The following is a 57,671-nucleotide window of genomic DNA, read 5'->3' on the forward strand; positions in this document are numbered from 1 at the left end:
TCGAAGGCTGTGACAAGTGTTGTTTCAAATAGCGAAAAGCAAAAAAGCTCTGCAATTCATGCAGAGCTTTTCATTGTTGGATATGGATGTTCAACTTTTAAGCATTACAACATTAATGAATTTCAATTCGGGTCGTGACCTTAATTTTTCGACACTCTCGGTCAGCTTCGACTAAAGCGCGAATTTTAAAGTCAGAAAATCGAACCACTCTGTTTTGCATGGCAAACTGTTCAGGTGTTTTAATTTCTAAGCACTGAAAAGGGCGCAGGTTTTTTAGGATGTGCTTTTGTTTTTCCGTCATGTTCTGTGTCGATAAGTACATATAGCCTTTGGTGGTTTTTAATAACACTTCATTTGGCTGTGCTTCGGTTGAGCTGGTGACTTTAACGATATGTGTTTTTAACACTTTGCATGCACTGAGGGAAAGCGCAAGACACAGCATCAATAGGGCAGTTTTGGTTTTCATGATGAAACGTATTTGGATGGTCTTTCGTCACTTTAGCCGAAATTTTTCAACGGCAGCAATCAAAATATGACATGGATACAGTCATCTGTTTTAATTCTAGAGCATCCTATAAATAGGCTTCTGTTAAATGCTAAGCTTCAGCACAGATGCCAAAAATGAAGCATTTATTATTGTGCTCGCTTAACTACTTTATTTAAAAAATTAACAAAACTATGAAAAAACAGTTCATTCTCACTTCTCTAATTTTCGCTGCAATGTTGGGTATCTCCGCCAATTTGTATGCTGAAAACTTAAGCGCAGCGGATATTCAGCGTCAAAAAGCCACCAGCCAATACAAAGTTTACCTTCCCCCAAAATATACGGTGTTTGAGGTCGTGCAAGGGGACTTAAACAAAGATGGCTTGAAAGATGTGGTTTTAATCGTCAAAGGTACAGATCCGAAACAGTGGGTCACCGATGAATACCGAGGAAAACTAGATTGCAACCGCCGTGGTGTGATTGTGCTGTTGAATGCAAAAGGGCAGTACCAAAAAGTGGTTCAGAACCTGTCACTGTTTTCTTCAGAAAATGAAGATGGCGGTGTGTACTTTGCACCTGAGTTGGTGCCCTCTATCGAAAAAGGCCTGTTAAAACTAAATTATGCCCATGGTCGTTATGGATATTGGGCCTATCAGTTCCGTTTAGAGGGGAGTGATATGCGTCTGATTGGCTATGACAGCTCTGATAATTTCGGCCCTTATGTGAACAGCGAAACCAGTGTCAATTTTCTCACCGCAAAGAAGCTGGTCAGAGAAAATCTCAATAAAGACATTGATAGCGACCCTAAATTTAAAGAAACATGGAGCAAAGTGAATGTTGCTCCGATGTATATGAGCAAAATTCAGGACATCGACGCTCTGAGTTTTGAGTAGTCTTGGCTTAGTTTTTGCTCACTTATATTTCAAAAATGCACTTTTATGAGTGACGTGAGTCTGAGGCATCAGTCACATGACTGCTTGATCATGTATAGGGGAGAGAGATGGAAAGTAAAGAACTGGCCTTGAGTGTTGAAGAGAAACCTAAGCTGAGTACGGCTGCCCATTTGATGGCAGGCTGGCCTTTGTTTTTAGTGATGATTGGTGGTGCAATCGGTGGAGCCTTAGCTGTGGTTGCTTATGTGATTAACCGAAAAATCTATCTGTCTCAGCTCAGCAATATGCAAAAGGTGCTTGCCAATTTACTCTGTGGTATGTCCGCGATCAGTTTATGGTGGTTTATTGCAACATGGTTGCAAGGCTATATGAGGACTTAAGCGTTCTGGAATGATGGTGAAAAAATGATAGAAGTTCATTTTTATGCGATGAAATAGATAATTAAAGTGTCATGATGAATATTTTTATCAAATCTGGTTTTATTTGTGGAAATATTTTTCATCATTGCTTGAAATTAGCCGATCTTAGGAAATTCATCCCGCACCAATTTGCTTAATATAGCGTTTAAGGGCACAGGAATCGAAAAGAGTAGTTTGCGACTCGTTATCTATCAGATCAGCGTCGTACTTACCCACAAGGTCTCGATTCGGCTTAGGACGCTATAGATTATCCATTTATAGGCAAAAGTTTAGAACTTACCCAGTTTTAATCGTTGAAGTTATCTCCTGATCCCTAGAAACAACATAATAAAAACGACAGGATAAAAACAACAGGATAAAAACAAACGTCCATTTAAATATTTTCTTCCATTTTAAGCATCTATATTGCCCCGAATTTATTCAAATATTTGCTCTAACTGTGCCAAAACAAATTGGCGCTTTGGTTTGCGAAATCAGCTTTAAAAAAATTGCGATTTGATAACATTGGAACGCTTAGAGTTCTGCTATAACCATTAAAAGTCTGATAAAAATATGGAACAACAATGAAAATATATGTCACCAGCATCATGGTCGATAGCCAAGAAAAAGCTTGTCAGTTTTATACAGAAAAACTCGTTTTTAAAGTCAAACATGATGTACCTGTGGGGGATTATCGTTGGCTGACTTTGGTTTCAACCGAGAGTCCAGAGGGTGTTGAGCTGCTACTGAAGCCTGATGCACATCCTGCGGCGCAGCCGTTTAAAGCTGCAATTAAAGCAGACCTGATTCCCTATACTTCTTCAAGTGGATGACCTCGATGCGGAATATGAGCGACTCAAAAACTTATGGGTGCGCTTTACCAGTGAACCGATGCGGGCCGGAAAAGTCAAAGTTGCAGTCTTTGATGATACTTGCGGGAATCTCATTCAGCTGATGCAGGTCTGCGCAGGAACTTGATTTTCTCATCTGTGATGCAATAAAGAAATAAAATCCTGAGAAAAGTGATTTTATGTGAGAAAAAAATCATAAATACGCTGCATTTGGGAAAATATTTTTTAGATAACCTGAAAGCCAAGATTTTTTTCCAAAAATAGCCAAAAAGACTTTATCTTCGGGAAACAATCCCGCCCTTGGATTGTTAAATTATATCTCAAGGGTGTGACGGGATCGAAAAGAGTAGCATGCTACCAGTGGCGCAAAAAGCGTGAGTAGTACTTACCCAAAAGGTCTTGATTCGGCTTAGGACGCTATAAATCAAAAGTTTATAGGCTATAAGATCATTACTTACAAAGTTATGATAGTTGAAGTAAACAACATGTTTTCCCAGACACCCTAAAAAATTTGAACTCGAATAAAAGATAAATCAAAAAAAATAAATTTTAATATTTCCCGATAAAACCGAAAAATCCTGCTGTTGTAGTTTCACTTACATCATTTTATTTTAAGCTTTCAATCTAATCAGCCCTGCTAAAAAGTTGGCTTTATATAGGGTGATGGACGCCTAGGATTAAGGCTATTTTCCATATTTAGTGAATGATTGACAGCAGAAACACAGCTTGCTATTTTTCGCGCTCGCTTTTGTATGCTGTTATTCCTATGGCTCTAAATGACAACTTTATTTATACACCGCCCCAAGAAGACTTGGTGATCGTTTATGAAGACGATGATTTGGTGGTGATTGAAAAGCCTGCGGGCTTGTTGTCGGTGCCGGGACGTTTACCAGAACACCAAGACAGTGCTTATTTACGTGTTTTAGCACAGTTTCCACATGCCAAAATTACCCATCGTTTAGATATGGCGACCTCGGGGATTTTAATGTTTGCCAAGCACCGCGATGCCGAAGTCGCCGTCAGCAAAATGTTCCAAGCCCGCACGGTGGACAAACACTATATTGCTTTAGTTCAAGGTCAGTTGGATGCCGAAGGCAGTGTTGAAGTACCACTGATTACCGACTGGGAAAATCGACCACGGCAGATTGTGCACTTTGAACTGGGTAAGCCTGCAAAAACACTTTATCAAGCACTTACCTATGACATTGAGACTGATATTACGCGAGTTTTATTGATTCCAATTACGGGGCGTTCACATCAGCTCCGTGTGCATATGCAATATATTGGGCATCCAATTACAGGGGATAAGTTGTATCACCCTGAGCCGACACAGAGTCCATTAAAACGTATGGCTTTACATGCCAGTTTTCTCGCCTTTCAGCAGCCTTTAAGTGGAAAAGCGGTTGCGATTCATGGAAGTGTGCCATTTTAACTATGTCACATTTTAACTATATTTTGAGAAATACTTAAAATTTGGGATATCGGGTCGTTTAAAAAAACGTTAGCGTAAGTTGTGTAAGTATCCTTTTATCCAGTGCGCTTATCTTTGTTGAAATTAACATTTGAGTTTGGCTTTTGGGCCATGATCACGATTGATTGAAATTGAATGAAAATAGGTTTGTCTGTTCCAAGGCTTACTGTTCGAATTTGATGTGTTCTTACAGCGGAGTCTTTAAAAGAAAAATGACTTTCCAGTAAGGAGATAGGCCATGCTTTATGTATTTGCGGTCATTCTTGTCCTGCTGTGTGCTGTTATATGCGGGCAAAAAATACACAGCCTTGCCCAAAAAAAGAAGATTGAATTCTTAGAAATCAATTTAGAGCGCAGTCGAAACAGTTTAGAAGTTTATGAACAGCAGCAAAGTGAATTACAACACCGGCTGACCAGTTTAAGAATTGAGCTTGGAACACTCAGACAACGTAACGAAACTTTGAGTCCTTACCAAGAAATTATTGATGTTGAGCACTATGTCATTGAACGTCATAACCAAGTGGAATTGTTTGCTGAAACAGTCAAATTTGATGCTGAACAGATGCTCAAACAATGTCGGCAGCGCATCGAAAAAGTACATCACTTCTTAACAGAGTATGAGCGTAAAGCCAAAGAAATGAGCATGCTGCGCGCCAGAGAAAAACTGGGTGCTTTTTTTCACATGGCTGAAGAACGACAACATCTGGCTGAAATATCAAAGGCCTTACATCATAAGATTGAAACCTACAGCCAGAGTTATCAACTGCCTTCGGAGCAGTTATTAGATGAACTCATCAAAGGCTATGGGAAAACAGATGCGGCCTGTCATTTACTGAAAGTTCGGCAACAGGTGATTCGTGCGGTTGAGCAAAACGACGTTGTGAACTGCGCCTTTATGGATGAGAATCGGCGATTATCGATGATGGTCTTGGTTTCACAGTTATTTAATACGAAAGCAGACTTTTATTTACAACGTGTGAGCAAAGACAATCTTGGCCTTTTGATTCAATCTTTGCAGGATGACTTTACCCTCATCAATCACTATGGTGCGGCCTTTGGTCATACTCAGATACAAGACAGTTATCTGGCTTTACGCTTAGAAGAACTTAAATTTGCAGCCTTATTAGAAAACTTAAAAAGCAGTGATTTACAGTTTCAAGCGGACATTTTAGTTGAAGATCGGGTTTTACATTAACACGGCAAAGTCTACGTGAAATAAAGTCTAAACAACCTTCGAAAAATCAGATGTAACTGCTATAAAAATGAGCAAAATATGCTATGTTGAAGTCACTATTTTGTCACTTGCCAACGATATATTGGCTAAAAAGATAACAAGGACATACGCATGACACGTGATTATGAATTATATCCAGATGATGATAACGGAAATGTACTTTGGCAAATGGCTGAGGATGGTGACGACCTATCTGAACCGCATGAAATAGAATATTCGATTGCCTTTCAAGAGCAGTCACAAGCAGAAAAGTGTGCGCTGTATTTATTACAAGAAGAGCAAAAAATCACTTTGTTTGTCGATGAAGAAAGTGACGTATCTGAGTGGATTATTACCATTTACGTGTATATGGAACCTGAGTATTCAGATATTGTCGACCTAGAACAATGGTTTACTAAAATTGCAGAACAGTTTGGTGGTGAATATGACGGCTGGGGCTGTATGGCCTATGTCTATGACGACGAAGATGATGAGGACTATGAGCAAGGTCAGGCCTAAGAAAATGGTCAAATTTAAAGCATGTTGAAAAACATGCTTTTTTTATTGGTGGGTAAAAAGCCAGCACGTCATGTTTTGCATGTTTAAAAAACATGCACAAAAAAAATACAGTATGTGGGTTTGAGCGTTTTAAACTAAATCTGAATATTTGAAAAGAACGAGAAAAATCATGTCAAATAGCGTCCAATTACACCGCGTATTTAGTGCGCCCGTCGAGCGCGTCTATCGTGCTTTTACCACCGCAGATGCATTAGTGAAATGGATGGCACCACATGGCTTTACCGCACATGTAGATCAGTTCGATCTGCGTGAAGGTGGTCAATATCGCATGTTCTTTACCAACTTTAGTACAGGCATGCAGCATTCATTTCATGGCACTTATCATGAAATCGTTGAAAACAGCTTATTACGCTATACCGATGAGTTCGATGTGCCTGAACTAGCAGGTAAAATTGAAGTGCGTGTTGAATTTAAAGAAGTATCTGTCGGTACAGAGGTTCATATTACGCAGTCTGGTTTACCCGATGTGATTCCTGTCGATGGCTGTTATCTGGGTTGGCAAGAGTCGTTGTAACTCTTGGCTTTTTTAGTGAATCCAGACATTCCCGATGAATAGTGCATTGTCATCGTTGAACAATAGAATAAGTTGCACCATAGATTTAAAAGGAGTTTTGCATGCCAATACGCATGAAGCGGATTTATGCACCTGTCGAAGCAGAGGATGGCAAACGGATTTTGGTTGATCGGTTGTGGCCACGAGGGGTCTCAAAACTTGAGGCCAAAATAGATGAATGGCCAAAAATTCTCACACCCTCCAATGAACTACGGAAATGGTATCACCAAGACATGGTGGCATACTGGGATGAGTTTAAAGTCCGTTATATGAAAGAACTCGAAGCACATCCCGCCGAGTTGAATAATTTGCGTCAACTGGCAGTGCGTGAGCAGATCACTTTACTCACCGCAGCCAAAGAAGAACAGCATAACCATGTGGTGATTTTGAAGCAGTGTTTGGAACAAAAGTAAGTGTTGAGCTGATGCTATTACAGGGAAAATTTATATTTTCCTAGGCTTTATTTTATTCATCCCATGATAAGGCTAAAGCCTTAAAATAAATAGGTGATTCGCATCGCTTTCGTCTGAAAAATGTTATATTGGCGTTTTGAGCAATGTGAATTGCTTATTTTTTTATTTTTGAGGTTTTTATGTCTTTACCCAACTGCCCAAAATGCCAGTCCGAATATACCTATGAAGATGGTGACTTGCTGATCTGCCCTGAATGTTCAAACGAATGGAAAGAGGGAGAAGCAACAGAAGAAGTGGTAGCAATCAAAGATGCCAACGGCAACTTACTTGCTGACGGTGACACGGTAACGGTGATTAAAGATTTAAAAATTAAAGGTTCGTCATTGGTGGTGAAAGTCGGAACCAAAGTGAAAAATATTCGTTTATTGCCAGATGCCGCAGATGGCCATGACATTGACTGTAAAATTGACGGTGTTGGTGCGATGAAACTGAAATCTGAGTATGTGAAAAAAGCCTAATCCGCTGAGTTTGCAGCTCGAGATCAAAACGGAGTCAATTGGACTCCGTTTTTGTTTTTTAGCCATTTTGAAAAGATATTAAGCGTTGAAACACCAGCACAGCATGCTATAAAGATAAAAACCTGTTGAAGAATATGCTATGCCACATATCCACCTTGAATATTCAGACAATATCGACTCCCTTGAAGTTAAGCCGATGTTATTGGCGTTAAACCAAGCTTTGCTAGACGGTCAGTTTGTACAATCGGGCAATGAAATCAAAAGTCGTGCTATTCGGCAGTCCGATTTTGTGATTGGGGTAGATGGCGATGCACAGGCTTATTTACATGCCAAAGTGTCTTTATTAAGCGGACGAGATGAAGCTACCAAGTGTGCCATTTCGAGCCAATTACTCCAAACATTGCAGCAAAACTTTACCGCTACTCAGAATTTAACGGTACAAATTTGTGTAGAAATTATTGAAATGCCAAAAAGCAGTTATAGCAAGTTGGTATTAAAAGCATAAAATTATGAAGAGTTTCAAACCGTTTATTGGACCGGTATCGCGTGTTATTTAAACGGTTTGTTACTGTCATGCGTTATTCATATAGCGCTGTTATTTTAAAAAAATAAAAATTGGGCTGGTCATAAATGCACTTTTTTTTATAAAAGAAGTCATTTATATTTTATGAAATTAGATGATTTTTTATTCGGTTTTGGTGGATCTACAATCACTTTAAAATAACAATAGGTGAGCTTATGTCAGGATGGTACGAAGTAAGTCAGGCAAATGATGGCCAATATCGCTTTGTTTTAAAAGCGGGAAATGGCGAGGTCATTTTGACCAGTGAACTGTATAAAGCAAAAGCGTCAGCACATAATGGAATTGAGTCGGTGCAAAAAAATAGCCCCGATGATACGCGTTATGAACGCTTAGAAGCTAAAAATGGCAAACCTTATTTTAACTTAAAGGCTGCCAATCATCAGATTATTGGTACCAGTCAGTTTTATGCCAGTGAGCAATCCCGAGATAAAGGCATTGAGTCGGTTAAAAACAATGGTTCAAGCACCACGATTAAGGATTTGACGACATAAGATCAGATTACATATTTTGCTTGTTTTAAGAATTGAAGAAAACCGCGTGTTTGCTATGGATGGCGCACGCGTTTTTTTATGCAGTTTGATTTGTAGTGTGAGAGTGCGATGTGGATTTTCGATTAGTTGGAGATGAGCATGCAGGGCATGAAATTATCTTCAAACTCAAACAATGGGATGATGCCATTTGTAAAATGGATGTACAAAATATCATTCGTCTTTGTCAGAGTGATGTCAGCTTGTTTGATATTGGGTTTGAGCTGCAAGGTGTGCAAGCCTATCAAGAATTGTGGAGACGATATGCCCCATTTTTTCAGGGGGAAATCAAAGTGTTTAGGCGTAATATCAATATTTTTAGTCGTGACGGTTTAGCTTTTTTACATTGTTATTCTAAATTGGATCATGCCAGTGGCGTTGCAACTCCAGAGATTCCTTGGTGCAGAACTACGCTATGTTTTCAAAAAACGGCAGGTGAGTGGTTGGTTGCCCATCAGCATATTTCGGTGCCTGTGGACTTTGAAACTAAAATGTCAAAGCCGATTTATTTTCCAGACTGAGTTCGACTAAAGCTTTGGCTTGGGCACAGATCGAGCCACCTCAGTTTTAGTGAGTTATGTTTTAATGACAACATGAACAACTTAAGAATAAGGTATCTATGGCATTTCAAGACTTTTACCGACTGAGTTCTCATGCAGTGCTGACCAATGACGCAGGACAGGTTTTGCTACTGAAAGCCAATTATGCCGATCAGGCTTGGGGGCTACCCGGTGGAGCCTTTGATATGGGAGAAACCATTCATCAGGCTTTATTGCGTGAGTGCCAAGAAGAGCTCGGTTGTCAGGTTCAAATCGATTATTTATCGGGTGTGTACTTTCATTCGGCAGTGACCTCACATGCCTTTATTTTTAGATGTCATTTGGCTGCATCTGCTGAGATCAGCCTCAGTGATGAACATACGGCTTATGCTTGGTTTGATTTAGATCAGCTGTCGAGAGTACAACGGATTCGCGTTGAAGATTGTTTAAATTATACAGGTATCGTGCAAAGCCGAAGTTTTTGAGTGCAAAATTAAGATTCCTCTGAAGTGGAGTGAGTGCATATGTTGAATAATAAGATTATAAAACGAAATAGTCCCATCATTGGTGTATTGCTGATGAGTGCCCTGAGCCAGTTGACTCATGCTGAAACGGGTAACTATTTTATGCATAAAGACTGGGAACTTGCCTGTGATAATACGGGCATGTGCCGTGCAGTGGGATATCAAAGTGATGCTGAGTTTGGTCATCCAGTTTCATTGCTGATTTCTCGTCCCGCAGGTGCAGGCAGTGCAGTACTCAGCCAAATTCAAGTGGCGGAGGAGTTTACGCAGGATACTGAAGCTAGTTTAAACGTAGGAGGAACATCTCTGGGGAGCCTGACCATCGATGCCAAGAAAAGTACCGCGAAACTGTCCAGTGCTCAAAGTGCGCAGTTGCTAAAGGCTTTGGTAGGCGCAGAAGATATTCGTCTCACGACCCAAGCACAGCAATGGCAAATTTCAACTGCTGGGGCAAATGCAGTTTTGCTTAAAATGGATGATATACAAAAACGTGTAAATACGCCGAATGCGGTATATCAAAAAGGCAATCAGTCTGAGCAAAATGTTTTACAACCCAAAGCCATCCCTCAAATTGGTATTACGGCATATCGCCCTGCGGTTGCCAGCTACTTTGCCGTGGACAGTAAAAATGCCCATCAACTCTTTAAAAAGTTAAAAGCAACAACAGATGAACAAGACTGTCCAAATTTATATGAAGCACGGTTTTTTGAGGAAGATCGGGTTTCAGTCTATCCGCTGAATGCAGAACAAGTGGTGGTTCAAGTGCCATGCTGGCGTGGGGCGTACAATGAAGGTCTAGGTTATTGGGTCATGGACAAAGCATTGCAAAAGATTCAGCAGCAAGTCACCACATCAGGTTCAAGTTTTAGTGAGGCGCAGATTTTCTCAGAGCAAAAAGGGCGGGGTATTGCTGACTGCGGTATTCGTTCCGAGTGGGCTTGGAATGGAAAGGCTTTTGTCCTCAGTTATCATGCACAATCCCAGCAATGTAAAGGTTTTGCGGGTGGTGCATGGAACTTACCCACTTATGTCGCGATCGTTGCGCGAACGGATTAAGTCGCGCTTGCGTTTAGTTTAAGAATAATGTCATCCAGCGGCTTGATACGCTTGACTTCATCCCAGAGGGCTTTGGCTTCAGGATAGTGTTTAGACATCATGCCAAGCCATTGCTTATAACGTCCGACCATATTCATTTCTTTTTTATAGCCGCCGTTTAAAAAACGGATTTGTAAGGTCAGTAGCTCATTCCATGTGAGCAGAGGTGTATCGATATTTTGACGAATACACTGAGTCAAATCGGGGGTAGTCACGGCACCACGTCCAATCATCAAATCTTCACAGCCAGACTCTAACCGACACTGTTTCGCGTCTGTATTGTTCCAAATTTCACCATTGGCAATCACATTGATCTTCAATGCTTCACGAATCGGGCGGAGCTGATCCCAAAAAGCGGGTGGGGTATAACCATCGGCTTTGGTACGTGCATGCACGGTAACCCATGCTGCACCTGCATCTTCAATGGCATGAGCATTGTCCAACATAAAATGTCGGTCCATATAGCCTAAGCGCATTTTCGCAGAAACAGGAATATGTGCAGGAACCGCATCACGCACGGCTTTGACCAGTTCATGTACCACTTCTGGCTCATCTAAGAGTACAGAGCCACCACGGTGACGGTTCACGGTTTTGGCTGGACAGCCAAAGTTCATATCAATGGCGGGTGCACCGAGTTTCACTGCACGGATGGCATTGGCAGCCAACATTTCAGGGTCATTGCCTAAAAATTGAACATGCACGGGTGTTCCCGCTGCCGTTTTTCCATCATTCAGTAATTCAGGGCAATACTGATGAAAAATATGATCGGGTAAGACCGAATTGGTCACACGGATAAACTCGGTCACACACCAGTCGAAGCTACCTACAGACGTGAGCACATCACGCATGATGGGGTCGGTTAAGCCTTCCATTGGTGCAAGAATGAGTTTCACAGCGGTGTCACCAGTCAAATAGAAAAACGGTGTTATACGCAAATCCGATCACGCTGTCTAGTCTAAGGTGTCTGGGTTAAAGCGAAATAGCTTTGAATCTGTGTCTCCTCGACAAAGGCGTCATCATGTGAAACTAAAATAACCGTCCCTGTAAGATTTCGAATAGCCTGTGTGTTTAGTCTCAGATTTTAATGGTGCAATATTCTCAGATAAATGGAAGGAAGCACTATGGGACAAGTTCTACACAGCAGTGCCACAACGACACAGGCAGTGCGTCGAGCAATACAAAATAGTCAAGAGAGCTTAAGAAGGCTAGCGGAGCGTTACGGCATCAATCAAAAGACCGTCGCAAAATGGAAGAAACGTACTTCAGTAGATGATCTTACAACCGGTCCAAAGAATCCTCGCTCAAGCGTGTTATCGCCTGAAGATGAGGCGGCAATTGTTGCTTTTCGAAAACGCACTTTGTTGCCACTAGACGATTGTCTTTATGCATTGCAGCCGAGTATTCCTTATCTGACACGCTCGTCGTTACACCGCTGCTTGCAGCGGCATCGTATTTCAAGACTGCCTGAGGTACAAGGTGATCGCCCTGTCAGGAAGCGCTTCAAGAGCTACCCCATTGGTTACTTTCATATCGACATCGCTGAGATGCAAACAGCACAGGGTAAGCATTATTTCTTCGTTGCCATTGATCGCACTTCCAAGTGCGCGTTCACTGAATTGCATACTAAAGCCAGTAAGATGGCAGCCGCGGAGTTCCTGTGCAATCTGGTTAAGGCTGTGCCCTATAGAATCCATACGGTGCTAACAGATAACGGCATCCAGTTCACGAACCGCACCTGTGATAGCTACGCCTCTGAGCACATCTTTGATCGGGTTTGTACTGAATGTGGCATTGAACATCGTCTTACCAAGGTTAAGCATCCATGGACCAATGGACAGGTCGAGAGGATGAACCGAACGATTAAAGAAGCTATTGTTAAACGGTTCCATTACGACGATCACACTCAGCTATGCATTCACCTTGCTGATTTTATTGCTGCATACAACTTCGGCCGCAGACTCAAAACACTCAGGGGCCTGACTCCCTACGAATTCATCTGCAAACAGTGGATAGATGAACCTGAACTTTTTAAGATTGATCCGATCCATCAAATGCCGGGACTAAACACCTAGTCAAACTAAAAAAGACTTTATCGACCTAAAATCATTTCCAATACAAACTTAGAACCGATAAAACCAACAGCCAACAAGAAGAATCCAATTAAGGTAAAACGAATCGCTTTTTGACCGCGCCAACCAAAACGGTAATGTCCGATGAGTAAAGCCCCATACACGAACCAAGAAATAATACTAAAAGCGGTTTTATGTGCCAGATGTTGGGCAAAAAAGTTATCGATAGTAAAGAAACCAAACACCAACGCCACGGTCAGTAAAAGAAAACCCGTTTTAATCAAGTCAAACAGTAAAGATTCCATGGCTTGAAAAGAGGGCAGTAAGTTGACCCAAAAGCGTTTCTTTTGTTTGTTCTTTAACTCACGATCCTGGAACCATAAGATCACGGCTTGTATGGTCGCCATGAGTAGCACCGCATAGGCGGACAGCGACAAAATAATATGAATATCTAAACCCAATGAGCGCTGTTCAATAAATTGAGTGGACTGACTAAAGGCAAAACCTAAAATGAGTCCTGTAGCGGCCACAGGAATGCCAATCAGGTTCAAAGCTAGAATTGGACGGTAAGTGCTATAGAGTAGACTAAGTAATAGCATGAGCCCCGATGTAAATGACATTAAGACAAAAACGTCATAATTCACCCCCATTGGCGTGAGCATGTCATGGTACAAAACAGTTGCATGTAGTAATAAGCCTAAGCCTAAAATAATGCCAATAAACCAATGGTTTGGATCACGTTTAGCCATTAATTTGAGGAACAAATACCAAAAAGAGGTGGTATAAGCGACTAATGCTAAGATGGTGTAAACCAAGGGCAGGCTAATCATGTCAAACCTTTTTCAGGATGATGAATATTCATTTATATAAATTCGGTGCGAACTACAGTATCCTATAGCATTCTATGCATAAATTTTCTATTTTAAGAAAGATTTTTTTGCAACTAGCAATTTTAAGCGGATTTTGCAATGTTTGATACCTTAACGGAACGACTCACGCAGAGTTTAAGAAATGTTACTGGCTCTGGGCAGCTAACCGAAGACAATATTAAAGATACCCTACGTGAAGTACGTATGGCACTTCTTGAAGCCGATGTTGCACTTCCTGTAACTCGTGAATTTATCGCGAAAGTTAAGGAAGAGGCGTTGGGTCAAGAAGTCATGACTCAATTATCGCCGGGCCAAGCATTTGTTAAAATCGTGCATGACGAATTAACGAAAATGATGGGCGAGGCAAATGAAAGCCTTGATCTTGCAGCAAAACCTCCTGTTGTGGTCCTACTCGCGGGCTTACAAGGTGCAGGTAAAACAACAACGGCTGCAAAACTTGCTCGATTCTTACAAGAACGCCAAAAGAAAAAAGTAGCGATGGTATCTGCCGACGTTTACCGTCCAGCAGCAATTAAACAGCTACAAACCGTTGCAGGTGAAGTTGGCGCGATTTTCTTTGAATCGAGTGCTGACGAAAAACCGATTACCATTGCAACCCGTGCAATTGAACAAGCCAAAATTCAGTTTGCGGATGTCTTGATTGTCGATACTGCAGGTCGTCTACACGTAGACGATGAAATGATGGATGAGATCAAAGAACTTCATGCGGCGATTAAGCCAACTGAAACTTTGTTCGTGGTCGATGCAATGACAGGTCAGGATGCTGCAAATACAGCCAAAGCCTTCAATGATGCACTGCCATTAACTGGTGTGATTCTGACCAAAACTGATGGTGATGCACGTGGTGGTGCGGCGCTTTCAGTACGTGCAATCACAGGTAAGCCAATCAAATTCTTAGGTATGGGTGAAAAGCTCGATGCCTTAGAGCCATTCCATCCTGAACGTGTTGCACAGCGTATCTTGGGTATGGGTGACGTACTTTCTTTGGTCGAAGAGCTTGAACGTAAAGTCGACAAAGAAAAAGCCGAAAAAATGGCGAAAAAACTGCAAAAAGGCGGCAGCTTCAACTTTGAAGATATGCTAATGCAGTTTGAGCAAATGAATAAAATGGGCGGCATGATGGGCTTCTTGGACAAGTTGCCTGGCATGAGCAATGCAGGGATTCAAGATGCGTTGGCGCAAGCTAACCCTGAAAAGCAAGTGAAAAAGATGGAAGCGATTATCCAATCGATGACCATCAAAGAGCGCCGCAATCCAGATCTGATGAACCCAAGCCGTAAAAAGCGCATTGCAGCAGGCTGTGGTATGGATGTCGTTGAAGTCAATAAATTGATTAAACAACATGCGCAAATGGCGAAAATGATGAAGAAATTTGCCAATCCATCGGGTATGGCAAAAATGATGAAATCATTAAGTGGTATGCAAAAACAATTTGGTGGTGGTGGCGGAATGGGACCATTATTTGGTGGGAACGATAAGAAGTAATCTACTTCTAACCATTTCAGAAAAAGGCGCGTTGAGCGCCTTTTTTTCTGTTGTTTTGTGAGTCATGGAAAATATTATGTGTATTTTTCAATACTCTCAATCAATAACAAAAACGCACTGTTTATGGCTTGAAAGTTGCGTAAAATTTATTCTTTTCAAACATTATAATAAGAAGTTGAAAATGAATGGATCAAAACAACATATCTATATTGTGCATGGCTATCAAGCATCGCCCAATGGCCATTGGTTTCCGTGGCTAAGTCAAAAACTCAGTCAGATGGATCTGCATGCTGAAGTAAAACGCTTAGTGCTTCCGCATAGTGATGCACCACATTTCGAAGAATGGCAACAGGCTTTGGCCCTGCAAATGACTACTTTGGATGAAAATACCATCATCATTGCACATAGTTTGGGGTGTCTAGCGACTTTACATTATCTCAGTAGTAAACTGCGTGAACGTCGAATCAAAGCGATCTTCTGTATTGCGGGCTTTAAAGCGGCTTTAAAAACCTTACCTGAGTTAAGTGATTTTATTGCGCAAGCGAAGTTAGACAGCGGGATACTCCACTCTCACATCGCTTCACGTGTGGTGATGTTTTCCAATAATGACCCCTATGTCCCACCGCCTTTGGCTCTTACCTTTGGGCACTTTTTGAGTGCAGAGGTACTGGAGGTGAAACGTGCAGGGCATTTTATGCGTGAAAATGGCTATGCTGAATTTGAGCTACTGCTTAATACTTTAAAACCCCTTTTACAACAACAGGCGGTGGCTCAGGGTTGATGCTGAATATAATATTGCAGTCCTTTAAGTAATAAATCATTTTCAATACGTGGTGCATACTCTGCCAAATAGCGTGCAAATACAGGCGCATCACCGCCAGTTAAAATCAGTTGGCGTGGAGACTGTTGCAAGACTTTTTCAATGGTGCTGACCAAGCCGAGCAAAATCCCATGATGCACTGCGTCGATGGTATTACGACCAGGCCCCAGTTCATCAAAAGCAGCATCTGGAATTTTAATGCCTTTGGTGTTCTGGATCAGCGAATCTCGTTGTAAGTAGAGATTTGGTAAAATATAGCCGCCCAAATGCTGCAAACCATCTGCCAAGTCGATGGTCAGCGCCGTGCCACAGCTAATCACACAATAGTTCTGCTCAGGATCACGTGCGACGGCCAACACTTGCAGCCAACGGTCAATTCCGAGTTGTTCCGGCTGTTCATAGCCACACTGTAGGCCAGCATAGTTGACCTGTACTTGAGCAAAGGTGATCGGTACATTTAAACTTTTTAAAAGTCTACCGATTCGGTCATTATTTTTTTTGTCCTGAACCGAAGAAACACCAATCTGTTGGATGTTTAAGTTTTTAAAATGCTGAATTAGACCTAAAAGCAAATCGGCAGGGGACTGTAAATGTAACTCAGCCCCTTGTTCCAAAATTTGATCTTCTTGCGTAATCCAATACTTCAGACGAGTATTACCAATATCTAACCATAAATTTTTCATGATGATGCTCAATCATTTAAACAAGGATCATTGGACGTAAACGGCCTTGATAAAAATTTTCAACACCATTGGCGGTCTGAATTTGTACCGCACCATCATCTTGAATGCCTAAGAATAGGCCTTGAGACAGACCTTTCATATGTTCAAATTCGACCTGTTGCTGCATAAAGGCTGCGTAATGATTGAAACGAGAAGCCAGATTTGCACTGTTATGGGTGAACCATAGGCCTGCTTGTTGAATCGCTAGATATAGTTCCGCCATTAAGCGAATGCGATCTGCTTGGGCTAAACCCAGCTGTTCAAGTGAGCTGGTGGCTTGATCAAGCTGGGTATCTTCGACTTGGTTGATATTGATGCCTACCCCAATAATCGCTTGGTGGCTAGACAGTGGTTCAACTAAAATGCCGCCCCATTTACCTTGAGCACTGTAAAGGTCATTTGGCCATTTCACTTGCAGAGCAATGCCTTGCAAACTCGGCATTTGCAAGATATTTAACGCAATTTCTAAAGCCAAGCGCCCATCTATAGGTGTTTTGGTCTGTAGCAATGTGCTTAAATAGATGTTTCCTTCAGGAGAAACCCATTGTCGTTGACGCTGTCCACGACCTTGAGTTTGTCGTGTACTGCAGACCAAAACGCTCTGAATCCCTTTTTGCGCAATTTCACGCACATCATCATTGGTGGACGTGGTAACTGGCTTAAGCAATAAAACTTCAGGAAGTTGCTGTGCTTCAGCGAGAAGCTGTTGTAATTGGCGTGTCTCTAAATCCATATGAATCTGAGAAAAGTGAAAAATGATCATGGAGTTAATCATATATTTACTGATTGGCGCAATCGCTGGTTTTGCTGCGGGGCTATTTGGCGTTGGTGGTGGACTCATTATCATCCCGATTTTATATGTGGTGTTTACTCATTTGAACTATGACCCGAGTGTCATTATGCACATGGCGGTTGGCACATCACTGGCCACGATTATTGTCACTTCAATGAGTTCCGTGAGTGCGCATCATAAAAGTGGAGCCGTGTTGTGGTCTGTGTTTCGCAATTTGGCCCCAGGTTTAGTTATGGGTGCTTTTTTAGGTGCGGGCATTGCAGACTATATGTCAGGACATGGCTTACAACTGCTGATCGGTTTTTTTGCGGTATGGGTGGCGTACAAAATGTTTAGTGGCGCACATGTTGAGGTCGATCCATCGCGTCAGTTGCCCTCTACAGGCAAACAGTTATTTGTCGGTGCTGGCATTGGTGTGGCTTCTGCGATCTTTGGTATTGGTGGGGGGAGTTTGACGGTGCCGTACTTAAACCGTCATGGTGTGGTTATGCAAAAAGCTGTGGCGACGTCTGCGGCTTGTGGCTTACCAATTGCAGTGGCTGGAGCTTTAGGTTTTATGTGGTTTGGTCATCGAGCTGAAGTGAATGTACCGAATACCATTGGTTATATTCATGTCTATGCCTTTTTCGGGATTGCTGTCATGAGTTTTATCACCGCCAAGTTTGGTGCGAAAGTGGCGCATCTTTTATCGCCTGCGATGTTGAAAAAGTGTTTTTCGGGTTTGTTGGTGGTTGTTGGTTTATATTTTATTTATCAAGGTTTTAGTTCTTAATTTCTTTGACAATGTTGTGTGCGTTGCTGTTGATTGGCATTATAGACGGTAAAATTGTTAGACAATGACATAGTGTTTAGCGTTTAAGATCGGGTAAAACCTAAAAATAGGTCACTAAAGACCATGGATTGCATCTTATAAAAACAAGTTAGGAACAGTATGCAAGCACATGATACAGAGAGTTTGTCCGAACAAATTGCTAAGCACATCAGTGAACAAATCATTCGCGGTGAGTTGGTCGAAGGTGAGCGCATACAAGAATTACGTATTGCCGCTGAACTGGATGTGAGTCGCGGCTCGGTGCGTGAGGCCTTGTTACTGCTTGAGCGCACACATCTGATTGAAATCTACCCGCGCCGCGGCGCTATAGTCTCTGAAATGTCCGCTCAGCAAGTGCGCGCCTTGTTTGATATCAGTAGTCTGCTGTTGGGGCAAATTGTGCAACGTATTGCGGAGACATGGCGTAGCTATGAAGCGGAAAGTTTACAGCTGTTATTGGATGAGTTGGGGAATCAACTGAAACAGGGCAGTATCGAAAAATTTTATGATTTGATTTTTGAAGGATTGGCACGCCAGCATGAAATGGTGGGCAATGCCTATTTGATGAAGTTTTACCAAGAACTGTTACCCTCGATACGTCGGAGCTATTTTTTAACCTTAAATACTTCGCGTAGAGAGTTACAAGAATCTTATGATTTATTTAAACTGGTGACTGATGCGGTTTTAATCAGAAAATCACAACAAGCTACTTTATTTATGGAAGATTTTTGTCGACACTTACGTAACTTGGTGTTGGAATCTCTGACCCGAATGAAACAAATTGAACTTGCGTGGGCGAGACGCTCACGACGTTAGTCAGGACATTATGCGTTTAAGCAGTTTAAAACTTTCCGGCTTCAAATCTTTTGCCGACAGTACCATATTACACTTTAAAGATAACCGCACCGCAGTCGTTGGGCCGAACGGTTGTGGCAAATCCAATGTGATCGATGCTATTCGCTGGGTCATGGGCGAATCCAGTGCGCGTCAGTTGCGTGGTGGTAGTATGCAGGATGTCATTTTTACCGGTACGGCAAAGCGTAAACCCGTGAGTGTTGCCAGTGTCGAACTTCGTTTTGACAACACTTATGGCAAGTTGGGTGGTAGTTATAATGCCTATACCGAATTGGCGGTCAAACGTCAGGTCAACCGAGATGGCAAGTCTGAATACTTTTTAAATGGCACCAAATGCCGTCGTCGGGATATTACCGATATATTTTTGGGCACAGGTTTAGGGCCACGTTCTTATTCGATTATTGAACAGGGCATGATCAACCGTTTGGTCGATGCAAAACCTGAAGAAATGCGAGTTTTTATTGAGGAAGCCGCAGGGGTTTCTCGTTATCAAGCACGTCGCCGCGAAACTTTATTGCATTTGGATCACACCACGCAAAATTTATCGCGTTTAGAAGATATTGCCTCCGAGTTAAGATCACAGTTAAAAACTTTAAAACGTCAGGCTGAAACCGCGATTCAATACAAAACACTGGAAAGCCAAATTCGCACCATTAAAGTCGAAGTTTTATCTTTTCAGTGTGAACAAAGCAGCCGTTTACAGCAAGAATATACGCTGCACATGAATGATTTGGGTGAGCAGTTCAAACTGGTGCGTTCAGAGTTAACCACTTTAGAGCATGATTTGACGTCAACCAGTGAGCTATTTCAACGCCTGATTCAGCAGTCCACGCCATTACAGAGTGAGTGGCAACAGGCAGAGAAAAAGCTGGCTGAGCTGAAAATGACTTTGGAACAAAAGCAGACACTGTTCCAGCAAAACACGACCGCTTTGGCACAGCTTGAACAGCAGAAGGCGCAAACCAAAGAACGTATGCAGTTGATCGAGTTACAACTGGAAAGTTTGCACGAACAAAATGAGCTTCATACCGAACAGTTACAACAGCAAGAAAGTCAAAACCAACAGCAAAGCCAAGGCTTAACGGATTTAAAAGCACAGCAGCAACAATTGCTTCAACAGTTTGAACAAGTCAAAAGTTTGGTTGAAAAACAGCAGCAACAAAAAACGCAAATGTTGGCGCAAAGTGAACAGTTGGCCAAAAACATTTTACGCTTTGAACAGCAAAAGCAAATTTTAGAGCAGCAAGCAGCGCAAATTCAAAACCAAAGCCAGTTGGATGCGATTGACCAACTGCTAAATGCCAAGCAAGATGCCGAGGCACAGCAGTTACAACGTGAGCAAAGTATCATTGAGGTACAGTTGCAGCTGGATGATTTGCGTATCCAACATCAAGCTGCTCAAACTGAGTTGAATCAGCATAAAGCAGATATACAGGTCTTAAGTGCAGAACAGAAACATCTAAAGCAGTTGTTGGTCAAAGTCAGTGCCTTAAAAAATAGTGATCATCCACAGTTGATGCATGTGCTGCAGCTTAAAGATGCGGCTAAAACCCATGCCGCGCTGGTCGAGAAATTCTTAGCCAAATGGCTTTCTGCGCATTGTTTGGACAACAGCGATGCATTCACCGATGCGGTTGCACGTCAGTTAACGCCTCAGCCGCATGTTGAGCTGATCGAAATTGCAGGTTGCGATAGCCTAGCCAGTTGGATTGAATCGCCACAATCCTCTTTGTGGCAGCAGGTGGGGGTGACCACCAACTTAAAACAAGCCTTGGCTCTCCAAAAGCAATTGAAAGATGGTCAGTCTCTTCTGAGTTTAGACGGTTACCATGTCGGCGTGGACTGGGTGATTGGTTTGGATTATGACGAAGCAAGCCAAGCTGGACAGGGTGCGCTAAGCCATCGGATTCGTTTAGATGAAATTGAGCAGAGTCTTGCTGAAAAAATAGGACTTTTGACTCAGCTTGAAACGAAAACCACAGAACTTCGTACTCAAGTCCAAGCGGTGGATGAGCAGTTAAAAGCGGATCAACAACTGTTGAAAAAAGAAGTTCAAGCGACGCAGCAGATTGATTTGAATATTGCCAAAGTGCAAAGTACCAACCAAGCCTTTGAAGTGCAAAAGCAACAATTGGTCAATCAACTGGCGCAGTTAGACAGTCAGCTTGAAGAAGATGCCATGCAAAAAGATGATCTAGAGATTGATCTGCATGCATTGAATATTAAGCTAGAGCAAAACTTGCCAAATTACAAAACCATGCAGTTCCAAGTGGAGTCTTTGACTGAGCAACTGGATGATAGCCAGCAGCAGGCACAGCAGGTTTGGCAAGCACTTGAAATGGTGCGTCGTCAGGCGGTGCAAACCACACAGCAGATTGAACTGTTAGAAAAAGACAGTACTTTCTTAAAAGCGCAGTATCAGCAAATTTTGTCACAGATGGAGCAGGCCAAAAAGTTTATTGACCCTGTACAACTTGAGCTACCAGCCTTAGAAAGCCAGTTCAGCGAACAAGCACAGATTACTGAAAAGCTGCAAAAAACATGGTCTGAATGGCAAGTTGAGCTGAATGCAGTGCAAGAACGTCAGCAAAGTTTGACCGAACACCGTCATCAACAGCAACAACAAGATGAAAAGTTGAGAACCCTGTTAGAAGAGAAACGGTTGGCGTGGCAAGCGGCAAAGTCAGACTTACAACATTATTCTGAACAGCTCAAAGAAATGAATGTTGAACCTATTTTGGGTTTGAGTATTGAGATCAGCAGCCATCAACAGATTTTGGAAAAAGCGCAGCAGCAGTTTGAGAAATTGGGTGCAGTCAATTTGGCGGCTTCAGAAGAATATGAAGAAGTGTCTAAACGTTTTGAAGAGTTGAGTCATCAAATTCAAGATTTGGAAAATACCGTTGAGCAGTTGCGTGCTGCAATGAAAAGTATTGACCAAGAAACCCGTAAACTGTTCATGAGCACTTTTGATCGGGTTAATGCTGAACTACAAGATCTGTTCCCGAAAGTTTTCAATGGTGGAGAAGCCAGTCTAAGTTTAGAAGATGATTGGCAGTCTGGGGTAAAACTGATGGCTCGTCCGCCAGGCAAACGCAATAGCTCTTTGGCGCTACTTTCAGGCGGAGAAAAAGCCCTGACTGCGTTGGCCTTGGTGTTTGCGATTTTCCGTCTCAACCCATCGCCATTTTGTGTATTGGATGAAGTAGATGCGCCTTTAGATGATGCGAACGTGGGAAGATTTTGTAATCTTGTAAAAGAGCTTTCTGAACAGGTGCAATTCATTTACATTACCCATAATAAACTCGCAATGACGATGGCGACCGACTTGTTAGGTGTTACGATGCCTGAACCGGGAACATCAAAATTAGTGACTGTAAATTTAGAACAGGCAAAAGAATACGGTTTAGTCGCGGAGGCCTAATAAAATGGAATACACAACAATTATTGGTATCGTCATAGCAGTGATCATTATGCTGTTTGGGGTTCGAATGATTTTTCGAAAGCCGGCAGATGCAGCGCCTTCACTTGAGTCCGCATTGCATATCGATGCTGACAGTCAAAAACCGATTATCCCGCGTCATGTACGTGACCAACTGCAAACGGCATCAGTTGAAGAGGTTGAACGTAAAGAGCCGACTTTAAACGAAAGCTCTGTAGAAGAGACACTGCCTGAAAAAGCCGAACCGAAAGCTTTGGATGCAGATACTGTAGACGAGAATACTGATGCTGAACCAAGTTTAGTGTCATCAGCGGACATAGAAAATAAAGCAGTAGACTCAGCCACTCCTGAAAACACTGCAACAGAATCAACGACTGAAAGTACAAGCTCAGCGCTTGTCGATGACCAAGCAAAAGCAGATAAAGCTGAATTTAGTTTAAATGCGAACGTTGAAAAAGCCGAAATTTCAGAGTTTGACGATGAAAGTAGTATTTTAGATGCACATTTGTATGAGCAGAAAATTGTCGATGATGAAAGTGCCTTAGCCACAGCAGAGTCGTTTATTGCCCTGAATGTTTATCCTGAACGTCGTGCATTGTCTGGTGAGAAAACTTTAAAAGTTTTAATGAAGTATGGTTTACGTTTTGGCGAAATGTCGTGTTTCCATCGTTATAACGAAGATGGAACCAAGTTACTGTTCTCTGTTTTGCAAATTACTGATACAGGCATGGATGGTTTTGACTTGGAAAATCTCTCGACCGATCCAATTAAAGGCTTGGCCTTTTTCTTGGCCTTACCACACCGCGATGTCCAAAATGCCTTCGACACCATGGACAGTATTTCACGTTTAATTGCCCGTGAAATCGATGGAACGGTTTATGACCAAAACAACCAAGAGTTCACGCCCCAACTGCGTGAGCATTGGCGCCACTTGGCGATTGATTACCGTGCTGGACAATCAATCGACGCTTAATCTGATTGAAAGCAGCGGTAACGATTTCTATAATAGACAGTAGAAATACAATTTTTAGGGCGGAACAAAGACCGCCCTTTTTTATGGTGAAATTATGACTCAAACTTCGACTGTCGTTGCGCAAATGCGTCAACTGATCCAAATTTTGGCACAGCATAATCATGCTTATTATGTGATGGATCAGCCGACCATTTTAGACAGTGAATATGATCAGCTCTTTCATCAACTGAAAGCTTTAGAAGAACAATACCCTGAGTGTATTCAGCCAGACAGCCCGATCAATAAAGTGGGTGGTAAACCTTTGGCGAAGTTTACGAGCGTGACCCATGTGGTACCGATGCTGTCTTTAGGCAATGTATTTAATCAAGAAGAACTCTTCGCCTTTGCACGCCGTGCAGAAGAACGGTTGCCTAATCAAACGATTCAATATGATGTTGAACTGAAGTTCGATGGTCTTGCCATTTCACTATGGTATGAACAGGGTGTGCTGGTGCGTGGCGTAACCCGTGGTGATCGTGAAACAGGGGAAGACATTACTCAAAATGTCAAAACCATTCGGAACTTGCCGAAGGTGTTGACCACAAATCAGGGCGAAGTACCTAAGCTACTGGAAGTTCGTGGCGAAGTTTTGATGCCTAAAGCAGGTTTTGAAAAGCTCAATGCCGAAAACGAAGCTAAAGGGGAGAAGACTTTTGCCAACCCACGTAATGCCGCAGCTGGCAGTCTACGTCAGTTAGACCCGCATATTGCGGCTTCGCGTCCACTCGCATTTTATGCTTATGGTATTGCGCAGTGTGAACCAAATCATGGTCAAAGCACCATGTCGGAAAGTCTAGAGTGGTTGCAACAGTTTGGTTTTGCAGTCGGTGAGCGTCATTTTGTTTGCGATAGTATCCAAGAAGTTCAAGCGGTTTATGAGCAAATCAATGCGGAACGACCACAATTGAGTGTGGAAATTGACGGCATGGTGGTTAAGGTCAACAGTCTCAAACAACAGCAACAGCTCGGGTTTTTAAGTCGAGAACCGCGTTGGGCAACGGCTTATAAATTCCCTGCGGTGGCTGCGCTCACCACGGTTGAAAATATTGACTGGCAAGTAGGGCGTACAGGTACATTGACCCCTGTAGCGCGGCTGAATCCTGTTGCTGTGGGCGGCGTGACCGTTTCAAATGTTACCTTGCATAATATTGGGGAAATCCACCGACTAGATGTGCGAATTGGCGATACCGTCAGTGTTTATCGTAGTGGTGATGTAGGTGTCACCATGAACTCAAGTGTTTCAAGTAGAACTCAATTAGATTTTCAAATGGCAGTACAAGGGTAGTAGTAATGTTTAACTATAAATTTAACGACAACCAAATCGCCATTATTGAAAAGCTAGGTCTTAATTTAGGTATAGAAGAAGCAGAGAAGTTATTTACATCTGATGATCACAGTTGGGAAGAGTTGGAAACATTACTTAAAGTAGCCAATGCTCTTTACAGATCCGGTTATCCGATTATTGAGGATGAGAAGTATGATGAATATCTTAATTACTTCAAAACTCATGATCCCGACAATCCATACTTATTAAATGTAGAGCCTGAAGTTTTAATCGATAGCAAGACTGTCCGACTTCCAAAGAAAATGCTTTCTACTGATAAAGCATATTCTTTTGAAGAAATTAAAAAATGGACGGAAAGAATTACTAAAGCAGCGTCAGAAATTGATTTTGATCAAAATTTAATTCGTATTAGGGTTACACCGAAACTTGATGGTTATGCTGCTTATGATGACGGCATAACTCTCTATACCCGAGGTGATGGGACAAGAGGTCAAGATATTACTCGTGCATTTGAACGAGGACTCAAAGTAGCAGAAAATGCAGGAAGAGGTTTAGGCCCGGGCGAAATCGTAATCAAGAAAAGTTACTTCGATGAAGTGTTGAGTGAAAAGTTTGAAAACTCACGAAATATCCAAGCAGCAATTATTGCTGAAAAGAAAGTTGATGAAGATGTTCAAAAGGCAATTGATGAAGGTGCCTGTGTCTTCTACCCTTTTTCACTATTAGAGAACTGGACAGGAAGTATTGAAGAGTTGTTGTCAAACTTTGAGAGTATTCTTGAAGATATATGGAACTCAGTTGATTTTGATGTTGATGGTTTAATCTTAGAATCAACAAATGAGCCGATTAAAGAGCATATGGGTTCTACGAGAAAATTTCATAGATGGCAAATTGCTTTTAAAGTGAATGATGCAACGGCTGAAGTCGAAGTATTGGAAGTTGTTCCACAGACTTCAAGGACTGGTCGAGTTTCACCGGTAGCTGTATTGGTTCCGACAAAACTTAGTGGGGCTACTTTAAGTAGAGCAACCGTTCACCACTATAGTATGGTGAAGACCAAAGGGGTTGGTCCTGGAGCAATCATTAAGCTAGTCAGAAGTGGCTTAGTTATTCCAAAAATTGAAGAAGTTATCAAACCAGCAGAGCCAGAATTACCTAAAAATTGTCCTAGTTGTGGAGCTCACCTTATTTGGGAGGGCGATCATTTAATGTGCCCGAATAAGTCAGACTGCCCTGCCCAAACAGAGAATACACTGATTCATTTTTTTAAAACATTGGGTAATGTCGATGGCTTTGGGCCAAAGGTGATTGAAAAAATAGCTAATCAAGGTATTAAGCATATCCACGAAATCTATCAGATTCCTAAGGATCAATTTGTAGAGTTTGGATTTGGGGATAAAACGTCACAGAATCTTATAGATCAACTTCAAGTAAGTAGAGAGATTGAAATAGAGGATTGGAGGTTTCTTGCTGCATTTGGTGTTACCCGATTAGCTGGTGGAAACTGTGAGAAACTACTTCAGCATTATGACGTAGTTCAGGTTTTCGAAATATCAGTCGAGGATATGGTTAAAATAGATGGATTTGCACAACTAAGCGCTGAAGCTATTGTCGAAGGTCTAGCAAACGTTAGAGAAGAGTTTTTTAAAGTATATAGTCTCGGTTTCAACTTAAGTGTTACCCCCAAGGAATCTGATAGAGAAAGTTCAGATTCGCCTATAGCTGGAGCGGTCGTTGTATTTACTGGCTCGATGCAACAAGGTTCCCGTGACGATATGGAAAAGAATGCAAAAGCACTTGGAGCAAAAGTGGCTAAATCAGTTACTGGTAAAACTACCTTTCTGGTAACTGGCGACAAGGTTGGTGAAACTAAGATTAAAGCAGCTCGTGATAAAGGCGTTAAGGTATTAACTGAACAGGAATACCTTAACTTAATTGGTTAACTTTAAATATTTAGTTGTACTAGCTCATGCCTAAGCTGACAGCTACCCAGCTTTTCTGGTGCCAGCGTCAGATTAGGTTTGATCTAATACAGTTACTAGACACTTGGTTTAGCCAAACATCTAGTCATGATGTCGATATAAAAATATTTGTATCTAAATAATTTTCTTAGCCAATAATTCTTATATCAATTAGACACTTTAGAATGCTTTTTTGAAAACCAAAGTGTTACTTAACTTTGAATGATTTTAGGCAGTATTGTGGACTGCCGATTTCTACAAATTCTTTTAATAATCGTGTTTAAATACTTATCGGACATGATTTACTTAGTCAACAATTACACTTTCCACCATCAATGCCATTCTTAGTTAACTATTACATTCAGAGTTTTAGGCAAATAAACGAGAGGAATAGAACAGGATAAATTTGGATAATTTTTTATACTAAGTCATTCGAGTACGTTACTAACCATTAATAGTATTTTAGAAAAACTTAATATAAATATACTAGAGACCTTATTAATAAGGTAAGTAATATACCTATTCAAAAGTGACCTATAGTTGTTGACGGCTTTGTTGCACAAAGATTTCATAACTATATGATTTTAAAAGTTTTGATTATTTTTTGATCCAAAATTAAATTTATTTAAATCAGATGCTTACATATTTATGCAACAAAGCCGTTGTTGACCACTACAACAGTCAACAGTCTATTCTTGATCTAGTTCTCAAAAAACTATAATGTGTAGCCACTGGGGTTTTTTAATTAGGAATAAGATGTCTTTATTACAAGAAATTCAAAATGATGTGACAAATTCAAATGTTAGTATTTCTAATTTATTACGTAAATGTAAAATTTTAGCCTATAAGTTAGGAAATGAAGATTTTAAAGCTTGGGTTGAATATGAACTAAATGGTTATCCTAAAGATCAGCAATTTTTGCCCAATTATAGAATACTAAAAAATGTTTACTCAAAAGGTCACTTTTCAGGTTCTTTTGGAAGAGCGTTAAGAGATGCAGACGTACCTACTTTTAATTTACCAAAAGAGTTACAAGAAATTTTAACAACAGCTAATTTTTTCAGTCCAGTTGCTACATTAGAAAATTTAACTACTACTACTGCCAGTACATTATCACAAGAATGGGGAGCAACAATTTTAGCTCAATTTGGGAATAACATGTATGAAGGTTATGTTTGTATGCAAGCATGGAAAGTAATCCCAACATCATTTGTTATAGGTATAGTAGATACAATAAAAACTAAAATATTAAATTTTGTATTGGAAATAGAAATGATTGATAAAGATGCTGGTGATGTTGCTATAAATTCAAACCCTATTCCTCAAGAGAAAATAAATCAAATTTTCAATATCAACATCACTGGTAATGTTCAAAATTTAGCATCAGGTAATAATAAAAGTACAATTGATCAAAAAGTTTTTAGTGATGATATTTCTCAAATATTGTGATGTTAACTGAATTAGTAGGAGAATGAAGTTATACAACTTCATAGCTAGGTAATATGAAAGCAATTATCGCATTACAAAAATTAGTTTTAGATCCTTCATCTCAAATCAGCGATATATTAAGACATGCATATCTAATTTCTTGTAAATTGAATTTGGATGATTTAAAAAGATGGTGTGAATTAGAGTTAAATGGCTATCAGTCTATCGATGATTCTAATATTCCTGAATATAGATATATCTTTGGTTCTTTATGTTTAAAAAATTCATTATCTGGACAAACTGCTATTTTTAATGCTGAGGCAATATTTTCTGGTCAAATTATAAAGGATGGAATTTCTTTTTTTGAAGGTGCACTTAAAACTAAATCCGATAGCGTCACTCTTGAGGTAAAAAGTGATATAGATAAAATTCTTAGAGAAAACAACCCACAGTATCAAGAGAGTCATTTTATATTTCAAATTCGAACGAGTAAAATTCCTTTTCAGAAAGCATTAGATACCATTAAATTTAAAATTCTTGAATTATCTTATAACCTTGAAAAAGAAGGAATTTTGGGAGATGATTGGGAGTTTACAGAAACTGAGAAGGAACATGTCTTAAATGTTACTTATAATATTGGGACTGTAGAAAATATGGCAAATCATAATTTAGATTCATTCATTGATAGAAATTAAATATTGAATTCTGAGTTATTCAATGAAGTTATGCTACTTCAGAATAACCTAACACTTGAGTAAAAAATGACTGATTCTTCTTCCGTTATTAAGCTTCAACAATTAGCTTTAGATCCAAATATTCCTATTGGAGAACTTCTAAGCAACGCATACGTAATTGCTTTAAAGCTAGACATTAATGATTTTTCAGCTTGGTGCCAAAAAGAACTTCATGGGTACCAAGAAGGTGATCAGATTCCTGCTTATAGGATTTTTCGAGGTAATATGTATGCCTCTGATTCTTCAGGGTATAAACCTGTTGTTTTGTCAGGTGAAAATGCAGAATATTATGAAATGAAAATTATTCGTGATGCAATTACCAATCTGCAAAGCCTTAAGTCAACTAATGAAAATCAAATTCTTTTAAAATTAGACCCTGAATTTGAAAAATTTTTTATAGAAAAATTTGCCCAAGATGATAGACAACGATTTAGTCGTTTAGGTCTTACAAGCAATCCATATTATGATTTAGTTGCACCAACTTACATGCCTGTTCTAGCTATTAGTAAAGCTCAAATTGAACATGTTTTTGTAATAATACGAAATACTATCTTAAATTGGTCTTTATCTTTAGAAAAGCAAGGTATTTTAGGTGACGGTTTAATCTTTACTAAACAGGAAAAGCAAATGACACAGCATGTTAATTATAATATTGGTAATGTCGGAAATATGGCTAACCATAATGACAACTCAACAATCAATCAAACATCAACTAATACTGTACAAGTAATAAAAGGCGATTTTGATTCTTTAGCAAGCAAGCTAAAAGATTATGGTGTTGAAGAAACGGATATTCAAGATTTAAGAAATGTTATTGATGTTACACCAACACCAACATCTTCTGATGAACTAGGGGAAGGAGTTACTAATTGGCTTGGTAAGATGTCTTTGAAAGCATTAAAAGGTTCTTTGAAAGTTGGAAAAGATGTTGCGATGGGAGTGCTAGTTGATGCTATCACTACTTATTATTGTGGTTAATTAAAAGTCCAAGTTACACTTGACGGCAAGATACTTTACTATCAAAACGGCTTTGTTGCATAAAGCTTTTAAAGATAGAGTTCTCTTAAGCAACTCAAATTTAAGTGACAACTTGAGTGTGACGTCGGCCTAATCTGGAGAGAATGGGCTTGGATACAGGAAGTATCATTTTGAAATTAAAGGATAATTATAGAGCATTACGTATAACATGCATTATGATCATTTTAGAAAATCTTAATTTATGAAAGAGAACTATCATTTTATGTGAATTTATTTAGATTCTTCCATAAGATATATCAAATTGAAGATTTTTGATCCGTCTGATATAAATAACGTTCTATAATATTAGGACTTTTAAATGGGCTTACCAAGAGCATTTGTAGGTTTTAGCAGTAGTGATATCCGTTCTTATCATTTAATGAAAGCATGGAAAGCTAATACTCGATTCGATTTCAACTTCTCAGATTGCCAATTACATACTGCAATTAATTCCACTAATGAAGCTTATATAAAAAGATTATGCCGTGAAAGAATAAGTATGGCAGGAACTTTTATATCTTTAATTGGAAAAGATACTAGATTTAAGAAAACATATGTAGAGTGGGAGATCGAAGTAGCTCTAGAAAAAAATTGTAGAATTATTGCTGTCAATCTCGATCGAAATCATCATGATGGAAGACGTATTAACAATTTATTAACTCCCGAGCCTTTAAAAAATGTAGGTGCTATCTTTATTCCATTCTCACCAGATATCATTGCCTTTGCCTTAGAAGATCATACGAGAAAACCCAATGATAATTATCATTATTTATCTCATGTTTATGAAAGATTAGGCTATACAAAAATTTTAGGTCTTGAATGATGAGTAGAGTTTTTAAATTTCCTACATTGTTTTATCAGGCTGATAATTTATCGAACTCTTCTCAGAAAAATTATCTTTTAAATATTTTATTAACTTTTATTCTGAGCTTAGTAAGTGCTGTATTAGGATTTTTGGGATTAACTAGCTCTAATTTTGCCTTTGTTAGTGCGGCTTTAATATTTTTTTCAATACTTGCTACAATTTACTTAGTTCTATCTAAAAAAGACCAAACTTGGTATAGATCTAGGGCACTCGCAGAATCAGTGAAATCTATATCTTTTAAATATGCTACTGGTGCTGAACCATTTTCTTTACAACTAGAAGGTAAAGTTGTGGATGACAATATTATAGATAAATTAAATGCTTTATTAAAAGAACATCAACAATTATCAGAAGACTTTTGTCATATAGGGTCAGATATAAATTATATAACAAGTGAAATGAAAAATATTCGGAATCAAAACTTTGAGGAAAGAAAAGATTTTTATCTTAAAAATAGAATTCAAGATCAACTAGATTTTTATAATACAAATGCAGAAAATAATCGAAGGAAATCAAAATTTTGGTTTTCTATAATGATTCTATTTCAAATTTTAGCAATGATATTTGCCATCCTAAGGGCCAAATATCCAGAAATAAATATTTGGCCTGCAGATGTATTTTTATTAGCTAGTTCATTTGTATTTACATGGTTAGTTACTAAAAAACATAGAGAATTATCCGCTAGCTATAGACTCACTGCATTTGAGATTTCTAAAATTAAAGAGAAGTTTTTAAATATTTTAGATGATAAAGAATTTGAGATATTTGTAGCAGATAGTGAAAATGCATTTTCTCGAGAGCATACGCAATGGTTAGCTAGACAGGATAGTTTATAATATGGCGAACCAAATAGATAAAAACTTAAATAAGGTTTTTATTAGCTATGCTAGTGAAGACTATAATAGTGCAAAAAAGATTTACGACTTTCTAAGCTGCACAAATTATGAACCATGGCTGGATAAAGAAAAAATATTGCCAGGACAGGATTGGGATTTAGAAATAAATGATAATCTTTCGGCTGCGGACTTTATTATTATTTTAATATCAAATACTTCATTAAGAAAACGAGGTTATATTCAAAAAGAGTATAAAGTTGCAAGAAGCTTAATGGAATATAAATTAAATAATGATATCTATATTGTTCCCGTTACATTAGAAGACAAACTCACGGATTTAAATTTTAAACATATACAGCATATTTTTATTGATGATGTGTATTTTGAAAAAAAAATTCTTGATAGCTTAAATTTACAACGTAGAAAATATTTCCAAGAAAATCATCAAATTAATTCAATAAATGATACTTACATCAATCAAGAAAATAGATATAAATTTAACATACATGATTTTAAAATTGATTTCTTGTGTGAGTTTCCTGAATTTATTGATAATCATTTCTTTGATGCAAATGAAATAAATAATGTAATTCAAGGAAAAATTGTAGAAGAGATATTCGAGTACAGAAATTTCGTATTAGAAGATCCTGAGTACTTTGAATCAGAGGTAATGAAAAGTTTTAGTTTTGATTTGCATATTATTGGAAATATAAGTTTTATATCAAATAACATTATAAGTATATGTATTTCAATAAATTCTTACTTTGGTGGAGTACACCCTAATACATATATAAAATCCATTAATTTCCAAACATCCCCCTTAAGAACTTTGAAATTTAATAATTTATTTAAAGATCACCGAAGTTGGGAAGAAACGTTAATTCTATTAAAAAAATATAATACTTTTGAAAATTTAACAAATTATTTTGAGTATATAAATGAAGAAAATATTATTTTTCTCATTACAGAAGATTTTCTATTAATAGAATTAGCAAACTTCGTACCTAGAGTAATTCTAGCAGAAGCAAGAATTGAAATTCCCTTCAAGGAAATAGATTTACAAATTAAATAATAAATATAAATCTTTTCTATATTTTTATTTAGCATAAAATCTGATCTGCGAAATCCACGTGTTAGAACTCTTTGAATGGTCCAAGTTAGATAATACACTCTGTTCATTTGTTTATGAAATTTGGTGTCCAATAAAAAATACGCAACACAGCATGGAGTAAAGTCGTAAGCGTCCGCTGAGCCCCACTTTTTCTAACTCATTAATACCGCGATAGTGTCCACTAAAATTTAAGTGGACACCTATTTATGGATTTAAAGACAGTTATAGACAGCACACCAACGCTAAAAAAGCCCCGTCGAACCTTCACGGCTGAATTTAAACATCAACTTATTCAGTAATGCCAGCAGCCAGATACATCAGTGGCCAAGGTCGCAATGCAACATCAGATCAATGCCAATCTATTGCATAAATGGATTCGTCAATCCAGATCAATACCCCCTGCATTAACAACCCCATCTAGTCCACAGACTGACTTTCTTCCGGTCATGCTTCACTCGACTCCAGTCAAACAAGAAGCACCTCCGCCACCTGTGCCGGAGAAGAATGCTGTCGCTCAACTCCGGCGTATCGGCGAAGATGTCAGTGAAAAACTGCATTTCAGACCGGCACAGTTCTATAAGGAACAGCATGTGCGTGGCAAATGGGTCTGTGATCAGTGTGACACACTGACTCAGCAAGCGATGCCCGCCTATGTAATTGATAAAGGCATGGCTTCACCTGAACTGCTCAGCCATGTGCTGGTATCGAAGTATGCCGATCATTTACCGCTGTACCGTCAACGTCAAATCTTTATACGCGCAGGTGTTGATCTGTCCAGATCAACGTTATCTGACTGGATAGGTCGCTGCGGTGTGGAACTGGAACCTCTGGCCAATGCCTTAAAACAGGTGGTGTTGCAACAGCGGGTAATCCATGCCGATGAAACGCCGGTCACCATCATGCGGATGGGTGAGAATGATAAAAAACCGAAGAAAGGTTATGTCTGGGCCTATGCCACCACACAGTACAATCCAGTTCAGGCTGTGATCTATGACTTTCAGGATAGTCGTTCAGGTCAGCATGCTGAAGAGTTCCTGAAAGGCTGGCAGGGCTATCTGGTCTGTGATGATTACAGTGGTTATAAAGCACGTTTTAAATCAGGCCAGGTCATTGAGGTGGGCTGCATGGCCCATGCACGTCGTAAATTCCATGAACTGCATGTAACTGGGAAAAGTCAGGTTGCTGAACAGGCCTTAGTGCTGATTCAGAAACTGTATGCGATAGAAGCCGAACTCAGGAAAAAGACCGATAGTACAGCAGAACAGCGCTGCGAATACCGACAACAGCATAGTCAACCGGTGATGCAACAACTATATGAATGGCTCAACCAACATCATCTGACGGTGCCATCGAGTTCTCCCACCGCCAAGGCCATCAATTACACTCTGAAGCGTTGGCCAGCTTTAAGCCGCTATCTGGATGATGGCAATCTACCAATTTGCAACAATTGGGTCGAGAATCAGATGCGTCCCTGGGCGTTGGGACGTAAGAACTGGCTGTTTGCTGGCTCACTGCGCAGTGGTCAGCGAGCGGCGAATATCATGACGTTAATCCAGTCAGCAAAGCTGAATGGCCTGGATCCGTATGCCTATTTAAGTGATGTGCTGAAAAGGTTACCGACACATAAAGTGACCCAAATAGAAGAATTACTGCCACACCAGTGGCAACCCGACCAAAATTAAAAAATAGGCATGGGGTTCAGCGGACGCTTACGTAAAGTCCAACTTCTGTATAAGAAGAATACAATGTATATATCATCAATAGTAGTCCACTAATTCCATTTAAGAGTAGTCCACTAGTTCCGCTTAAAAGTAGCCAATTAGATACACTCAAAAAATTGTATCCTAAGATTTAACATTTTGGGTGGTGTTTCAAAAAGTATGCTGGCGTTAAACAAATCCGTTATTAAGGTAAAAGAAAGTCAAATCAAAGGCTTTAAAATGATTTTCGAGCTTTTTAGAAAAGTTGCAACTTCTCCTAAATCCACGCCTAATTCGATGACGAATTCTACAATTGTTACCTTCAATACCGACGGTAAAAAACTTACCGATCACTTGCTTGCAACATTGAAATGCTGTGATAAAACTATCCCAGTGATCACTCGCAATTCGAGCATATTGAACCCCAAGCTTTTTAAGTCTAGCTTTAAGACGTTGAACCGTTGCTAAATCCCGCTTACCCCAAACATAAGCAATAATTTCTTCAGATTCTCGATGGTAGGCATAAATAAGCCATTGTTTATTTTGCTTATTCCCTACAAAAGTCCAAAGTTCATCGACTTCAAGACATTCGTAGTGGCTTTGTTTAGGCTGAATCTGATAGATCGATTCACTTAAGGTTCGTAATACCTTGCCAATGCTGATACGCTCGACTTCAGCAATATCTCTTACACCGCTTCCTCTGACCATTAAATGTAATATCTTGCCGGTAATACCTGAGTTACACCCTTGATAGCTTAATGCATGATCACCAATAAACTGACGTTTGCAATCTTTGCACTGATGGTTTTGTTTCCCATCTACTTTGATGCCATTTCTCTTTATATTGTTACTTAGACAGGTAGGACATTTGATTTGTAGCGTTATTTTCATACCTCTATTTTATCAAAAGCCATATTGTTTTTTTCAGCATACTTTTTGAAACACCGCCACATTTTGAACTAAGCTAGTACATATTCCTATACAAACGGACACTAAGTATCACGAGTATGAACAATGATTCCTATTTAACTTGCTAAAAACATATCTTAGATTTCAGAACTAACAACTCAATACTTCAAATCCCAAACTTTCTAATTCTATTTTTTCCTTAGGTTTTAAATTTTTAACGCACCACACTAAAATGTACTTTGGTCTTGATGATGCAACATAAGCAAATCTTGCTGCTTCAGATGTTTTATCTTTTATCCAATGAGACCAATGTGTGCCTGTTCCACTCCGTGTAGGATTTGAAATCAGCATGGTAGCTTCATGTGTTTCACCTTTAACACCATGGATAGTTGATTTTCTGAGTTTGATATCCAATGCATGATTTTTGCGATGATAGTTAGAGATGCAATTACTTGCTTTACGACTTGGAGATTGAATTTTAAGGTTAGATTTTTTTAATGCTTCATAAATTTCAGTAAGAACAAATTCTTGCTCATGTAAATTGATGATTACAGCATTAAGTTTTTTGCACCAATCTGTCCATGAACTAGTTTCTAATTTTAGACCATTACTTAATAAGTACTGAATAGAATTATAGAGAAATAATCGCCATTCTAATTCAGATTCAATAATTTGAGGACAATTGTAGTCGTTTGATTTAGTTTCTAACTTAACCTTATTTTTAATATACTCTGAAAAATCAATAAGTGACTGATTGATTGAAATATAACTTGTTTTATCAAAATTTAAAATTGAGCTTAGTAAAAACTCAGCTGGCTTCTCTGGTCTGCTATCTACAACAGATAGTTGGTTTAAAGTCTGATGACCTCTAGCTACTAAAACTCGATTGCTATACTGTTTGGTTAGTTCATTAAATTGAGAAATCACTTCACTAGGTGAATCTTGATACTGAAGTACAAAGCATGATTGTTTGGTTGATGTGAAATCTGCTTCGATTGAACCTGATTTCATAATATTAGTAGCAATATTGACAATTTTCTGACAGCTTCTAAAGTTTTTAGTTAATTGAATTTCTCGAAAGCCATTGTCAGTTATAAAGTTAATAATGTCATTAGGATCAACATCTCTAAATTCATATATAGCTTGATTTAGATCTCCAACAAAATGTAATTTTGTTCCGTTCAACATCATTGCTTTTAAGATAATTAATTGCTCAAAAGATAAATCTTGGCATTCATCTACAATGATGAGTTGAAATCTTGTTGCTAATTTTTTTGCATAATCCTGTGTAATGGTACGAGTAGTGAGAGCTGATTCTGCAAGGTATTCGATGTCTTTATGAGTCAAAAAACCTGCATCCCTGCATTTTTTTTTCGCACGATAAATGTCATCTTTGCGCCATTGTTCCAAAACCATAGCATTAAGGGCACGGTTTGCATCTTGATTTGGTAAATGAAATTTAAAGCGTCCTGTTCTGTTATCAATTTCTACCTGATGCCCCGAAATTTTTTGATAACCGTGGGGATACTCTGTTAAATAAAATAACTGTGAATTGTAATTCACTACTTTAAATGAATAATCCCCATTATCTCCTTCATATTTAGAAATATCTTTAGCAAGTGGATTAACAATATTCTTGAGGATAAAGCTATCAAATGTACCTATAAAATGGGGATAGGTTGATTGTCCTTTTATTTTCTCTTTAATTCTATGTTCAATTTCTTTAGCAGCGCTTTTAGTAAAAGATAGAACAGCTATCCCACTAGGAAAATTTGCCCAACTCTCAATTTCATTTGCTACTCGTTGAGCAATGGTTTCAGTTTTTCCACTACCAGGACATGCATTTAAAAAAACATTCTCTGTAATTTTTGTACGTTTAATATAATCGAATTGTTCATCTGTATATTTCATCTAACTATGCCTCAATAGAAAATTTGTCTAATGAACAAGCCCAAAGAATCGCATCTTCGAGATATTGAGGTACTTTTAGCTCAACCATTCCTAAAGAAATTTTATCTGCTAAAATCTGCGCAAAATAACCTTTTCCTACATTATCTTCATCCACCCTTTTTAGTATTTCAGAAGCATAATCTGCTTTTTGTTCAGGTGTAATTGTTGAAAAATCATCTTCGTATATTTTTTTGAAACCTTTTTTAATATCACCATTAGTAGGCCAGAGTTGATAAAGAATTTTTGCCATTTCTATTGCATTAGTGCCCTCCATTGCTAAATCATATTCTAGCGTTTTAAATCCAGCAACAAACAGTCGAGCATGTTCAGAACTATTAATACTTTTCACTAATTTGAGAGCATGATTTTTCCCCTCTAATTTATTTTTTTCATGAGGTGGCTTATGATAATATTTTACTTGTTTTTTTACATCTTCACCTGTCTTTGAATCATTGACTGTTTCTTCTTTATAATAATGTTGCTCAGGATCTAAATCTGTAATTCCCGCACAACGGATAGGAATATTCAAGCCTACTTGATCTTCTTGAACATCCGGCACACCTGTAATATTGCAATAAAGGCGCATAAAATGATTAAAATATATGCCATTAAGATTAATTACTGAAACCCCATAGTCTTCTATATTATTAATCTCTTTACCTTTTAGTACTGTCCTAGCTAGCTCTGGAATGATCATTTGTTCAGCTATACCTTCAACTAGGATCACTCCACTCGCAAAAAGTAAGTTGGATTTTGTGATATCCAACCAGCGATTAAGGAAACTCAAGTTATTATCAGCTAAACCACATTCAGCTAAAGGTGTTGCAATAGGTTTATCATGCTTAGTTAAATGTATAATCTTATCTAAATGCACACTTGAGGCTAAAACTGTAGAGTGAGTCGTAACAATAACTTGTACTTTATGTTCATTTGCTACTTTTTCAAGATGATCTAATAAACGAACCTGTAATTGGGGATGTAAATGCGCTTCAGGCTCTTCAATAAGTAAAAGCCTATATAATGATTCTTCTTTAGTTAAAGTTAACTCTGCAAGAATAGAAGCGATATACAATAAATTGTTATAGCCAAGACTATTCTGGCATAAGTCTCTGAACTGATCTGCTTCAGCAGTTGTTATTTTGGGAAAGAAGATTAATCTTAAATTTTCAACAATTTTAGAAAATTCATTTTCTACAAATTGTATATGTGTTGATTGACTAAAATTCTGTCCGATAGCTTCTAGTAAGTGATCTGCAATCAATTTATTTGCTTTTTTAATACTAGAGTCTGGATCATCGATAAGAGATTGATTAAATTCTTTAAACTTCTTTTCTAATGGATGTTGCTCTTCAGTTTTTTTACATTTCTTAATCTGATCTGCTTCAATAAACTTTAATAGTTTTGATAAACGAGATTGTCGTCCATTTACTAGTTTTGATTCCGCATCACGTAAGGGGGGTAAATAAATGCAATGAATTTTGTCAAATAGTTCAACATCAAATTGTGAAGATTTAGAGTTTCCGCCCCAAAAACTTTTTTTAAAGCGCCCACGTAACTCCTTATTTAAAACTTCTAAATTTAAAATCACGTTATTTTTAGCATCACTCCACTGTAGAAATGCTATAGGTTCAGCATTAACTAAATCATCAAATTCGACTTTTATTTTGAATGAGTTGGAAGCTATCGACTTTTCTTTAAAAGGTTTATTAAAGTCATCTGAAGAAATGCTATATGATCCTGACTCAGTATCGATAAATAGCTGACGAAAGGAGTTAATAATACTTGTTTTACCAGCCCCATTTTCTCCAACAATTACATTTAATCCTTTTCCAAAGTTGATTTCAAAATGCTCTGAAAAACAACGATACCCCTCAATTGATAATTTTTTAATATGCACAGCTAATACCTATTTAATTATTTAAAACTTAAGCCACCGCTTCATTAAATGCTTCAACAACCCCAAATATATTGTCAGCATCCGCATCACCAAACACACCATCTATCCCTTCATAGTGAATCTGATTAAAAGGTGGTTCATAAAGTTGTGCCGCATCCAGTACACCGTTTTTAGTCAAATGCTCAATTAACATTTCCACAAAACGAATCTGTTTTTCGTTATAGCTTGAACCTTGTAAATACTTAGAAAAAGCTTCCTGAACCGCCTGACGCTCTAATCCCACCAGAGAACGAATGAAGAGAGGTAAGGATTTCTCTGTCCCAAAACATTCTTCAAATCTTTCTTTGCTTTCAACTTCTTGCGCTTCAAAAACAAAGCGTTCTAACTCACTTAGATCGGTCGGTGTCAGTGCTAAACCACGCTTTAACTTTGCGATGGTAATATGGTTTTCATTCGCTTTGATGAAACTTTCTACTCGCTTACGGTACTGGGCTAGATTTACGCCACTTGAAACGACTGGTATATCGACTGCTTGCATCTGTCCAATTTCATCATCGAGCATAGAATACACAATGGTCGAGGTCGATTTTTCAATCAGTTTCACCAAGCCGCGAATACGTTTTCGCATCGCCTCTAACATTGGCAAGGTGATGCCTTTCCAATATTCAACGGTTTGAATGTCTTGAATCAGCGCAATCTGTTCTGCAACCACAGGAATGTTTTCTTTGCTCTCCAATTTAGAAGCAATTTCAATCACTTTATTGGCATAGCTTTGAGTTGCTGTATTGTTCTTTTCCAATACTGCCAACTCAAGGTTGTAGCAAAGCATATCAAACAATTTAGCTTCTAAAGTTTCAGGCTCAAGCTGATTCGGGAGTTTCGAAATGTGTTCTCGTAATGTACCGATGGCAAGATCATCTAAGTTGTTCCAAGCATCATCATTTTTGAAATGTTCAACATGCTCAAGTTCAGATTTCACAATGAAATTCTCATTGTTCATGGACTTCACTTCAGTCTGTAAACTCTGACGCATATCTTGCTGTACAGCTTTTAATTCTTCGGTGACATCGTCCTTCGCATTCAGTAAACTCAGGATATTTAAACGTGCTTTAAATAGACGTTGTCCTAATGGTTCTGTGGTCGCAACAGGCGCACCATCAGGGTTTTCATTGAAGTATTCAAAGTTAGAACAATAGTCGAAAATAAAGAATTCTTTTTTATCTTTTTCAGGGCTAAACAGTTCTTTGCAGAGGCGTGTACCACGCCCAATCATCTGCATAAATTTCACTTTAGAGCGCACAGCTTTAAAGAATACTAAGTTGACCACTTCAGGTACATCGATGCCTGTATCGAGCATATCCACTGAAATCGCAATTTGCGGTTCAGGTAAATCTTTCTTGCTAAAGTCATCAATTAAGCTTTGTGGATACTTAGTGGCATGGGTAATGACACGGGCAAACTTACCATCATATTGCGGATAGTTTTCATTGAAGCGATCAGCAATAAACTGGGCATGTTTTTGATTGACGGCAAAGATAATGGTTTTACCAAGACGATCACCGCCTTCGGTTTTAATACCATTTTCCATCAAGTGCTTGAGCATTAAATCAATCGTGCCTGTATTAAACAGCTCTTTATTAATCTTGGATGCTGAGACTTCTTCAGGTGCATCTTCATCGCCCCAATTTAGACTATCCCAATGTTGTTTTTCTTCTTCAGAGAGTTCGTCATATTTCACACCTTCACGCATGAATTTAAGTGGGACAGAATAAGCTTTGGGTGGCACGAGATAACCATCGGCAATGGCTTGATCAAGGTCGTAGTAATCGGTTGGGACACCGCTTTCTAAGCCAAACAGTGCGTATGTATCACGATCTACTTCATCTCGTGGCGTTGCGGTTAAACCGACAAGCAAGCTATCGAAGTATTTAAAGATTTCACCAAATTTTTGGTAAACGCTACGGTGGGCTTCATCAATAATAATCAGGTCAAACATGCCTGTACCGAATTGTCGAGTACCATCGGCATTTTTTTCGTCAATCAAGCCGATCATGGTTTGATAGGTCGAGAAATACACTCGACCCACTTGGTTCTTATCTTCAAGTAAATTGACGAATGAGGCATCTTTTAAATTGGCTTTAAAAGCATTGTGTGCTTGATTGACCAATGAAGTGCGGTCTGCAAGAAATAAGGCTTTTTGCACTACATTGGCTTTCATCAGCACATCGACCAGTGCAATGGCAGTACGTGTTTTACCTGTACCTGTTGCCATGATGAGCAAGCCAGCCCGTTCTTTACGTTGATAAGCTGCAAGCATGGCTTTAATGGCACGAGTTTGGTAGTAACGCTCGACAATGTCCGCATTGATCGGGAAGCTACTTAAATCAGGGTTATTTTTGCGTCTTTCGATCAGACGTTTGAGTTCTGCCTGCGTATAAAAGCCATGAACTAAGCGTGGTGGGCCACCTTGCACATCATTCCAGATTCGGGTTTTGTAACCATTGGTATAGAAAATGACAGGGCGTTGTCCTGTTTGTTGTTCTAGGCAGTCTGCATAGAGCTTGGCTTGTTGTTGTCCAATATCAGGGTCGGTTGATGTGCGTTTTGCTTCAACCACAGCCAAAGGCAAACCATTAGCATCATACAGCACATAATCCACTGCACCTTTACCCGATGGACTCGGCATACCTGTTACAGCAACTTCCTCTCGAACCGATGTACCTATTTCCCAGCCTGCTTCTTCAAGCATGAGGTCAATTTTAAGTTTTCGAGTTTCGTCTTCTTTATAGTCGGTAGGGTCTTCGATTTTGCTGTTGGCAATTTTGGCTTGTTCAACGTCTGCACGTTTTTGTGCAAGTTCAGCATCTATATTTGCAAGTAATTTTTCACGCTCTTCTAAACTTGCGGAAAGTTCAAATAGTTTTTGTTCACGTTCCCGTAAAGCTTTATGTTGTTCAGCAAACTGTTTTTCTTTGGCTTCTGTTTCTTTTTGCAGTTGTTCTTTGTTGGCGGTGATTTGCTGAGTATTGTCAGCATTTGGTATTAGTTTTGGGTTAAATAAAATCGATTGAGAGCGGTCTTTTGACGGTGAACCATAGTTACGCTCAAACCACACATACATCAGGAATAAATGGCTGATGTGTTTTACAGTTTCTTCAGTGGTGAGTTGTTTGAACTTTTTCCCATGTACGGCACTGTTGCCGACCATGCGGATATTGTCCATTTTATCCCAAATATAGGGCGGAATCAGGTCTTTAAATTTGAGATCGTTGAGTAAGTTATGCAGTGATGCATCATAAGGTTGGGTGAGTTTTTTGTCGTATTGATAGAGCCATAGAACAAGGTTTTCGAGTGATGAACGTGCCGCAGCAAGGGCAAACTGAGGGGAAATATACACGAGCTTTTCAGCTTCTTTAGCAGTGGCTGCCAAGCTTTTAAACTCAGGCTCTAAAAACGAGAAGTTGCTCATGTATATATACCCTCATATTTTCAATTAAATCTTATAAAGTGCCGTTAAATACTTGGTTTTGTAGTGATGAAAATAGGCTTTCAAATAACTTACTAGAATTTTCAAGTGTTGTCTTTAATACTTCAATTTCATTGACTTTTTGTTGAAAATCTTCTTGCAATGAAAGAGGTGGGATTGGTATTTGCATTGCTTTCATTTTAACACCAGTTAAATGTGCAATCGTTGCCACTGTAATATGATCGTCAAACCCACCATTTTTTGAATAGAACCAAAATAACCAAACAAAATATTCAGGTAGTATTTGTGTCATATCTAGGCGAACTCGATGCAACGCTTTTTGAAAAAAACAATTTTCTAAGTCATTTTTCCAAATTGCAGCACGCCCAGGTTCACCACCTTCACAAACAAGAACATCTCCGAATTTCAATTCACAGTTTTTCCGATCTTTTTCATTAAACTCCATTTCGAATACATCAGATAGATCAAATCTAAACCATTGAACATTGGCATTTCTTAAATATTTATATTGATCAATTTCAGAAGATTGTTTTTTCTTATCTAGCATTTTCCCGAGTTTAGATTCACTTATTTCACCAACAGATCTTAAATCCCACCCTTTAGGATTACTTACAGGATCACCAAACATATCAATAAAGGTGGCTTGTAAAAGCTGATCTAACTTTTCAATCGCTTGCTGACGTTTTTGGCGTAGCTCATCTGCTTGATCTAAAATAGAGGCTATTCGGCGTTGTTCTGTAAGTGGTGGGAGCGAAATTTTAATTTTTTTTAAGTGTGATGGACCAAAATTTTTCTGGGCTATACCAGTAACTTCCTTCGTAATTTGTTGTCTAAACTCTAGCGAATTCAACCAATGCTTTAAAAACTTTAAATCCGAAACTCCGTCTTTAGCTTTAAAACGAATAGTACTGGTATTTAAACACAAAGGTAAATGTTGCTTTTCAATAAAGGCAATCTTTGTCCTCAGCAAATTATCTTCGTCGTTTGTAATACCTGAGCTTGCAATAACAAGATCACCTTCATCAATCAAAAAATGCTGATATTTAGAATCGACTTCTTCTGTAGATAAATGGCGATCAGTTTTATCAAGGTCAATTTTTCCTTGTTTAGTAATATTGGCGACATTAAGCAATTTAATACCGCTCTCTTTAAATTGCCAGTTTCTTACCCCTGGACCTTCTTGAAACCAATAAACATCACTTAAAGAGACTTGATTCATCACTTCAGCATCTCCTTAAGCTCATTCATTCCTTTCAAAATATACTGCTCAAGCAGTTCTAAATCCGCCAAAATCTTACTTGGGGCTTCATATTCCACTTGTTCATACACCACTTCTTTATAGCGATTAATCGACAGGTCATAACCATTGGCAGCAATATCAATTTTATCTACCAAGAAACTTTGCTCTGTGGCTTTACGACCTGATTCCGATGCTAAGTTATGGAAACGAGCAATAATGTCAGGAATGTTATTATTCTCATGCTTTGAACTGTCTAGCTCATTACGCTTATCATCCAGCGAATAACCATCCGCCTGCATATCATAGAACCAAACTTTGTCCGTACCGCCAGACATGGTTTTGGTGAAAATCATAATGGCAGTGGAAACCCCTGCATAAGGCTTAAACACACCTGAAGGCATGGAAATAATCGCTTCTAGCTTTTGCTCTTCCACAATCTTTTGACGTAAATCTTTGTGTGCTTTAGATGAGCCGAATAACACACCATCTGGCACAATCACCGCAGCACGACCACCAGTTTTCAGCAAACGTAAAAACAAAGCTAAAAAGAGTAATTCAGTCTTTTTGGTTTTAACAACGGCTTGAATGTTCTTGGCACAGCTTTCATTGTCCAAACTGCCTGCAAATGGAGGATTGGCAAGGATCAGACTGTATTTTTCGGCAATATGAGAATGCGCTTCACTTAAAGAATCACGGTTTTCAATACGTGGGTTTTCAACACCGTGCAGCATCATGTTCATTGAACCAATACGAAGCATGGTGCTATCAAAGTCATAACCAAAAAAAGTTTCTTCACTAAAGCGTTTAGCTGCTTCAGGATTGGCAAAAATCTCAGTACTGTAATGATCGTTTAAATATTCACTTGCAGCGACTAAAAAGCCTGCTGTACCACAAGCAGGATCACAAATGGTATCGGTTGGCTTAGGTTGCATCAGCTCCACAATCATCTTGATGATATGGCGAGGCGTACGGAACTGACCGTTTTGACCTGCCGAAGCAATTTTACCGAGCATGTACTCGTAAATATCACCCTTTGTATCTTTATCATCCATTGGCACATCGGCAACCAAATCCACCACTTTGGTGAGTAGCGCAGGCGTAGGAATGGTAAAACGGGCATCTTTCATGTGGTGGCTATAGGTGGTTTCGTCTTCTGCACCTAAGTTTTTAATGAAAGGAAAGACTTCATTGGCAACGGTATTATATAAAGTTGCAGCATCACCCAAAGTAATAAACTTTGACCAACGAAGATGATCTTGCTCAGGCGTGAAAATTGGATGTTCAACAGCAATTGTTTGCTTTTTAATTTGACTGAGTTTATTTGCCTTTTTTTCTTTCGTAATCTGAATTTCATCCAGTCGGCGAATAAACAGCAAATAGGTCATTTGCTCCATGACTTCTAAAGGATTGGAAATACCACCACTCCAAAATGCATTCCAAATCTGGTCAATTTTGCTTTTAATTTCGCCTGTAATCACGTAGATGACTCTCAAATTTCTTTGAGAGTATTGTGGGAGAAATCAACAAAAAAAGCTATTTGAATTAAAGGAGATGCGACAGGGTTTGGCGCTATATTTATATCATTCCAAATCACGAGGCTCTGTACTAATGTATCTATTCTGCTAGTCTATAATTTAACCCATTTAAAGCAACATAAGGTTTTAAACATGAAAATTAAAAGTATAGAGGATGAAAGGGAGATAGCTGCTACAGCAGCTAAGGTACTGCATGAAAGATTTATTGAGGCTGCACGCACCGAAACAGTACTTTATGTAAAGAATGATGCTGTATGGAGTAAGGCTCCAAATGGTGATCCCATCTTAATTAAACAATTGTTTAGAAGTAACCCCGATCTCGCCAAAAAATTTGCTAGTAGAGGAACTTATAAAATTAAAAAATGAAACATTAGCACTATAACAAATAGTTCATACCAAGCAGAACCCTATAAGTCTTTAGGGTAAATGCTAATACCACAATTTATAAATTTAGCTTTTTAGCAAACAAGTTCTTATCTAGTTAATCTTTAGGTAGTAAATGATAAGGTTCAACTTTAAGAATATGCGCGATTTCATAAAGCTTTAAAACTGTAATATTGACCTCTCCACGTTCAATACGACCATGATAACTACGGTCAATACCACACTGTAACGCTAAAGCTTCTTGTGTAATTTTTTTCTCTTTTCTTTTTTTGCATATTAATTGACCAATCTCAATAGATAATTCTAACATTTAAAATAAATTGTTCAAAAAATAGAAATATCACTAATTGAGGATTAAATATCCACGGACTATAATCCTCATTTTTAATAAAAGACTAAAAGACTGAACATGAAGAGACCTGTACGTTTGCCGTTGTATCACGAATTTGAACCGTACCGGGTTTGTCGGAGACTTTTTTATTTAAGTTAGGCCACCTGACCTAACGGGTTAATCTTATCATAGTACATTGCTTCAAACTCAAAAGGCGATACATAACCCAGTGCACTGTGTACACGCTTTTTATTGAACCAATCTACCCAGGTCGCAAGTTGTACATCTGCTAAACCTTGCCAATCTGCTTTTAAATATTCAATCACCTCTGTTTTGTATAAGCCATTCACCGTTTCAGCCAGAGCATTATCGTATGAATCACCAGTTGTACCGACTGATGCTCGTAAATTTGCAGCTTCTAAACGATTGGTATAGCGAATAGAAAGATATTGAACACCTCTATCGGAATGATGAATCACATTCTTTGGCATGCCTCGATCGTGCAAGGCTTGCTCTAATGCATCGAGCACCATATCTGTATTCATCCGTGTCGATACTTTCCATCCAACAATTGCTCGTGAGAACACATCAATAATAAAGGCGGTATAGACCCAGCCTGAATGAGTTTGAATATAGGTAAAGTCACCCACCTGAGAAGCATTGCTTCGCAAGGGTTTGGATGATCAGCATTAAAATTACGTTTCACTAAATCATCTGCCCGTTTTTGGTCATCTCGGTTACGGGTGGTTTGTTTATTCTTACCACGCCAAACACCTTGTATACCTAGCTTTTGCATCAATCGAGCAACTGTACAACGTGCAATAACATAACCCTCACGTTTTAATTTTTGCCAGACTTTACGTACACCATATCGACCTGAACTTTCTTTCCAAATTCGTTTAATTTGTTCAGCATGATGCTCATCATGTAGATCTCGTTTCGCTCGATGTTCTGGATTATCAGCGAAATCTAGTGTTCGATAATAGGTTGAAGCTGCGATCGGTAAAATCCTACAAATCGCCTCAACACCATATAAGTCTTTATTGTTATGGATGAAATCCACCATTATTTGTGTGGGCGGTCGAGCTCCGCCTGGGCGAAAAAAGCGGCTGCTTTACGTAGAATCTCATTGGCGCGTTGCAGTTCTTTATTTTCGCGTTCCATTTGCTTCATTTTTTCTTGATCAGATATCTGTTGTACTTTAATAGGATTTTGCTGATCTAAATGCTTTTGATGCCAGGCACGAAGTGTTTCAGGAGTACAACCGATCTTAGGCGCAATTGCTGTGATTGCAGCCCAATTCGATGGATAATCTTTCTCGGATTCAATCAATAATTGAACCGCTCTTTCTCTGATTTCAGGGGTATATTTTAATTTTGTCATCGCGATAGTCTCTCAGAATATTGACTCTCCGACAAACCCGGTACGGTTCATACCTCTATTCCATCTGCTGTAGAAGGAATTTTATTAGATTTTATTGATAATTTTTCAATGTAAGGCAGTTTACTTATTACAAGCCAATACTCTTATGATATTTGGTATGAGAAATTTAATGATCCTACGATTGCTGATGCAATTTTAGATCGAATTATTCATAACTCTTATACATTCGAAATTAGTGGAGACTCGATGAGAAAAATTGGATCTTTTGATGAAATCACCACTCTTTAAGAGTGGCTGGTTTGCTAGTGAAATGCGTGGCAGATTTTAGGTGTGATATACAAATACAAGTGCTTGAGCAATTTTTTATTTAAGTATAGGGCATTGGCTATTCAATTTTGTAAGTCTTTAATAAACCGTAGAACTTCTAACTTTTGCTCATTACTTAAAGTATGACTAACTTGTATTATTTCTGCCAATAAATCGTTTTCTACATAAAAATATGCTGTTGGTAAATTTAAAATTTCTGCAATCTTGGAAGCCATTAAAAAATCAGGAACATGTTTTCCTCGTTCATACTGATTCATACGTGCACTAGCAGAAGATTCATCAATTCCAGCCAAGATCCCCAAGCGCTCTTGTGAAAGTTTTTTTGCTTTGCGCGCTATACGAAGTCGTAAGGCAAAAACATTTAAATTATGTGTTGGCATGAAACATAAGCACCCACCTTAAAACTAAGATTTTCTTAGTTTTAACTTGAGTTATTACTAAGGATTCCTTAGTATTGTGAAATCAAGAAGTCTACATTGCATTGCCGATGGTAATTTTTGAACAAACTTGCTAGATCTTCGTTGATCTCAAGTGCGTATTTTTAAACCTCTACCAATTGTTAAAGTTATGATTCTATATACAGTTCAACGCTAAGGTCATCAACTCTTTTTTGCTTTAATCGTGCTAATCCATGTCAAAATATACTCTACCTTTTTACAGTGATTTTTTTCACATTTTACTGAATCATGAAATCATCGAATGGCGAGCGAATGACTTTATAAAGGCTATTTTTAATGATAGACAATTTGTTAGGCCCTCTGAAAAGCAAAGTATTTATAGAGGATTAAATATTCTAGTGAAATGCAATTTCCTTTTAACGGTGAGAGACGAGAATAATCGTAATATTTTTAGATACAGCGAATCCTCTTATTTAAAATCCTATCGAAATGTTGAGAAAGTAAAGAAGGTCAAAGAAGCATTAATTGAGGAACAAAAGAGTTTGGAAAATGTACTCGAACGACGTAAAACCGAGAAGGTTTTCATTGAAAATATCATTAGTAAAAACCCAGATCTTCAAAGTTTTTTCGATAAGTATGAAGATGTTATCTCCAAAGAGTTAAGTGAATTAGAAAATAAGAATACTTTTATATTGAATATTTTCAATGATATTGAAAATGATCAACTAGAATCATTCTAAAGAGGGAAAACTATAAGTTATAAATTGTGTGATTCTCTACCGCGTAACTGGGAGCTTACTTGAGTTCAAGTGAACTTCTTAAATCCATCTATCGTTGAGAGAAGAGAATCTAAAGCTTCAGCTTCGTTTATTTCCTTTAAGCGGAACAAATTTGCAATTGAGATCATTTTCTTTACACGAATTCTAATTTGAGGAGAAACATTGCTCATATCTATATCTGCTTGATCGTTTTTTTCATTATATTCAGTGGCTAGATGCACATAATGTGATAAAGATTCATTGTTTGCGTGCATGGTAACTTTACGGCATGCATTTGAAGCAACACTCAGAATACTTGAAAAGCTACCTTGTGCTGATATTTTCTTAATTGCTTTAGCTATATTAAGAGTAATGAATCTATGGCGAAAAGAATGATTGGTAAGGTGCCTCAAAGCCTCACAATACTTACTACCATTAATAACCTTTTTTGCATAATTTTTTAAATAAGTAGATTTCAATGGTTTTCCTGTGACTGAATCGACAAAAAGAGCATCATGCCCCATATCAGGAAACATATTTTCAATTAAATGGACGTATAAAAGAATAACTTGAATATCCTCATGGGTAGTCCTCACTGATCGAGTTTTACCTTTGTATTTTCCTTTTCTTATGGGAATATTTCGGATTATTGGCTGCTTGTCACTGATGAGTAATGAATCCGCTGCTTTTTTTATCATAGTTCGGGTTATCTCGTGAGCTTCACTTATTCTAGAGCCTGTAACATCTAGTAATGTGGTTAAGGCTTCCCACCTGCTTATGAGGAATGTATTTATTCTTGGGTGATTGGTTGTGCAGTTGATGGCATCTAGCCACATAACTAACTCGTGATCATGAACGTATTCAACTTCAGAGGCAATGTTAATTAGTCCGACAAGTGATTCATGATAAAAATACTCACCTGTTATACTTCCTTTCTTGAATTTAAGTTTTTCATAATGCACGCTGAATATTTTATCTGAATCTTTCCCTGTAGTACCCAGTTTCCATTCTGGATACATTTTACTGAGATAATCTATATACTCAATTGCAGTCCTTCCATGTTGAATAATAGTACCGTCTGTAATATTCCTATCTTTTGACTCCTTAATATATTGATAAAGAGTGCTATCATTAATCTCACTCAGATTTATAGAATTATCCTCAAGGAAATCACAGAACAAATTTAAACTATATGCTTTTTTTTGAACGGTTTTTGCTAATGGGCGAATATTATATGTTTGTGAACCACCGCCATAATGTGTAATAAATGAGTTAGCATCCCAATCAAACTTACCACCTTTCTTTAAAATCATGGGAAGTGGGCAATCATTGTTTTGGTCTATTCGCCTAATAGTATTGAGAAATTTAAGGTTAGGATCTTTTGCAACGACTACAGACGACATTATTTAACCAACCAGAGTCGATTTCTACCTAGGATTTGAGCTTGAGATAGAATAAGTTTTCTATATGCAGCATCGATTTCCTTATCTTCTCGACATTGATCTAAAAGGCTCATATAAGCTCTATACACTTCCGCTAATGCAACACGTAATTCCTCGTTTTCAATTTTTAGTTTGTTGACTTCATTTTGTGATATTCTGGCGGTGGAATTACCTTTATCCTTCCTTTCTGATTCTGAGAGTTTAGAAAGCCTATGATTGGCATTTTTAATTGAATCAATTAGATCGTTTAAATATTTTAAGTTATGCTCAGCATGAGCTGTATTGTAAGAATAAGATATAATATTAAGATCACTATCATCCCACTTATGAACTGAAGTTTGTGAGATGGTATTTTTTTTTATTTCCAAGCTGCTAGGTATATCTTCAAAGCATTCTATCTTATTTATGAGTTCAGTTTTTCGCTTTATAGATGAGGATATTTCAATCTTTTTGTCGATAACTGGTTTCGAAGTTTCGCCCTTCTTAAACTTTGACATAACTAAATTCCTACTTTTATGGCTTAATAAAGTAAAAGAAAACTTCGTTTCCATCAATCTTACAGAAACGGACTTGTTGACCTGTTTTTTCTTTATGTTCGTCAATCAATCTATGGACCAGTGTCTCTAGCACAGTTGAAATATTTGTTGACTGTCTGGCTTTGTTAACGATGCTTCTTACTGCTTCATCACCATTAATATGCTTGTTTAATGATGCCCCTATCCGTGCAATAGTAGCCTCAGCTTCGTCGATCCATTCATCATCAGGTGACACTTCTGCATAATAGAATGTTTGATCGAGGTTAGAGTGACCCATGAACCAAGATAGCTCATCTAATCCAACTTGATCTGAGAAGTTAAAATACACTACAGCAAATAGTCTTCTAAATTGGTGTGTTGATGGATACCATCTTTTTCCATCGATCAGGGGAGATTCAATCCAGTCCATAAACATATTAATGGAAGCATTAATATAGTCAGCGCTTAAAGGGTGTTTAGAGTTTTCCCCGCCATCTTCACGAGCCGCACTTATTGATCTATATGACAATGCACAACCAAATAAAAATAGTTCATTCTCATCTCCTATAAAACCTCGTCTTTCTTCAAGTTCACATACCATTAAAGCGAACTCTAGACCGTAATCGTATATTAAATCAGGGATAGGTCTATGTACTTTTTCTAACTCTAGCCTTTCTGAACTTTTAGGGATTTTCATGACTATGTCAAACAAACCATCAACTGGGGATTGTACAAAACAATTACGGTTTAAAGTCCGCAATGATGTTGTTCTGCCAGCAGAGAAGCTGGCGATCAGAATCCATATTGCAGCTGTGTAAAGTCTGATAGCCATATTAACAGACATGCCATTTCTTAATTCGCTATAGTCAAATTTACTGTCATCTCCTTTTTCCCATGACGTAATAATTAAAGGTTTGAGAGAGTCTGGGATCTTAGTTGTTTTATATACATAATTCTTTATCTTTAGGCTATGTTGCCTGCTGGTTGATAAAGCTATACCCAGTTCCTTTATCCTGTTAACTTCGCCTTTAGATAAATCCGAAAGGTACTGACGAAGTGGTTCCCCATAAACGCGTGCAAAATGTAATGCTGAGGAAATTGTATGAAGGGATAATGGAATTGGCATCAATGGAGTTTTCACTCTATCGATCATTTCATCAAAAATAGTCCTTCCCACAGAAAACAGTTTCATTGGCGAATACTGAAACTTATATTTTTGGGCAGTTCTTGCAGTAAAAAAGGCTTCCAGTTTAGATATTTCATTAGAGATTGTACTTTGACTTGGATACAAATCAAAGTCTATGTCAAACTCTCGTGTACATGCATTATTGTATTCTCGCTTATACGCCATTTGAGAAAAAAAGCCATCATCTTTTGATTCTAAGTATTTAATTATCTTGTATTTAAGACTTTTAAATTCCCTAGTTGTAAGAGCAAACTCAGTTTTTATTAAAGACCAGTTTATATCGCGCCTTGAGTTCCATTTTATTAATATAAAATTAACTGCTTTTTCAAACAAATCCCTCTCTACATTGAAAGATAACAAGTAATGTTTCAACTCTTTGAATTTGATTTGCTCTAGGCTTCTAACTAAAGGTTCGTTCTTGGAAATACGAAATTCATTTGCATGGTAGATGAGGTGAATTACAGATAGAGCGATATCCGAAATCCTAGCTGGTCTTGTAATTTTACCTGTTGTATCAAGATACAGAAGACTGTTACGTATATCTATTAATAATGCTTCATTAATTTTGTCAGTTAAATACTCATTGTCTGCAATCTTTTGTTTGAATTCAAACTTTTGTGCTTTATTAATGTTTCCCTTATAGAAGGTTAAACTAATACCAACTTTGGATAAGTACCAAGTTTTATCATTTATAGACTCGTTCAACATCCATCGAGGTTTAGGGTAAGAGGAATTAACAATGGTCTCTAGCAAGTCATTAGGGTCTATGCGTTCCTTTATAGGGCTTAAATTACTTTTCATTATTTACACACCTAAGAACTATTTTTCTCGACATTTAACTGTGCTGTCCTAAGCATATGCTTCATCATTACTGAGGACTCTTGTCCAATCTTATCAAGTACATCTTTACAGTTTTTCTTTAACTTCTCATCTTTACCATCTTTCGCATACTTTATAGCTAACTGAAGATTTAGATCAGATACACAAAAATATAGTGGGATATCTTCCTCATTATCTATACAAGGGTTAGTTAGTTTTTCGTATAAATTACCTCCCATATCTGGATTATTGAAAACTTGTTTTAGCTGTAATTTAAATTCGGCCTCACTCATATTTAGTGACTTGAAAGGTAATTTATCAGATGAGGTAGCCATAAACAGAAATATCTTCTGAAAGTTTCTTATTTTGAGTCTGTAAATTATCTCAGTTAAATATTTCGGGATGTAACGATTAAGAGTTGTCTTAACAGTATTGCCAAAATATGTCGAAGTCTTGATGGAGTCGCCATTTGAATTTAAATAAATTAAAACTCCTTTTGATGCTCGTACTTTTTTTAATGTAGCTTCCTGCAAAGTCGTGTTCTGAGGTGAGAGCGTCAAGCAGAACTTATTAAATTTATTTTGGAATGTTTCAGGACATGGAACAGTGGTACCGTGACAAGATAGGCAAACCCATAGATCTCGTATTCCCAAGGTCTCTCTGATTCTTGCTGTCATTTCTAATGCCATTCTTAAGCAAGCTGCTGCATTTATTTCATATGCATCTATATCGGCTAATGATTTATAAGATCCTTCTGCTTTTCTTGAGCGAGCGCTTCTAGCTCGTGGCTTTAAAGCTTTAATTCTTACAGAACCCTCATCATCCACTATAACAAATTCATGGCCGTGACCGTCAGATGATATTTTTACTCTATAAAGCGAGTATGGATTAATCCCTAATTCTTCTGTGATGATGGTTTGCATCGCAGATGCAATACTGCTTGTTAAGCCTAGATATCCAAGGATATCTTCGCTTATAGCGAGATTGTTAATATTATGTTGAGTTTTGCTATTTAGTAGATCATTAAAGTAATGATTGTAATAAGCAGTTAAATTATTTAAGCGTAATGGATGTGCGCTATTAAAAGGGCTTACCTTTGACTTAGAATTGCTGCCTTTTGTTCTACTTACGAGTAATTGAGGGTGGTTCATGAATTCATCAAACTGGCTTTGCTCTATGATGATATTTTTATTACAAAACTTTTTGTACCCCTGAAAAACAATCTCTTGGGCGTTTTTCACAAGGATACACAAGTTATATGAAAGTTCGCTCTTTAAAGACTCGATAAACTGGGGGGTGTTTATGTATTCATCACGCTTTTTTTCATCATACATGTCCACTTCACAAATGAGCGGGTTGTCTTTTCGCACCTTTTGCGTATTTATACACCTACGCAAATTGTCCGGAAGTTCAACGTTTTCTGGCAATACGCCATGTTTAACTAATACATCAAGTGAGTTCTTAACGTTCTGGAATTTACCATATGCTGTATTTCTTTGATATTCATCAAGCAAGTTACCTCTATATTTTAAAAGTTCACCTTGAATAATTCTGGGATGTTTATACCACTCAATATTAGTTGATGAAATTTGCTCTAAAAATTGAATTAATGGGCCTCTATGATGTTTCTTATGCTTAAAACTGTTAACGTGCTCTTTTAATCTATTAGCAATTTCTGGAGTGCAGGTGGAGTTTAGTATTTTCTTAAAGTTCTCATCGGCGCTAGATTCATGTGAGAAAAGATTAGATATTTCTTCTGGTATAATTTCAGATTTAATTAGTTGGAATTGAGATTCTGTTGGTACAGTAAGAAAGTTATCTAGTTTATTTGATTCTTGTTTATTAAAAAATTCTATATTAATTAATTTCTTAATGAGTATTTGAAGATCACTTATTAAAATTCTACTGCTTTTAAAAGTGTATCTTTTGCAGAGGTCTATTCGAATATAGTGTAGGCTTTTAGCGAGTTCACCTGGATTGTTATTGTTAAGTGCTTCATATAGTACTGCTATGTATGTTTTTAATAAAAATGATAGTTTGGTTTGTCGCTGCTTACCCGACTGAGATATAAAATTTGAAATTAAATAATAAACATCAGCATTCAAAATTCCTGATAAGTATTCAAGCCTTAGTGCAACAGTAGGTGAGAGAGAATGATCTTTAGCGTTGTCTACTGTCTCTGATTTGGAAAGGTCATAGTTGAACTTGAGAGAAACCTCGAATGGAATTTTCTCAGACTTACAGGCTTCGTATTGAGGTTCAGTGAGAGTACACATGAGGAAAGATAGACCATCGACATTTCCGCCTTTGAAATAGCTCTCATAAATCATGTGCTTTATGAGCAAGCAAATCTGTTTATACCTTTCATTTGCATATTTAAATTTATTCTGCTGGCAAAGGTCCGCACGAATGTAAGTAAGGTTAAGAATTAGCTCGTTTGTATCATCATTGTTGAAAGGTGAATGGATCAGTTCGATGTACCGAATCAAGATAAGGGAAAGCAAGGGCTGTTGATCCGTGCTCTTAGAATCAATCCATTTTCTGACCAACTCACCGACACTAATAAACGTAGATAAAAAAATGAGCCTTTCGTCATGATCTATCACAGCCATTCTCTTTTTGATAGTTTCAACTAGTGAAGATGTTCTATTTTTATACCAAAATTTCACTTATTACAATAATGTTTGCATGATGAAAAGTTAGTTGTAAGGTGACACTTCCTGGTGATTCCCAAAGTGGAAAAAGTGTGGCCTGAGTTCCGCCCTGTCGATGCCACTGAAGTTGAACTCCCGAGCCAATGTCCCGTGTGCGAATCACCTGTGGTGATGCCCGAAGGTGAAGCTTTAGCGCGTTGCTCTGGTGGTTTGTATTGTGCTGCACAGCGTATCGAGGCAATTCGCCACTTCGTGTCACGTAAAGCGCTTGATATTGAAGGTTTGGGTGATCGTTGGGTCGAATCATTGTTACATCTTGATTTGCTTAAAGATGTGGCTGATATTTATCATCTACATGAGCACCGAGAAAAGCTATTAACCATTGAAAAAATGGGTGAGAAGTCCGTTCAGAACTTGATTGATTCGATTGAAAATAGCAAGAAAACCACTTTGGCTGCATTTATTTATGCACTAGGGATTCGTGGGGTGGGTGAAACCACAGCGCGTATGTTGGCCAATACTTTCCAAACTTTAGATGCGTTACGTGTCGCAGACATTGAAGCTTTAAAGAAAACTCCAGATGTGGGGGATATCACGGCGGAGTGGATCGTCGACTTTTTCCAAGCACCGCATAACCTTGAAGTTTTGGACCGATTATTGGCAGCAGGTATTCACTGGGACGCGCCTGTGGCACCAAGTCGCCAACCTCTAAATGGCGAAAGTTGGGTTGTGACGGGCACACTCAGTACGATGGGGCGTGATGAAGCAACACAGCTCCTACAAGCATTGGGCGCACGTGTGAGTGGTAGTGTGTCGAGTAAAACCAAGTGTGTTGTTGCAGGTGAAAAAGCAGGTTCAAAGCTAGATAAAGCGGAGAAGCTTGGGATTGCTGTGATTAATGAAGCTGAGTTTATTCAACTGATGAAAGATTATGGTCAGTTAGAGGTTTAGATTTTTGATTTGGATAAAAATATACTGTCTAGATAACTCCGTTCAGTTAAAGCATGACTAAAATGACTTTTAATGATGAGGGATTCATGGCGGAGTCTTACATATTCGCATCAAATGCTTGAAGTTCGTATGTTACTTTGGATTAGCCCAAAGTAACCAAAGGCATGAGTCATCAGCAAAACTCGTTCATTGCTATCAATGAGTAAAATTGTCGCAGAAACATTTTTTTCTCATGTAGTGTTGTCTCGAACAGTTGCTGATGACATTTGGTGTATCCCATACCTTCATTAATTTAGAAAAAGCATAGTGCTTGTCAGTTATGACGTTGACGAGCACTATGCTTTTTATTTATTTTCAAGGAATATATTGCTTAATAACACCGTCATCGAGCAATTGTTGAAAGTGCTCAACCAAGCTTTCTTTGACATTTCGATACTTTAAGCCTAATTCTTTTTGGCTCTTGGTCGCATCAAAATAAATCGGATAACCCATATTTAACTCAACAAACTCGCGGCTAAAACCAATGAATGGACCAATCACCTTAAAGGCTACTTTGGGCAGTTCATTTCGTGGAAATGGAAACTTCCAACCAAAATGTGCTTTAAGCAATTGACCGATTTCAAGCAGACTTAAAGTTCCACCACTGACGATGTAACGACCTGTTGCTTCTGGGTTGAATGCTGCTTGTAAGTGCGCTTCAGCAACATCTTGAACATCGACCACACCATTCCACATGGGTGGGACACCTGCTAAAGTCAAGCCATTGGTAAACTGTTGTAAGACCTCAATCGAACCTGACTGTGTATTTGGTGTCAATGAACGACCAAAGACTAACGCAGGGTTAATGCATACCAACTGCCAACGATCTTGTGCCTCAGCCATTTCCCAAGCTTTACGCTCAGCCATCACTTTAGAATATGGATAAGGCTGATGGGTCTCAGAACTGCTGGTGTTCCAGTGACTTTCATTAAAAGTATTATGGTCTGTTTTTAAAATATCAATGGCATCGCCATAGGTTGACGCAATAC

At 38.4% G+C, this 57,671-nt stretch carries 49 protein-coding genes, 5 pseudogenes and 1 other annotated feature (2 of these 55 cut by a window edge); of the genes and pseudogenes, 35 read left to right on the plus strand and 19 right to left on the minus strand.

Annotated features, from left to right (window positions below):
* A protein-coding gene (locus tag ACG9ZB_RS00280; protein ID WP_419323383.1) for a hypothetical protein crosses the window boundary here: on the plus strand, window positions 1-32 show its 3' portion. The gene continues 175 nt to the left of window position 1, outside the view; the window shows 32 of its 207 coding nt (coding positions 176-207); the start codon falls outside the window, past its left edge; the stop codon is at window positions 30-32.
* Window positions 33-112: 80 nt separating this feature from the next.
* Here ACG9ZB_RS00280 and ACG9ZB_RS00285 read toward each other — a convergent pair whose 3' ends face one another.
* The gene (locus ACG9ZB_RS00285; RefSeq protein WP_419323385.1) at window positions 113-466 is read right to left on the minus strand and encodes a hypothetical protein; all 354 of its coding nucleotides are present in this window, start codon (window positions 464-466) and stop codon (window positions 113-115) included.
* 212 nt (window positions 467-678) lie between these two features.
* Between ACG9ZB_RS00285 and ACG9ZB_RS00290 the strand changes: the two genes are divergently transcribed.
* The 14 genes and pseudogenes from ACG9ZB_RS00290 to ACG9ZB_RS00355 all read left to right on the plus strand — a co-directional run bounded on the left by ACG9ZB_RS00290 (window position 679) and on the right by ACG9ZB_RS00355 (window position 10,602).
* Window positions 679-1,377 carry a hypothetical protein gene (locus ACG9ZB_RS00290; RefSeq protein WP_419323387.1) on the plus strand — a complete coding sequence of 233 codons (699 nt, stop codon included), beginning with the start codon at window positions 679-681 and terminating at the stop codon, window positions 1,375-1,377.
* Between the two features lie 107 nt (window positions 1,378-1,484).
* Entirely contained in the window at window positions 1,485-1,757 is a 273-nt protein-coding gene (locus tag ACG9ZB_RS00295; RefSeq protein ID WP_004983070.1) for a hypothetical protein, read from the plus strand.
* Window positions 1,758-2,359: 602 nt separating this feature from the next.
* A pseudogene (locus tag ACG9ZB_RS00300) lies at window positions 2,360-2,753 on the plus strand (VOC family protein).
* 639 nt (window positions 2,754-3,392) lie between these two features.
* The gene (locus ACG9ZB_RS00305) at window positions 3,393-4,058 is read left to right on the plus strand and encodes an RluA family pseudouridine synthase (RefSeq protein WP_419323389.1); all 666 of its coding nucleotides are present in this window, start codon (window positions 3,393-3,395) and stop codon (window positions 4,056-4,058) included.
* Window positions 4,059-4,335: 277 nt separating this feature from the next.
* Window positions 4,336-5,292: a DUF4041 domain-containing protein gene (locus ACG9ZB_RS00310; protein WP_419323391.1), complete on the plus strand. Its 957-nt coding sequence runs from the start codon at window positions 4,336-4,338 to the stop codon at window positions 5,290-5,292.
* Between the two features lie 150 nt (window positions 5,293-5,442).
* Complete coding sequence (locus ACG9ZB_RS00315) at window positions 5,443-5,829, plus strand: ribonuclease E inhibitor RraB (RefSeq protein WP_004695219.1); 387 nt, start codon at window positions 5,443-5,445, stop codon at window positions 5,827-5,829.
* A 169-nt stretch (window positions 5,830-5,998) separates the two neighbouring features.
* The gene (locus tag ACG9ZB_RS00320; protein WP_279043394.1) at window positions 5,999-6,403 is read left to right on the plus strand and encodes an SRPBCC family protein; all 405 of its coding nucleotides are present in this window, start codon (window positions 5,999-6,001) and stop codon (window positions 6,401-6,403) included.
* Window positions 6,404-6,504: 101 nt separating this feature from the next.
* Window positions 6,505-6,855 (plus strand): DUF488 domain-containing protein, encoded by a 351-nt coding sequence (locus tag ACG9ZB_RS00325; RefSeq protein ID WP_419323393.1) that lies wholly within the window; start codon window positions 6,505-6,507, stop codon window positions 6,853-6,855.
* 179 nt (window positions 6,856-7,034) lie between these two features.
* Entirely contained in the window at window positions 7,035-7,373 is a 339-nt protein-coding gene (locus ACG9ZB_RS00330; RefSeq protein WP_419323395.1) for a zinc ribbon domain-containing protein YjdM, read from the plus strand.
* 139 nt (window positions 7,374-7,512) lie between these two features.
* Window positions 7,513-7,878, plus strand: a complete 366-nt coding sequence (locus ACG9ZB_RS00335; protein WP_419323397.1) for a 5-carboxymethyl-2-hydroxymuconate Delta-isomerase — start codon at window positions 7,513-7,515, stop codon at window positions 7,876-7,878.
* 233 nt (window positions 7,879-8,111) lie between these two features.
* Window positions 8,112-8,447 (plus strand): YegP family protein, encoded by a 336-nt coding sequence (locus ACG9ZB_RS00340; protein ID WP_004695228.1) that lies wholly within the window; start codon window positions 8,112-8,114, stop codon window positions 8,445-8,447.
* Window positions 8,448-8,557: 110 nt separating this feature from the next.
* Window positions 8,558-9,004: a YybH family protein gene (locus tag ACG9ZB_RS00345; protein WP_039889976.1), complete on the plus strand. Its 447-nt coding sequence runs from the start codon at window positions 8,558-8,560 to the stop codon at window positions 9,002-9,004.
* A gap of 98 nt (window positions 9,005-9,102) precedes the next feature.
* A complete protein-coding gene (locus ACG9ZB_RS00350) occupies window positions 9,103-9,507 on the plus strand; it encodes an NUDIX hydrolase (RefSeq protein ID WP_419323399.1) in 405 nt (134 codons plus the stop codon).
* 39 nt (window positions 9,508-9,546) lie between these two features.
* Window positions 9,547-10,602, plus strand: coding sequence for a DUF1176 domain-containing protein (locus tag ACG9ZB_RS00355; protein ID WP_419323401.1), 1,056 nt, complete (start codon window positions 9,547-9,549; stop codon window positions 10,600-10,602).
* Here ACG9ZB_RS00355 and ACG9ZB_RS00360 read toward each other — a convergent pair.
* Window positions 10,599-11,534 (minus strand): tRNA dihydrouridine synthase, encoded by a 936-nt coding sequence (locus ACG9ZB_RS00360; protein ID WP_234304569.1) that lies wholly within the window; start codon window positions 11,532-11,534, stop codon window positions 10,599-10,601. The genes ACG9ZB_RS00355 and ACG9ZB_RS00360 overlap by 4 nt on opposite strands.
* 228 nt (window positions 11,535-11,762) lie before the next feature.
* Between ACG9ZB_RS00360 and ACG9ZB_RS00365 the strand changes: the two genes are divergently transcribed.
* On the plus strand, window positions 11,763-12,713 hold the full coding sequence (locus ACG9ZB_RS00365; RefSeq protein WP_419323403.1) for an IS481 family transposase: 951 nt from the start codon (window positions 11,763-11,765) through the stop codon (window positions 12,711-12,713).
* A gap of 17 nt (window positions 12,714-12,730) precedes the next feature.
* Here the strand turns inward: ACG9ZB_RS00365 and ACG9ZB_RS00370 are convergent, their stop codons facing one another.
* Window positions 12,731-13,540 (minus strand): cytochrome C assembly family protein, encoded by an 810-nt coding sequence (locus ACG9ZB_RS00370; RefSeq protein WP_010327405.1) that lies wholly within the window; start codon window positions 13,538-13,540, stop codon window positions 12,731-12,733.
* Window positions 13,541-13,678: 138 nt separating this feature from the next.
* Between ACG9ZB_RS00370 and ffh the strand changes: the two genes are divergently transcribed.
* Together ffh and ACG9ZB_RS00380 are read left to right on the plus strand one after the other, a co-directional pair.
* Entirely contained in the window at window positions 13,679-15,085 is a 1,407-nt protein-coding gene (ffh, locus tag ACG9ZB_RS00375) for a signal recognition particle protein (protein ID WP_010327404.1), read from the plus strand.
* 181 nt (window positions 15,086-15,266) lie between these two features.
* Complete coding sequence (locus ACG9ZB_RS00380; protein WP_419323405.1) at window positions 15,267-15,866, plus strand: RBBP9/YdeN family alpha/beta hydrolase; 600 nt, start codon at window positions 15,267-15,269, stop codon at window positions 15,864-15,866.
* Here the strand turns inward: ACG9ZB_RS00380 and ACG9ZB_RS00385 are convergent.
* Window positions 15,857-16,588 carry a type III pantothenate kinase gene (locus ACG9ZB_RS00385; protein ID WP_419323407.1) on the minus strand — a complete coding sequence of 244 codons (732 nt, stop codon included), beginning with the start codon at window positions 16,586-16,588 and terminating at the stop codon, window positions 15,857-15,859. The two genes, ACG9ZB_RS00380 and ACG9ZB_RS00385, sit on opposite strands and share 10 nt — an antisense overlap.
* A 16-nt stretch (window positions 16,589-16,604) precedes the next feature.
* Window positions 16,605-17,360 (minus strand): biotin--[acetyl-CoA-carboxylase] ligase, encoded by a 756-nt coding sequence (locus ACG9ZB_RS00390; protein WP_348943170.1) that lies wholly within the window; start codon window positions 17,358-17,360, stop codon window positions 16,605-16,607.
* A gap of 28 nt (window positions 17,361-17,388) precedes the next feature.
* On the opposite strand from ACG9ZB_RS00390, the gene ACG9ZB_RS00395 reads away from it, so the two are divergent.
* The 13 genes and pseudogenes from ACG9ZB_RS00395 to tnpC all read left to right on the plus strand — a co-directional run.
* Window positions 17,389-18,192 (plus strand): sulfite exporter TauE/SafE family protein, encoded by an 804-nt coding sequence (locus ACG9ZB_RS00395; protein WP_419323409.1) that lies wholly within the window; start codon window positions 17,389-17,391, stop codon window positions 18,190-18,192.
* 159 nt (window positions 18,193-18,351) lie between these two features.
* The gene (locus ACG9ZB_RS00400) at window positions 18,352-19,047 is read left to right on the plus strand and encodes a GntR family transcriptional regulator (protein ID WP_062034029.1); all 696 of its coding nucleotides are present in this window, start codon (window positions 18,352-18,354) and stop codon (window positions 19,045-19,047) included.
* 10 nt (window positions 19,048-19,057) lie between these two features.
* Window positions 19,058-22,510: a chromosome segregation protein SMC gene (gene smc / locus ACG9ZB_RS00405; RefSeq protein WP_419323785.1), complete on the plus strand. Its 3,453-nt coding sequence runs from the start codon at window positions 19,058-19,060 to the stop codon at window positions 22,508-22,510.
* A 4-nt stretch (window positions 22,511-22,514) separates the two neighbouring features.
* A complete protein-coding gene (locus ACG9ZB_RS00410; RefSeq protein ID WP_419323411.1) occupies window positions 22,515-23,501 on the plus strand; it encodes a cell division protein ZipA C-terminal FtsZ-binding domain-containing protein in 987 nt (328 codons plus the stop codon).
* A 94-nt stretch (window positions 23,502-23,595) separates the two neighbouring features.
* Window positions 23,596-24,756, plus strand: a pseudogene (gene ligA / locus ACG9ZB_RS00415) (NAD-dependent DNA ligase LigA); the annotation flags it as partial.
* 74 nt (window positions 24,757-24,830) lie between these two features.
* The gene (locus ACG9ZB_RS00420; protein WP_291394441.1) at window positions 24,831-26,768 is read left to right on the plus strand and encodes a BRCT domain-containing protein; all 1,938 of its coding nucleotides are present in this window, start codon (window positions 24,831-24,833) and stop codon (window positions 26,766-26,768) included.
* A gap of 774 nt (window positions 26,769-27,542) precedes the next feature.
* A complete protein-coding gene (locus ACG9ZB_RS00425) occupies window positions 27,543-28,235 on the plus strand; it encodes a hypothetical protein (protein ID WP_348923480.1) in 693 nt (230 codons plus the stop codon).
* Between the two features lie 53 nt (window positions 28,236-28,288).
* Window positions 28,289-28,909: a hypothetical protein gene (locus ACG9ZB_RS00430; RefSeq protein WP_419323414.1), complete on the plus strand. Its 621-nt coding sequence runs from the start codon at window positions 28,289-28,291 to the stop codon at window positions 28,907-28,909.
* Between the two features lie 66 nt (window positions 28,910-28,975).
* A complete protein-coding gene (locus ACG9ZB_RS00435; RefSeq protein WP_419323416.1) occupies window positions 28,976-29,926 on the plus strand; it encodes a hypothetical protein in 951 nt (316 codons plus the stop codon).
* Between the two features lie 358 nt (window positions 29,927-30,284).
* Window positions 30,285-30,788 (plus strand): TIR domain-containing protein, encoded by a 504-nt coding sequence (locus ACG9ZB_RS00440; RefSeq protein ID WP_419323418.1) that lies wholly within the window; start codon window positions 30,285-30,287, stop codon window positions 30,786-30,788.
* Window positions 30,788-31,666, plus strand: a complete 879-nt coding sequence (locus tag ACG9ZB_RS00445) for a DUF4231 domain-containing protein (protein WP_348923409.1) — start codon at window positions 30,788-30,790, stop codon at window positions 31,664-31,666. The genes ACG9ZB_RS00440 and ACG9ZB_RS00445 overlap by 1 nt, the downstream gene beginning before the upstream one ends.
* A 1-nt stretch (window position 31,667) precedes the next feature.
* On the plus strand, window positions 31,668-32,738 hold the full coding sequence (locus ACG9ZB_RS00450) for a toll/interleukin-1 receptor domain-containing protein (protein WP_348923408.1): 1,071 nt from the start codon (window positions 31,668-31,670) through the stop codon (window positions 32,736-32,738).
* Between the two features lie 551 nt (window positions 32,739-33,289).
* Window positions 33,290-34,459: pseudogene (tnpC, locus tag ACG9ZB_RS00455) on the plus strand (IS66 family transposase); the annotation flags it as partial.
* A 207-nt stretch (window positions 34,460-34,666) separates the two neighbouring features.
* On the opposite strand, the gene ACG9ZB_RS00460 reads toward tnpC, so the two are convergent.
* The 6 genes from ACG9ZB_RS00460 to ACG9ZB_RS00485 form a co-directional block, all read right to left on the minus strand.
* The gene (locus tag ACG9ZB_RS00460) at window positions 34,667-35,368 is read right to left on the minus strand and encodes an IS1 family transposase (RefSeq protein WP_419323420.1); all 702 of its coding nucleotides are present in this window, start codon (window positions 35,366-35,368) and stop codon (window positions 34,667-34,669) included.
* A 168-nt stretch (window positions 35,369-35,536) separates the two neighbouring features.
* On the minus strand, window positions 35,537-37,297 hold the full coding sequence (locus ACG9ZB_RS00465) for an ATP-dependent helicase (protein ID WP_324518317.1): 1,761 nt from the start codon (window positions 37,295-37,297) through the stop codon (window positions 35,537-35,539).
* A gap of 4 nt (window positions 37,298-37,301) precedes the next feature.
* Window positions 37,302-39,233: an ATP-dependent nuclease gene (locus tag ACG9ZB_RS00470; RefSeq protein WP_419323422.1), complete on the minus strand. Its 1,932-nt coding sequence runs from the start codon at window positions 39,231-39,233 to the stop codon at window positions 37,302-37,304.
* 28 nt (window positions 39,234-39,261) lie between these two features.
* Window positions 39,262-42,702, minus strand: coding sequence for a DEAD/DEAH box helicase family protein (locus ACG9ZB_RS00475; protein ID WP_419323424.1), 3,441 nt, complete (start codon window positions 42,700-42,702; stop codon window positions 39,262-39,264).
* A gap of 31 nt (window positions 42,703-42,733) precedes the next feature.
* Window positions 42,734-43,939, minus strand: a complete 1,206-nt coding sequence (locus tag ACG9ZB_RS00480) for a restriction endonuclease subunit S (protein WP_317117029.1) — start codon at window positions 43,937-43,939, stop codon at window positions 42,734-42,736.
* A complete protein-coding gene (locus tag ACG9ZB_RS00485) occupies window positions 43,939-45,438 on the minus strand; it encodes a type I restriction-modification system subunit M (RefSeq protein WP_419323426.1) in 1,500 nt (499 codons plus the stop codon). The genes ACG9ZB_RS00480 and ACG9ZB_RS00485 overlap by 1 nt, the downstream gene beginning before the upstream one ends.
* A 189-nt stretch (window positions 45,439-45,627) precedes the next feature.
* Here ACG9ZB_RS00485 and ACG9ZB_RS00490 point away from each other — a divergent pair, with 189 nt between their 5' ends.
* The gene (locus ACG9ZB_RS00490) at window positions 45,628-45,861 is read left to right on the plus strand and encodes a hypothetical protein (protein ID WP_348923156.1); all 234 of its coding nucleotides are present in this window, start codon (window positions 45,628-45,630) and stop codon (window positions 45,859-45,861) included.
* 115 nt (window positions 45,862-45,976) lie between these two features.
* On the opposite strand, the gene ACG9ZB_RS00495 is transcribed toward ACG9ZB_RS00490, so the two are convergent.
* Together ACG9ZB_RS00495 and ACG9ZB_RS00500 are read right to left on the minus strand one after the other, a co-directional pair.
* Window positions 45,977-46,189, minus strand: coding sequence for a helix-turn-helix domain-containing protein (locus ACG9ZB_RS00495; RefSeq protein ID WP_419323428.1), 213 nt, complete (start codon window positions 46,187-46,189; stop codon window positions 45,977-45,979).
* A 176-nt stretch (window positions 46,190-46,365) separates the two neighbouring features.
* A pseudogene (locus ACG9ZB_RS00500) lies at window positions 46,366-47,593 on the minus strand (IS3 family transposase).
* Window positions 47,202-47,318 (minus strand) — a sequence feature (AL1L pseudoknot). (Overlaps the previous pseudogene by 117 nt.)
* 126 nt (window positions 47,594-47,719) lie before the next feature.
* Here ACG9ZB_RS00500 and ACG9ZB_RS00505 point away from each other — a divergent pair.
* Complete coding sequence (locus ACG9ZB_RS00505) at window positions 47,720-47,881, plus strand: ATP-binding protein (protein WP_348923162.1); 162 nt, start codon at window positions 47,720-47,722, stop codon at window positions 47,879-47,881.
* A 101-nt stretch (window positions 47,882-47,982) separates the two neighbouring features.
* On the opposite strand, the gene ACG9ZB_RS00510 is transcribed toward ACG9ZB_RS00505, so the two are convergent.
* Window positions 47,983-48,300 carry a helix-turn-helix transcriptional regulator gene (locus tag ACG9ZB_RS00510; protein WP_348923154.1) on the minus strand — a complete coding sequence of 106 codons (318 nt, stop codon included), beginning with the start codon at window positions 48,298-48,300 and terminating at the stop codon, window positions 47,983-47,985.
* 251 nt (window positions 48,301-48,551) lie between these two features.
* On the opposite strand from ACG9ZB_RS00510, the gene ACG9ZB_RS00515 reads away from it, so the two are divergent.
* On the plus strand, window positions 48,552-49,058 hold the full coding sequence (locus ACG9ZB_RS00515) for a hypothetical protein (protein WP_348923152.1): 507 nt from the start codon (window positions 48,552-48,554) through the stop codon (window positions 49,056-49,058).
* Between the two features lie 65 nt (window positions 49,059-49,123).
* Here the strand turns inward: ACG9ZB_RS00515 and ACG9ZB_RS00520 are convergent, their stop codons facing one another.
* Genes ACG9ZB_RS00520 through ACG9ZB_RS00535 form a run of 4 tightly spaced genes read right to left on the minus strand, consistent with a single transcriptional unit; the run spans window position 49,124 to window position 55,650 of the window.
* Window positions 49,124-50,479 carry a site-specific integrase gene (locus ACG9ZB_RS00520; protein ID WP_348923150.1) on the minus strand — a complete coding sequence of 452 codons (1,356 nt, stop codon included), beginning with the start codon at window positions 50,477-50,479 and terminating at the stop codon, window positions 49,124-49,126.
* Window positions 50,479-51,015: a hypothetical protein gene (locus ACG9ZB_RS00525; RefSeq protein ID WP_348923148.1), complete on the minus strand. Its 537-nt coding sequence runs from the start codon at window positions 51,013-51,015 to the stop codon at window positions 50,479-50,481. The genes ACG9ZB_RS00520 and ACG9ZB_RS00525 overlap by 1 nt, the downstream gene beginning before the upstream one ends.
* 16 nt (window positions 51,016-51,031) lie before the next feature.
* Window positions 51,032-53,020, minus strand: a complete 1,989-nt coding sequence (locus ACG9ZB_RS00530) for a hypothetical protein (protein WP_419323431.1) — start codon at window positions 53,018-53,020, stop codon at window positions 51,032-51,034.
* Window positions 53,021-53,031: 11 nt separating this feature from the next.
* Entirely contained in the window at window positions 53,032-55,650 is a 2,619-nt protein-coding gene (locus ACG9ZB_RS00535; protein ID WP_419323433.1) for a hypothetical protein, read from the minus strand.
* A 111-nt stretch (window positions 55,651-55,761) separates the two neighbouring features.
* On the opposite strand from ACG9ZB_RS00535, the pseudogene ACG9ZB_RS00540 reads away from it, so the two are divergent.
* Window positions 55,762-56,643 (plus strand): annotated as a pseudogene (locus ACG9ZB_RS00540) (helix-hairpin-helix domain-containing protein); the annotation flags it as partial.
* Between the two features lie 354 nt (window positions 56,644-56,997).
* Here the strand turns inward: ACG9ZB_RS00540 and ACG9ZB_RS00545 are convergent.
* Window positions 56,998-57,671, minus strand: the 3' portion of a protein-coding gene (locus ACG9ZB_RS00545; RefSeq protein WP_419323435.1) for an SDR family oxidoreductase. Its footprint extends 394 nt past the window's final position; only the last 674 of its 1,068 coding nucleotides appear in the window; its start codon lies beyond the right edge, outside the window; its stop codon occupies window positions 56,998-57,000.

Origin of the sequence: Acinetobacter johnsonii (assembly GCF_048551975.1) — a bacterium.
Taxonomy (GTDB): domain Bacteria; phylum Pseudomonadota; class Gammaproteobacteria; order Pseudomonadales; family Moraxellaceae; genus Acinetobacter; species Acinetobacter johnsonii_A.

Coding starts and splice junctions, on each gene's coding strand:
- ACG9ZB_RS00495 (WP_419323428.1), bottom strand. CDS start 46,189: ATGTTAGAATTATCTATTGAGATTGGTCAATTAATATGCAAAAAAAGA.
- ACG9ZB_RS00285 (WP_419323385.1), bottom strand. CDS start 466: ATGAAAACCAAAACTGCCCTATTGATGCTGTGTCTTGCGCTTTCCCTC.
- ACG9ZB_RS00330 (WP_419323395.1), top strand. CDS start 7,035: ATGTCTTTACCCAACTGCCCAAAATGCCAGTCCGAATATACCTATGAA.
- ACG9ZB_RS00390 (WP_348943170.1), bottom strand. CDS start 17,360: ATGGATTTAGAGACACGCCAATTACAACAGCTTCTCGCTGAAGCACAG.
- ACG9ZB_RS00440 (WP_419323418.1), top strand. CDS start 30,285: ATGGGCTTACCAAGAGCATTTGTAGGTTTTAGCAGTAGTGATATCCGT.
- ACG9ZB_RS00515 (WP_348923152.1), top strand. CDS start 48,552: ATGTCAAAATATACTCTACCTTTTTACAGTGATTTTTTTCACATTTTA.
- ACG9ZB_RS00355 (WP_419323401.1), top strand. CDS start 9,547: ATGTTGAATAATAAGATTATAAAACGAAATAGTCCCATCATTGGTGTA.
- ACG9ZB_RS00520 (WP_348923150.1), bottom strand. CDS start 50,479: ATGTCGTCTGTAGTCGTTGCAAAAGATCCTAACCTTAAATTTCTCAAT.
- ffh (WP_010327404.1), top strand. CDS start 13,679: ATGTTTGATACCTTAACGGAACGACTCACGCAGAGTTTAAGAAATGTT.
- ACG9ZB_RS00530 (WP_419323431.1), bottom strand. CDS start 53,020: ATGAAAAGTAATTTAAGCCCTATAAAGGAACGCATAGACCCTAATGAC.
- ACG9ZB_RS00430 (WP_419323414.1), top strand. CDS start 28,289: ATGAAAGCAATTATCGCATTACAAAAATTAGTTTTAGATCCTTCATCT.
- ACG9ZB_RS00395 (WP_419323409.1), top strand. CDS start 17,389: ATGGAGTTAATCATATATTTACTGATTGGCGCAATCGCTGGTTTTGCT.
- ACG9ZB_RS00380 (WP_419323405.1), top strand. CDS start 15,267: ATGAATGGATCAAAACAACATATCTATATTGTGCATGGCTATCAAGCA.
- ACG9ZB_RS00450 (WP_348923408.1), top strand. CDS start 31,668: ATGGCGAACCAAATAGATAAAAACTTAAATAAGGTTTTTATTAGCTAT.
- ACG9ZB_RS00410 (WP_419323411.1), top strand. CDS start 22,515: ATGGAATACACAACAATTATTGGTATCGTCATAGCAGTGATCATTATG.
- ACG9ZB_RS00325 (WP_419323393.1), top strand. CDS start 6,505: ATGCCAATACGCATGAAGCGGATTTATGCACCTGTCGAAGCAGAGGAT.
- ACG9ZB_RS00420 (WP_291394441.1), top strand. CDS start 24,831: ATGTTTAACTATAAATTTAACGACAACCAAATCGCCATTATTGAAAAG.
- ACG9ZB_RS00340 (WP_004695228.1), top strand. CDS start 8,112: ATGTCAGGATGGTACGAAGTAAGTCAGGCAAATGATGGCCAATATCGC.
- ACG9ZB_RS00350 (WP_419323399.1), top strand. CDS start 9,103: ATGGCATTTCAAGACTTTTACCGACTGAGTTCTCATGCAGTGCTGACC.
- ACG9ZB_RS00365 (WP_419323403.1), top strand. CDS start 11,763: ATGGGACAAGTTCTACACAGCAGTGCCACAACGACACAGGCAGTGCGT.
- ACG9ZB_RS00480 (WP_317117029.1), bottom strand. CDS start 43,939: ATGAATCAAGTCTCTTTAAGTGATGTTTATTGGTTTCAAGAAGGTCCA.
- ACG9ZB_RS00310 (WP_419323391.1), top strand. CDS start 4,336: ATGCTTTATGTATTTGCGGTCATTCTTGTCCTGCTGTGTGCTGTTATA.
- ACG9ZB_RS00460 (WP_419323420.1), bottom strand. CDS start 35,368: ATGAAAATAACGCTACAAATCAAATGTCCTACCTGTCTAAGTAACAAT.
- ACG9ZB_RS00315 (WP_004695219.1), top strand. CDS start 5,443: ATGACACGTGATTATGAATTATATCCAGATGATGATAACGGAAATGTA.
- ACG9ZB_RS00335 (WP_419323397.1), top strand. CDS start 7,513: ATGCCACATATCCACCTTGAATATTCAGACAATATCGACTCCCTTGAA.
- ACG9ZB_RS00445 (WP_348923409.1), top strand. CDS start 30,788: ATGAGTAGAGTTTTTAAATTTCCTACATTGTTTTATCAGGCTGATAAT.
- smc (WP_419323785.1), top strand. CDS start 19,058: ATGCGTTTAAGCAGTTTAAAACTTTCCGGCTTCAAATCTTTTGCCGAC.
- ACG9ZB_RS00465 (WP_324518317.1), bottom strand. CDS start 37,297: ATGAAATATACAGATGAACAATTCGATTATATTAAACGTACAAAAATT.
- ACG9ZB_RS00370 (WP_010327405.1), bottom strand. CDS start 13,540: ATGATTAGCCTGCCCTTGGTTTACACCATCTTAGCATTAGTCGCTTAT.
- ACG9ZB_RS00295 (WP_004983070.1), top strand. CDS start 1,485: ATGGAAAGTAAAGAACTGGCCTTGAGTGTTGAAGAGAAACCTAAGCTG.
- ACG9ZB_RS00475 (WP_419323424.1), bottom strand. CDS start 42,702: ATGAGCAACTTCTCGTTTTTAGAGCCTGAGTTTAAAAGCTTGGCAGCC.
- ACG9ZB_RS00510 (WP_348923154.1), bottom strand. CDS start 48,300: ATGCCAACACATAATTTAAATGTTTTTGCCTTACGACTTCGTATAGCG.
- ACG9ZB_RS00535 (WP_419323433.1), bottom strand. CDS start 55,650: ATGGCTGTGATAGATCATGACGAAAGGCTCATTTTTTTATCTACGTTT.
- ACG9ZB_RS00425 (WP_348923480.1), top strand. CDS start 27,543: ATGTCTTTATTACAAGAAATTCAAAATGATGTGACAAATTCAAATGTT.
- ACG9ZB_RS00385 (WP_419323407.1), bottom strand. CDS start 16,588: ATGAAAAATTTATGGTTAGATATTGGTAATACTCGTCTGAAGTATTGG.
- ACG9ZB_RS00400 (WP_062034029.1), top strand. CDS start 18,352: ATGCAAGCACATGATACAGAGAGTTTGTCCGAACAAATTGCTAAGCAC.
- ACG9ZB_RS00320 (WP_279043394.1), top strand. CDS start 5,999: ATGTCAAATAGCGTCCAATTACACCGCGTATTTAGTGCGCCCGTCGAG.
- ACG9ZB_RS00490 (WP_348923156.1), top strand. CDS start 45,628: ATGAAAATTAAAAGTATAGAGGATGAAAGGGAGATAGCTGCTACAGCA.
- ACG9ZB_RS00290 (WP_419323387.1), top strand. CDS start 679: ATGAAAAAACAGTTCATTCTCACTTCTCTAATTTTCGCTGCAATGTTG.
- ACG9ZB_RS00525 (WP_348923148.1), bottom strand. CDS start 51,015: ATGTCAAAGTTTAAGAAGGGCGAAACTTCGAAACCAGTTATCGACAAA.
- ACG9ZB_RS00305 (WP_419323389.1), top strand. CDS start 3,393: ATGGCTCTAAATGACAACTTTATTTATACACCGCCCCAAGAAGACTTG.
- ACG9ZB_RS00435 (WP_419323416.1), top strand. CDS start 28,976: ATGACTGATTCTTCTTCCGTTATTAAGCTTCAACAATTAGCTTTAGAT.